This window comes from Psychrobacter sp. AntiMn-1 (assembly GCF_001854065.1).
Classification (GTDB): Bacteria; Pseudomonadota; Gammaproteobacteria; order Pseudomonadales; family Moraxellaceae; genus Psychrobacter; species Psychrobacter pacificensis.
This window is the reverse complement of sequence record NZ_CP012969.1, coordinates 1,095,757-1,153,427: the sequence shown is the minus strand read 5'-3', so window position 1 is coordinate 1,153,427 and position 57,671 is coordinate 1,095,757. Positions and strand designations below refer to the sequence as shown.

Genomic DNA, 57,671 nt, shown 5'->3' with positions numbered 1-57,671 from the left:
CCTGTGTGCTTTGGTTTAATTAAAGGTGCAGTCGGACGCGGTCCTGTATATTGCAAGCCGATACCAGCATAGACATCATCTGCTGCAGTTTCAGTTCCAAAACGTTCTTTGTCTAGTTCTCGGATTTCTTGGCTAATGTCTTTAACATCACTCTGGTCAACACCCAGTTCTTCTAAAATTGCACCGCCAAATAGCATTGCCGACTCGAAGGTTTCGCGTATCATGTAATCCACATTTTGTTTTACTAAATGCAGCGCATGCTCACGGTCATAAGAGCGAACCAGTAACTTGGCCATAGGAAATTCATTTTGCACCAACTCTACAATTTTATTCGTCGTTTCTTTGTGGTCTACGCAAACAACAATGGCTTCAGCCGTATCTGCTCCAGAGGCATGTAAAATATCTAAACGAGAACCATCGCCATAATAAATTTTAAATCCAAATCTTTCAGCGTTTTGAATCATATCGATATCATTATCAATGATGGACACATCAATGCCTCGAGCAAGCAGCAATTGACTGGAGACTTGTCCAAAACGACCGAAACCAATCATCAGTACTTTTCCAGAAAGTCCTTCAGCAACACGGACATTTTCTAAAGAAGTTTGTTCTGTAGTTTGGGTAAAACGTTTAAATAGAATGCCAACAATCGGGGTCAAAATCATCGACAAGATTACAATCGCAGTCAGGTTTGAGCTTTCCTCAGCACTAATGATTTGAGCACTCAAGGCGGCAGCAAAGAGTACAAAAGCAAACTCCCCCCCCCTTGAGCCATTAGTAGTGCGCGATCAAGTGCTTCAGAGTGTGAACTTTCGGCCAGGCGTGCAGTCAGATAAATGATGGATGCTTTGACAAACATCAGCAGAATTACAGCACTTAAAATTAACATCCAGTTATTTTTTATGACGTTAAGGTCTAATGACATGCCTACGCCTAGAAAAAATAATCCGAGCAATATGCCACGAAACGGTTCAATATCTGCTTCAATCTCATGGCGAAAAGTGGATTCGGAGAGTAATACCCCTGCAAGGAATGCCCCCATTGCCATCGATAAGCCACTAACTTGCATCAGTAATGCTGCGCCGAGTACCACTAAGAGTGCTGCTGCAGTCATGACTTCACGGGCTTTGGCTGCGGCTAATAAGCGAAATAAAGGGTTAAGCAACCAATAGCCTGCAGCGATTAAACCTGCAATTGATATTAAACCAATCCCAATGCTCTGCAAACGCGCAGAAGTACTTTCAACAACATGATTCGGTGCGATAAAAGCGACAATTGCCAATAAAGGGACAATCAATAAATCTTCAAACAGCAAGATCGAGACAATTTTTTGTCCTCGTGGTTGAGCAATGTCTCCACGATCTCCCAAAAGTTGCATCACAATTGCAGTCGAGGTGAGTACAAAGCCTGCAGCACATACAAAACTCACCTGCCAAGAATAGCCATAGGCCAAGCCTACCGCCATTAACCCCAATGAACAGGCACTAATCTGTAATGTGCCTAATCCAAAAATTTCTTTTCTTAAACTCCATAAATACGATGGACGCATTTCTAGTCCAATCACAAACAGATACATCACAATACCAAGCTCAGCAACATGCAGAATAGACGCAGAATCGTAGAAAAACGCTAGTCCAAATGGACCAATAATTAATCCTGCAATTAAATATCCCAATACCGAGCTTAATCCTAGGCGCTTGATTAAGGGGACTGAAATCACTGCCGCTGTGAGCAGTATGACAGGGGATAGAAGGTTGATAGATGTGGCTTCTGCACTCATATATTTCTCAGATTTTGTATAGAGTTTGTTGACACTTCAAATATAGAAAGTAGATTCAAAACACAAGTGTAACAGGTTTGTAGTTAGTTGAAACAATTGAGTATTCACTATACCCGAATTTCAAGTAATCAATGGGATGATTTTATTACTGCATTTGAAACACTACCTAAATTTTTAAGGTTTATAAAAAATATTGCTTTTTTATACTATGGGTACTGTAGTAATAATGCTAGCAAATAAGGAGGTCTGATGCCTAATGAGGTTGAAGACAAAAAAAGATTCTTCTACGCGTCAGAAAGATCAAAGGTCCGACGCAAGCGATTGAGAAAGCGTTAGAAGACAATGTGGAATATGGTGCAATTCTGCAACAATAGCATTATGTCGAAATAAAAACCCAGATTTTGGCTCAGCTATGGGAAATTTTTTTAACTTTTATACAACAAAACTGTCTGACATGCATATATTAGGAATGTAAAAATCAATTTTCATTCTAATAATTATGGAGTTTTAGTCATGCTTAAAACAGCTTTATATGTCCGTCTTGAAGCTAAACCGGGTAAAGAAGACGAAGTGGAAGCTTTCCTTAAAGGCGGTTTACCTATTGTAATGGAAGAACCTGCGACAGTTGCGTGGTTTGGCCTACGTCTTGGACCTACAACATTTGGTATTTTTGATGCATTTCCTGATGAGGCGGGTCGCGAAGCACATTTATCTGGCAAGGTTGCAGCTGCTTTGATGGATCAGGCCGATGAGCTATTTTCAGAGCCACCGTCTATTGAAAAAGTAGATGTTTTGGCTAGTAAACTACCAGGTCATACCGACGCTTAAATGTATGAGGGTGCTGCCTGAAATTTTGAATGAAAGGCAGTACCCTCTACCATGTCAAGGTAGATCGACGAAAATGTAAGAAGTGACGTTATCTTACATACACTGATTTTACTGACCTATAGTTATTAGATCTGTTGCAAAAGTACCAGTTCATTGATTTCCACTGACAGAGTTACAAGGGCTGACGATGACTTATGCAAGAAGTCTATTAAACTAGTAAAAAAATAGGAAGTAAATTACTATTATATAAAATTTAACTCGTATTTGGGCACTGTATTTTCATAGTGTTTTTACCTCTACTCAAGCCATTCTCAGAACAAAAAAACTATGTTTGTTCGTTGAGAATCTATTCTTATTACGTCTGCTATTGTCGTTTTTGAATTTCTACGTATTGTTTCTACTGCTTATTCTCTGCATAACATAAGGAGATTACTGTTCTAATCTCTGCATATCTCTGGGGAACGTATGAAGCATACTACTTATATTCATGAGCACTCAAATTGGACTGAATGGCAATGGTCGGACAAGAAAGAAGCTATTGCCACTCGTCAGTCGTGTGCGGATATTACAAGGCCGTTTATTAGGAAAGCTACTAACACTAGGGTTCGATCTGAATGTTGAGGCACAATTAGATGCGGTGACCTTAGAGATTATCAAAACTTCTGAGATAGAAGGTGAGACGCTAAATGATGAGCAGGTTCGTTCTTCAGTTGCGCGGCACTTAGGGCTGGATAATGCCAGTATGCCAACCACTACTCGTGAGATCGATGCAATGGTAGAGATGATGCTAAGTGCCACCTATCGTTATCAACAACTGTTATTATTAGATGATCTACTCGGATGGCATCGAGCATTATTTCCAAATGGATATAGTGGGCTTTATCGTATTCAAGCAGGCAGTATCCGTGATGATAGTAAAGGACCAATGCAAGTAGTGTCTGGTGGGTATGGTCGTGAGCAGGTTCATTTTGTTGCCCCCAGTGCAGATAGGTTGCCAGATGAGCTAGACAAATTTCTATTATGGTTTAATACTTCGTCAAATAAGCAAGACGATATAGATTTGGTCATAAAAGCAGGTGTTGCTCAATTTATGGTTTGTGACTCTGCATCCATTTAATGATGGAAACGGACGACTAGCACGAGCACTCACAGAACGAATGCTGGTAAAAAGCGATAACAGTGCCCAACGCTTTTATAGTATGTCAGCGCAAATTCTTAAACAGCGCAACGACTATTACAAAATACTAGAACGTACGCAAAAAGGTGATAAAGATATCACGGATTGGCTGGTGTGGTTTTTGCAAACGCTAGAGCAATCCCTCATTATAGCTCAAGAAACCACGGATAGAATTATCAATAAGGCAGGCTTTTGGCAGACGCATCGACAGCATGCTTTAAATAATAGGCAAGTGAAGATGTTAAATATTTTGCTGACTGATTTTTATGGCAAACTCACCACTAAAAAATGGGCGACCATGACTAAGTGTTCTATAGACACGGCACTAAGAGATATTAATGATTTAATAGAGAAGGGTATGATGCAAAAATCCGTAGCATCAGGGCGCAGTACGAGTTATGAGTTGGTTTTATGATAAAACTATATTGTTCAAGTCTGCTATGGCAGCAATAAAGTATACAAATAAGCGGTAATAGAGACAACCCATTCAGTGACATAATATGAGTAGTTCCATTATGAAGGTCTAAAATATTCGATACGATAAGGAAGTCTTAACTTTATGAGAGGGTTGCATCTACAAGATCTTCTTTGTATGTACAGGGGACCAACATAGAGCCCAAGCTGATAAAAGCGCTTAGACTTTGTTATACATCTACTGTGCAGTTATTGGTTGTAGAAAATAAAGCAAGATGTCTTACTCCTATGTGATAAATGTGCATTATCATTTTAGTGTTTATCTATAAATGGTCACAAATAGCTTTTCTAGTCTTGTTTAATATCGATAACTTCCTAGCAGATATCAGTTTCATTAATTTATTAGGGAATGACAAAAGGTTTGATGAAGAATAAAACGGCCTTCGACTCTTAAAGCCAAAGGCTGCTTAAATAGTCTAGAAGGTAGCATGTGCCAGACACACAAATACCTAGTTATATTTTACGATGACATCGCTCCCCTCAAGCTCGACTTTATACGTGTCGAGTATAATGTTTTCATCATCTAAGCATTGACCTGTGACAAGATTAAAGCGCTGCTTATAAATAGGTGAGGCGACATATAGCACATTTTCAGCAGAGCCATCCTCGTTGGTAATAGTCGTGCCGCCAATCAGACCTCTAGACAAGACGTTGGCTTGACTGAACGGGTCATAATTATCAAGCGCAAATAACTGTGCCTGCTTGGTGCAAAAAATAGCCACTTGTTTTCCGTTTACGAGCGCACAGACACCTGTCTCGGGAATAATATCATTGATTTTGCACACAGTGAGCTGAGCCATCAGAAGATCCTTAATAGTAAAATATAAATGAGACCAATAACAAAAAATATTATTTAGCGTCTAATATTAATAGACGCCGACACGTTAAGATTACGCCAATTCGGTCACTTTTATTTGCGTCTTTTCCATGTCGGTTGCAGGGCGAATCTGCTCTCGCTCAGTGACGAATACCACATTGTCATCGCCTTGTTCACTATTAACAAAATGACGGAAACGTTTGAGCTTTTCACTATCAGTAATGGTGGCTTTCCATTCACAAACATAGTTGTCGATGAGTAGTTGCATTTGTGACTCTAGCTCCTCAGCGATACCTAAACTGTCCTCAATAATAACGGCCTGTAGATACTCAAGTCCACCTTCAAGGCTCTCGCGCCATTTAGAGGTACGTTGAAGCTTATCTGCGGTCTTGATATAAAACATGATAATACGGTCGATATATTTGACAACTGTATCCGTATCAAGATCCGTTGCGAATAGCTCGCCATGACGTGGGGTCATGCCACCATTACCACAGACAAAGAGATTCCAGCCGTTTTCAGTGGCAATAATCCCAAAATCTTTGCTTTGCGCTTCAGCGCACTCACGGGTACATCCAGATACGCCCATTTTTATTTTGTGTGGTGAGCGTACGCCTTTGTAGCGGTCTTCTAGTCTAAGTGCTAAACCCACACTGTCATCGACACCGTAGCGACACCAGTTGTTGCCCACACAAGATTTCACTGTACGCAGAGATTTACCATAAGCATGGCCCGTCTCAAATCCAGCATCTACCAGTTGTGTCCAGATATCGGGCAGTTGGTCTAAACGTGCGCCAAATAAGTCGACGCGCTGACCGCCAGTGATTTTGGTATACAGATTGAACTCTTTGGCGACTTGTCCGAGTATGATGAGTTTATCCGCAGTGATTTCACCGCCAGGTACGCGCGGCACGACCGAATAAGTGCCATCTTTTTGAATATTGCCTAGATAGTAATCGTTGCTGTCTTGCAGTGGCGTGAGTTCGGGTTTGAGTACATAATCATTCCAGCAAGAGGCCAAAATAGAGGCAACGGTTGGTTTGCAAATCTCGCAGCCATGACCACTACCGTGCTCATCTAATAGCGCATCAAATGTCTTAATGCCTTGTACTCGAATCAAACTATACAACTCCTGACGCGAGTAAGCAAAATGCTCACACAGATCATTATTGACTTCAAAACCAAGCGCGGTTAGTTGATAACCTAATGTGTCTTTCACCATGGGCGCACAGCCACCACAGCCTGTACCGGCACTGGTACATGATTTTACCTCTGCCATGGTATAGGCACCGTCTTCAACGGCGGCACAAATAGCACCTTTGGTGACGTTGTAACAAGAGCAAATCGTGGCGCTATCGGGCAGGTTCTCGATACCCATGGTGGGTTTTTCTACGTTGGGTAGGATCAGGCTTTCAGGATGGGTAGGCAGGTCAATATCGTTTAGAAATAGCTGCAAGAGATTGTTGTAATCCTCAGTGTCACCTACCAATACAGCGCCCAGTAGCCGCTTATTATCCGCTGTGGTTACCAGTTTTTTATAGATACCCTCAGCAGGGTTTTGGTATAAATAGCTCAAACTGTTTTCTGTTGCACCGTGCGCATCGCCGATACTGCCCACATCTACACCCATCAATTTGAGCTTGGTGCTCATGTCAGCGCCTGTAAAGGTCTGAGCGTGATCGCCTGCAATTTGAGCGGCGCAAATACTGGCCATGCTATAACCTGGCGCGACCAAGCCAAAAACGGTGTTGTCCCATACGGCGCACTCTCCAATGGCATATACATTCGGGGCATTGGTACGGCAGGCTTCATCAATCAGAATACCGCCACGGGTGCCGATTTCAATACCGCATTCAGGGTTGCTTTTGATAATGCCATCTTGCGGACGAATACCCGCACTAAAGACGATCATGTCGGTATCTAATGAGGTATCATCAGCGAACTGCATGGTTAAATGACACGATGCTTCATCCGATAGGGTATTGTCGATAATGGCCTTAGTATTTTTACCTGTTAGTACTTTGACGCCAAGGCCTTCAATTTTACGCTTTAAAATATCACCGCCAGCAGCATCGAGCTGTACGCCCATCAGCTGAGGCGCAAACTCGACTACGTAAGTCTCTAATCCTAGTGTGACTAGGGCTTTGGCTGCCTCAAGGCCAAGCAGGCCACCCCCGACCACGACACCTTTTTTGACTTTTGGCTTCTCAGCAGTACTGAGAATATCATCCAAATCTTTAATCGTACGATAGACATGACAGTGCGGATGCTCGCGCCCTGGAATTGGCGGCACAAACGGATAGGAGCCTGTTGCTAATACCAATACAGCATAGTCTATCTGGGTACCGTCTTCTGTGCTGATACATTGATTGGCGGCATCGATGTTTGTGATTCGCTGATTGAGATGCAACTGAATCTGCGCATCCTCATACCTGCTCAAGTCCACTAAGTTTAGTTTACTCACATCTTTATGTTCAAAATAGCTCGATAGATACACCCGGTCATAAGCTGGGCGATCCTCTTCAGCAAATACGTGAATCTCAAACTGATCGTGTAAGCCTTGCTCTATGGCTCGCTCGATAAAGTGATGTCCCACCATACCGTTACCAATCACCACTAATTTAGCTTTATTCATCGTACTTACTATAGTGCTACTCATATGCCTATCCTCAGTAATGGGTTTGCTTAAATACTTTCATCTAATGTCCCATCCAAAAGTCGCAAGTTAATTTTTAGATGGTTCAATGATAAATAGTCGTTAATACTTAGATGCCTATAACTATTAAGCCCTCAATAATCGTGCCAAACACAATTAATGACATTCAATTATCGAACCCTTATATAGTTAAAAAATATGTAGCCTTACCAGTTTATAAGGTCATGCCAGTACTTTTGGCGATACTATTTTCTGTTATAAGTAGTTGCTTAATATGATCTTTTTAATAGTTGTCATTTGCATCCTATGCACCAAAATAGTTGCGAAAATGCACCAAATTGGTTTGATTGTTACTTTAAAGGTGCATCGCTTACTTTACTTAATCGAGAGGTAACTTAGTTTTATCTAAGCAATACTATTTAATTGGGATGCCTTTAGAGCTATCTGGTATAAAGCGTAGCCCTATTAAAAAAGATGATGTTTTATATCTATGTCAATTTTATATTTGCAGCTGGCACATCCATTGCACTCTCTTAATGGTCACAACTGATAAGTTTCTGACTCATAACGTGTTTTTATAACTTTAATGTTAGCCATTTGAGGAAATCGTCTATGCCTTTATCGAAACCTGATGTGCCAAATAAAAACAACCTGAATATCTTTTCTTTTAGCGGTAAAAACAAAATTCTCCATCTTGGGTGGATGGCGTTTTTTTTCACCTTTTTCGTGTGGTTTAACCATGCGCCATTCTTATCTGCGATTGGAGAGAGTTTGAACCTCACCAAAGACCAGGTAAAAACTTTATTGATATTAAATGTTGCCTTGACTATCCCAGCTCGGGTCATCATTGGCATGTTGACCGATCGCTTTGGTCCTCGGCTTGTTTACACTGCAATTTTAGCCATTGGGGCAATTCCCTGTTTCACCTTCGCTTTTGCACAAGACTACAATACGCTAGCCCTATCACGCTTTTTATTGGGTTTCGTTGGTGCAGGGTTTGTGGTTGGCATTCGTCTCATGAGTGACTGGTTCCCTGCCAATGAGCTGGGTACAGCTGAAGGTATCTATGGGGGCTGGGGAAATTTCGGCTCTGCCGCCGCGGCACTGCTACTACCGACAGTCGCTATTGCGGCCGCTGCCGTCTTTGGCGGTGAGGAAGGTTGGCGTTATGCAACGGCTACCTCAGGGATGGTTATGCTGCTCTATAGTGTGATTTTTTATAAGATGGTACGTGATACCCCTAAGGGCGCCACATATTTCAAACCTAAAAAATCGGGTGCCATGATGGTGACTTCATCAGGTGACTTCTGGCTCATGATGGCATTTAAACTGCCGATGTATTTGGCATTAGCATTACTGGCTTGGAAATTATCACCAGCTGGTGTGAGTTTGCTGAATCAGGCAAGTGTCAACATTGTCTATATTGCGTTGGTGGTGTTATATGTTTATGAATTTATCAGTAGTTATCGTTTTAATAAAGAAGTATTTACCACACCTGTGCCAAAAGCTCACCGATATGACTTTAAGCAAGTCGGTATTTTGAATATTTTATACTTTGCGACTTTTGGCTCAGAGTTGGCCGTGGTATCTATGTTGCCGCTTTTTTATCAAGAGACTTTTAACTTATCGATTGTTATGGCAGGTGTCTTGGCATCAAGCTACGCCTTTATGAATCTGATGTCGCGTCCTGGCGGTGGCTGGTTGAGTGATAAATTCGGTCGTAAAATCACTCTTTTGATTCTCACCGCAGGTTTGGCTGTTGGTTATCTGTTGATGGGTGTCGTTGACTCTTCATGGCCGATCGCACTTGCGCTGTTGATTACTATGTTCTGCTCTTTCTTTGTACAGGCGGGTGAGGGTGCGGTGTTTGCTGTGATTCCTTTGATTAAACGTAGTATGACCGGGCAGTTTGCAGGGATGACAGGCGCCTACGGTAACGTCGGGTCAGTGATCTATTTGACCGTACTGAGTCTGGTATCGTATCAGGTGTTTTTCTTTGTGATTGCTGCAACGGCTGTGGTTGGCTTCTTGGCGCTGTTTTTATTAAAAGAGCCTGAAGGCGTCATCATTGAAGAGATGCCAGATGGCAGCTTTGCTCAAATACAAGTGAGCTAAATTATGCATGAGAGCGTCAAACAAGCGCCTAAACAAACAAATCAAGTAAGCAGCCATGATGCGGACGTTGCATTGTGGCTGCCTGATTTTTTTACGATGGCAGGACGCAAAGCTGATAATCAAGATAGCCTACTCATAACGACCTGCCTACCTTATGGGTTTCCATCGTTATCATCGTCAGCGTTTCATGGGGCTCATCCTTCTTTTACAGCGCCTTTATTGGTGCTGATGGCTGATGGGGTCAGTGCTTGCCAGTTTCCCAAACAAGCCAGTCAGTCAGTGATAAACACGGTGACACACCATATCACCTCAAAACTTGCAGAGATGGTACAGACAGATAGGGTGCAAGCAAATGAGATATCAAACGAATCTCAAGAGCAATCGCCAAATCCACTACACCGCTTTGATGACGATCAAGTTGCCATCGTGATTAAGGAGGCGGTGCACCAAGCCAATGATGCGCTTTATTTCCCGCAAGCGTATGAGCGCCTGCCAGCTTTATTATCGACTTTATCAGGATTGCTATGCATAGGCGACCGTATTCATCTGTTCCATACAGGCGACTCTCGTATCTATCGTATCGGTGTCGACAGTATGGTGCTATTGACCAAAGACCATCATATCCACCACGGACGGGATAAAGGAGCCCTGTCTGCTGCTATCGGTGCTGACACACGAGTGGAGCTGCAACAATCTGTGTTCACTTTGCACCAAAACGAGTGTTTGGCGCTCATGACCGATGGGGTTTATGAGTCAATTACGCCAGCAGAGCTACAGTTTGAGCTGTGTGCTGCGGTACAGGCCATGCACCAATCAGTGGCATGTCCCAATCAAATCATCGACCATCTGCAGATGAGCCAGCGTTTATGTGAGCACGCCTTTAGCGAGGGTAGCCACGATAATCTCAGTGTAATCATGCTCGGTATGAACGATGAAATCATAAAGAGTAAAACGCATCGAGAAACAGATAACGGCATTGCGCTTGATCAGGGTGTGGATAGCGACAGTAGTCACGCTCAGGATATCAATCACTATCGCTTACCAACGGGCTTGGCAGTAGGGGCACAGATTGATAATTTTGTGGTCAAAAAAATCATCGCGCGTACGGCTCGCAGTGAGGTGTATTTAGTAGAGGATAACGACCAGCATGCATTTGTTTTGAAATCGCCAAGTCTCAATGTCATTGCTGATGGGTATTATCTACGTGAGTTTTTAAAGGAACGTAAAATCGGTTTGAGCCTGTCCAAGCACAAACGTATTGGTGAGCCCGCTTACAATCAAGTGAACCCCAATAGCGTATCCTCCCATGATCCGCTTTTAACCAGTGATGTCTCTAAAAAACTGAATGCTACTTTCAATGCGTCTAATGCATCGGGGCTTTTGCGCTACTACCCAGTGCCTGCCAGTAGCACTTATTTATATCATTTAACGGAATATATCGAAGGGGAGAGCCTACGAGTTTTTATGGATCGTCAAGCCCCTTGTGATATTTGGCAAACTTACGATTTACTCACTAAGATCGGCATGGCGGTCCGTGTGATGCATCGAAACTACCTACTGCATCAAGATATCAAGCCTGAAAATATATTATTAACTCAATCAGGTGCGGTCAAGTTAATCGACTTTGGCTCTGCTAGCTCCTCCATACTAAAAGATAGTACGCGTCCTCCTAATGGCGATTTGCACTACGCTGCACCAGAATATTACACCGATGCCCCAAAAGGCGTGCATTCTGATTTGTTTTCCATTGCCGTGATTGGTTATGAGTTACTCACAGGTGAGCTACCGTTTAGCTCGCAAGAGTTGATGAACCCATCTGTCTCACTAGTTGTACCTGCCGAGCGCCTGCGTCAAAACCGAGTGCCCGCTACCAGCCAGCAAGCGTTGATGCGTGCACTACACTCTAGTACGCAGGCAAGGTATCAAGCGATTGGCGAGTTCTTACAAGACTTTAATCCTGATAATAGTAACGATACCAGAGACCCTGAACCGCTGATCATACGTCATCCCTTATTGGTTTGGCACAGTATTTGCTTTATTCAATTTGTCATTATCATATCGTTGCTGATTTATTTTTCATAAAACCTTGTTAAACGTAAATAGTACGACAAGCCATTTTACTCAACGCTGCGTGTTGCGGCTAAGGAATGATTTTCCTATGTCACTTGATTCACCAGAACCAACCCATACTGCTTTCTCTACCAATGCTTCTTCTTCTAGACGTCAGACTACTGCGGGCATCGTTATTATAGGCGCTGGGATGGCAGGCAGTCGTTTTGCCATTGAGCTGGCACGTGCTCAGCAGCAAAGCAGCCAAGAAAAAGGCGCAGCTCATTTACCCATCACGCTGATTAGCAAAGAACCGCAAGTGGGCTACAACCGTATCATGCTGTCACCCGTACTCTCAGGAGAGTCGGTTTTTGAAGAGACATATTTATACGAGCTAGCAGAGTATGAGCAATTGGGTATCACGGTATTGGCTGGCACGTCGGTAGATGCAATCGAAACCAATAAGCGGCGTGTCAAATTGAGTGATGGACAAACCCTGGATTATACCGAGCTGGTGCTTGCTACTGGCTCACAAGCTCGCGTCATCCCTTTTGCCAATCATGATGCTAAGGGGGTTCATGTATTTCGAGAGATTGCTGATGTGCAGGTATTGACGGAGTACGCGCGCCAAGCAAAAAAGGGTCTTGTCATTGGTGGCGGGGTGCTGGGTCTGGAAGCCGCTTGTGCTTTGGCGTCTCAAGGGGCAGATATGACAGTGGTTCATGTCGATAGTCATGTTCTCAACCGACAGCTTGATATGCCCGCCGCTCATCTGCTACAAGCAGAGCTCTTCAGTCGAAGTGTCAAGCTGGAGGTGTTAGCCAACACAGAATGTATTACGGTCAATGATCAACACGAGGTTAATGGTCTGTTGTTAAAGGATGGCCGCACACTGCCAGCAGACTTTATTGTCATGGCCGTTGGTGTCATCCCCAATACGACACTGGCCCAGCAAAGTGGTCTTGAGGTTAACCGAGGTATCCTTGTAGATAACTTTATGCATACGAGCTGTCCTCATGTCTATGCGATTGGTGAGTGTATAGAACTGGATGGTGAGCTGTTCGGTATGGTAGCCCCTGTCAACCAACAGGTGGATACTTTGGTTTCTGTCCTAAAAGAGTCGAGCGTCTCAAGTAGTAGGAGACTTAGTAGTGACTCACGAATAACCGAATACAAAAACCACTGGCGTCCCTTTATCAGCAAGCCTTTATCTTTAAAATTAAAAGTATCTGGCATCGCCGCTTTTTCAGCAGGTCAGATTGCTTTTGATGATATTGAAATGGCACAGATAGAGCGCGTGGTTTATCAGCAAACGAGCCTCGATCATTATCTTTGTCTCTATATTAAAGCAAGCAAACTTATTGGCACGGTACTATACGGTGATGTGAGTGAAAGCGGGTTTTATAGTCAGCTGATCACTGATGGCAGTGACATATCCTCGATAAAAGAAGACCTTATCTTTGGCGAAGCCTATTGCGATGTAGAGAAAATAGAAGCAGCTGAGCCCGAATCTGCCGTGCCAAGTGACGCACACCTAATAGGAGAGGCCTCATGAGCAGCACCATCTTAAATGACGATCAAGCCCTCAGTGTCGTACCGTCCTCTCGCATTACAACTTACACTGAGGATTTGATCAGTCCTATTCGTACCACTTGTCCTTACTGCGGCGTAGGCTGCGGCGTACTAGCAAACATCGATGAGGCAGGTGTAGTCAGCGTGACAGGCGATCCTGAGCATCCAGCAAACTTCGGGAAACTCTGCTCAAAAGGCAGTGCATTGGCACAAACATTGGGCACTGAACGCAGGTTGACTCAGCCTTATTATCAAAACAAACAGCGAACAATAGCAAAAGGACAACCGACAGATACGCAGCCTGCCGCGTGGGAGGCAGTATTGGATGATATTGCCAGTCGTTTGAATAACACTATCGTGACACACGGGCGTGACAGCGTAATGTTTTATGTGTCAGGGCAGCTGCTTACTGAGGATTACTACGTTGCCAATAAGTTCATTAAAGGCTTTATTGGTAATAATAATATCGATTCCAATTCGCGTCTTTGTATGTCCTCAGCGGTTGCAGGGCATAAGCGTGCTTTTGGTGCAGACTTAGTGCCTAGTAATTATGAAGATTTAGAGTCTTGTGATTTATTGGTGCTGGTGGGCTCCAATATGGCGTGGTGTCATCCTATCTTATTCGGACGGTTTTTAGCCGCCAAAAAGCGTGATCCTAATAAAAAACTAATCGTGATTGATCCGCGTCGTACTGATTCTTGTGAATTTGCTGATTTGCATTTACCCATCGCTGTTGGCACGGATACGCACTTATATAACGGACTGCTGCATTATCTTGAGCAAGAAGGCTGTGGTGATAAAGACTATCTTAAGCAGTGTCATGATGTTAAGCCCGCCTTAGAGGCCGCAAAAACATGGACGATTGATAAAGTGGCGACGGCATGTGGTATCAGTGCGGATCTGGTACAGGAGTTTTATGCGCTGGTTGCTGCAAATGATAAAACCGTCACGGCATTTAGCATGGGTGTCAACCAATCTGCAAGTGGTACCGACAAGGTCAATGCCATTATCAATACTCACTTGTATACTGGGCGAGTGGGCCGAGTAGGTGCAAGTCCGTTTTCACTCACCGGTCAGCCAAATGCGATGGGCGGGCGCGAAGTCGGTGCATTAGCTAACCTGCTTGCCGCGCATCTAGACCTAGACAACGAGCAGCATCGTCATTTGGTGGCTGATTTTTGGCAAGCGCCGCAACCGCTTGCCGCAGAAGTTGGGGTAAAAGCTTGCGATGCTGCTGATGCCATACTAGATGGCCGTATCAAAGCCATCTGGATTATGGCGACCAACCCTGTCGTCAGCTTGCCTGAGGCTGATAAGTTTCGCCGCGCATTGGCTACCTGTGATTTGGTGATTGTATCTGACTGCTCCGTCGACAGCGATACGGTTAAGTGTGCAGATATTGTTTTGCCTGCACAGGGTTGGGGGGAGAAATCAGGCACAGTGACCAATTCGGAGCGCCGCATCTCGCGCCAGCGGGCGTTAATGCCTGCACTCGGACAAGCAAAGCCTGACTGGTGGATACTGTCGCAAGTCGCTAAACGCATGGGTTTGACAGGGTTTGATTATCAGCATCCTAGGGATATATTTAATGAGCATATCGCTCTGACAGCTTATAGAAATGATACCAGCCAAGATCTATCAGAAAACAATCAACCGCGCCATCTTAATTTAGCAAAAGATCTTTCGCCAATGGTAGTAGGGTCGATAGCGTCGATAGAGGAAAGCCCAAACCATCTTAAGCAGCGAAATAAAAACGTATTCTCTTTCAGTCATGACGCATATGATGTCATGACACCGTTTCAGTGGGGCGGCGCACGTATTACACCTAGCAAAACGAAATTTATTGCCATTACGCCTCCCAGTCACGCCAGTATACCCCATAGGCATACGCAACGATTGAGCTCGAAAAGCGCTCATAGTAAAAAAAATAACGGCAGTCATACGTTTCATCAGAATAGCTCAGGAGCATTAGACCTACGGCTGATTACAGGTAGGCTTCGCGATCAATGGCATACGATGACGCGCACAGGACTTGCACCGCAGCTCAACCAACACGAGTCTGTACCAACGCTCACCGTGCATCCAAATGATGCCAAGCAGCTCGGTGTTGACCAAGGCGATTATGTACAGCTACATCCCTGCTATGATAACAGCTACGAGAAAAGCGAGAAGCTAAATCTATCAACACAGAACCAGCCGCCGCGTACGGTCGCGAGCACCACTACAGACAGTCAGGTGCTCGCCCAAGTTGCCATCAGCGACAGTATGAGTGCAGGCGATGCCTTTATGCCGATGCATTGGAGCAACGCCTTTGCTCGTTTTGCTCGCGTAGGCACGCTGATCCCAACAGTCGTTGATCCACATTCAGGACAGCCTGAATTAAAAAATTCTGCAATCAGCGTGATGCCTGTACCGATGAAAACTTATGGCAAGATTTTGGTGCATCCTGATCTACAAGACACCATAATAGTGCATCTGCGTGAGACTTTATTGGATTTTGAGAAAGAGCCTGAGGATCAAGGAGTGCTGATACCTTCTTCTGATACAAATACAATTTCTGAAAGATCAAACTCATTACCCGCATTGACATGGAGTTTAAGTCGTCAAACCAATAGCGTCTTGATTACTTTAGCCAGTCCTGTAGACAAAGTCATCAATAAACTGCTTGACCCTAAGTACTGGCAAAACTTTATCAATACCTATCAAGCATCTCTCACCGATAAATCGATCAATAGTGCCTTTACTTGCAGCAAGCAAGTAAAGCAGCTTCGCTTCGTCTCGACGCAGGTAGAGGCAAATAATAAAGTGATAGATCGGGCATCGATTAGTACGTCAAAGTCTGACATACCAAGCGATCAGCTACTGCTCAGCATTTGTTTTGCGCCGCAAGTGGCGCAGCTACCCAGTATGCATTGGCTTAACAATTGCTTTGCCAGTACTGATGCGATACCAGAGAATCAACGCTATAAGTGGTTGCTGGCAGGTCGTCCAGCGACAGGGTATGTTGATCCAGGTGCATTAGTATGTTCATGTATGGCTGTTGGAGAGAATATTATTATCGAAACAATTACCAAGCAGCAGTGTATGAGTGCCCACGCGGTTGGAAAAGCATGCCGAGCAGGGACTAACTGCGGTTCATGTGTGAGTCAAATTAATGCCTTGATCGATAGGTATGCGTCTTAAGTAGTGCTTGTTGCAAAGTTTGATCGTTAATATGGCATAGGGCTTGCAGCGTATTTTATATGCTCTTCTTTTCTTAGGTATGCCATTGTTAGGTGCAGAGTTGCGCGTTATTAACAGTGTTATTAGGAGTTATTACCATGACTGATTCATCTACCTTCATTACCGCATTAACTTCACAAAATTTACCCAATATAAATTGTCATATTAGAGTGAGCGATGAGCCATCAGGTATAGAAAAAAATGTGAAAACGGGCACGGTACATTTGGTTGGTGCAGGTTCTGGCGATCCTGAGCTACTCACGTTAAAAGCATTACGAGTAATGCAAAAAGCAGAGGTCGTGCTCTATGATAGTTTAGTTTCAGAGGATATCTTAGATATGTGTGCGCTGACGGCAGAGAAGATATTTGTCGGTAAGCGCCGTGCCAATCACGCACTACCACAAGAAGGTATCAATGAGCTACTGGTCAAACACGCGCTAGCAGGCAAAACGGTCGTTAGGCTCAAAGGTGGCGACCCCTTTATATTTGGACGCGGTGGAGAGGAGCTGCAAGAAGTGGTGCGTCATGGTATTCATTTTGAATCCATTCCTGGTATCACTGCTGCTAGTGCGGCCGCAAGTAGAGCAGGTATTCCCTTGACACACCGTGATCATGCGCAAGCCGTAAAATTTGTGACCGCTTGCAAAAAGTTGGGCGCACCTAATAATGACTACGATGAACTCTTAGACAGTACGCAAACGGTTGTCTTTTATATGGGGTTGAATCGACTAGATGAGATGACTCAAGGGCTAATTGCCGCAGGGCGCGACAGTAATACACCTTTTGCTGTGATTAGTCATGCCAGTTTGCCAACGCAGCAGCTTCTTATCGGTACACTTGGCAATATTGCCGAGCAGCAAGCTCAGGCAAAATTACCAACACCTGCGCTATTGATTATGGGCGATGTGGTTAATTTATATCATGAGTTTGCAAACTACAACCTTGGTGCGTTAGGCAAAAGTACCTTTATTGACGTTCAAAACGTTGTTAGCAGTCATGATTTAGTCAGTAATTTGGAGGTTGTCACGTAGGATAGAAGCATACTAGTGCCAAGCGATAATAGTGCTTAGCACTTTTATAGTATGTCAGCGCAAACACTTAAACAGGGTAATGACTACTACAAAATACTAAAACGCATGTAAAAAGTAGACGATGTAATAAAAAGAGTATGATGCAAGGTACGATGACTTTGGATACATTAAGAGTTAGTTCAGCAGACTGGTATAAGTGGTTCCATTATACCAGTCTGTTTTAAGCGGTCTGTTAATTAGTTATAAGGTCTGTTTGGGTGGTTCCAGTGGGGTATAACCCAATCGAACCTATTGAAATAGCTCATCTAGTTTTGCGACAGCATCATCATATTCTTTGCCTGGATCTAGAAATGCTGTTTTAAATGAATAGTAATCTGCCAAAAACTCCAATGAGCATCCGCCTAAAGATTTTGCTTTTTCCATAAGCTTCATTCTAGAATCAAAAGGTATATACCATGAGTCATCTTCTAATAAGCAATTAACTAACATATCGACATCGAAGCATTCTTCTACTGCTTTATCAAATTTACTGAAAACATCTCTCCATGCCCCCATATCTGCATCTACTTTTGCTTCAGACATTTTCCTAATTTGAGTACTAATGCTACAGATATTCACTTATACCTCTACTTAAGTTCCAGAAAATAAATATCCAAACATATCTAGAATATAGCTTAAAGCACCCTCAACATAAGCTACGATGGAGAGATTGCAAAAGCTAACTTAATAGTTTTCAATCAATGACCTCATAGGTATTAAGATTATATCTGAAACCTACTGTTCGATGCCTGTATAGCGCACCGATCCTGAATTAATATAAAATAATGCGACTTTTAGGAATGTTAGGAGTCATAAAGCTCAATTTCACTCGGTAATGTTTGTTCAAAAAAAATAACAACTAGATCAACTCCTTCTCCAGCTATATAAACCACAAAATCCCTATCTGGATATGTTTTTTGTAAGTGAAGCTCCCAGTTGTCCTTGATTAAATTGGCTAAGTTTTCTATGGTAGAGTCTGAAGTATTTTCAGAAGTATTCAAAAATATATCTGCAATACTACACATATTTATTTGTGCTTGAGCAATGTGTAAATCTTTGCCTTGTAATAGCCATGAATCAAAACGTTGACATATAGACTGTTTTTTATTTTCATTTTTACAACGTATTACACAGCCTTTATATATAATTGTTCTAGGTGCTAGTACTGTAATAAAGAGCTCTATATCTTCCGGATAGATCTCCCAGCTAATATAGTCGGAAATATCATCTTCTGAATATTTTTTATCATTGTTTTTCTCATTATTATCCCATTTTTCATACCGCCAGTTAATTATGCGATTCATAACCTTCTCCACTTAACTTTCTATCTTTTATCAAGATAAGATAAGCTCTATCCTGAAACCTCAAACGATATTGGAAATTGATTTATAGTGCTTGTAACTGATATCAGGTAGTTAGAATGAGTACTCCATCGCTTAATCAGTACACTGTGAAGTACACTGCTGTTACTCCAACAACTCGAACAATCGCTACCACTAGCCTACAGCCTTATGTTCAAGTCCTCACTAGGGTACTGTATCCTTTTCACTCTATAAAATCCATAAAACGCCAAACCCAGTAATAAAAGAATGCTATAAATATAATAAAACCCGTATTCATATACGTATTCATACCCTTTATAGTGTCTAAAGTCCCCTGATAAGTGATTACCTCATTAATTTCAGCTTCGACATCTTCCACATTAAGACTTACCATCTGTCTAATTCCATTATGAAACCCTAGAAAATCTTTCTGTATATACCACCCTATCACGGCTTTTTTACCTTCAATAGGTTCTAAATATTTTTTGCCAAAACAAGAGGAGTCAGTGTCAAAAGCTGAATAGCTGCACCCATATACTTCTTTACGGTTAAGGTCATTGAGATCTAATAACATAAAAATGTGATTTCCCTCACCAACATTCAAACTACCTACAATACCTTCACTATAATTAAGCTCAGACTCTAAAGGGAAGTCTCTACCTTGCCAACTCAGTATTGCCCAAGCTATTAGCGATATCCAAGTTAATAGCAGAATGACTATTTGAACTTTTCTAGTTAATGTTAATACTTTGAATTGCTTCAGTCGTCTTGTTAAGTGTCTCACTCAGTATCAAGCCCTTTTACCAAATCTGCCATTAAATCCTTATCCGTTTGTCTGCTCAAAAAATCCAACAGATTATCGGCTGTATATTCCCTTAAACCGTCTAATGAATCCTTCTCTAAAGCATCTACAAGAACAGCACCCAGTAGTATTTTTTGCTGTGTTAGCTTCTTATCTAATTTCTGTTTTTCTTCTAAATCACCACTATCCAGCAAGCTCATATTTTCCCTTAAACTAGCAAATCTATTTATTCCGATAACCAAGCTCATTTTAAAAGATTTTAATGTAAGAAACTTAACTCAAAATAGATAGCTTTTCATCTGTAATGAGCATCATATGAATAAAAAACCGTAGTAGCGGTGAGTATTGCCATTTGTTCATCTGCTCTCTATGGTCTTGACTAGCAATACCGATATGGAGAGCATTTTTCGACTCATTAGATTGCTGCTTAATGTCTTGATAGTCAGTAGATGACATAGTTTCCATCAACAAATCTTCGTTGCTGCTCATCAGCCAATGTTTCAAAGGCAGCAGTTTCTTACCAATGTCAATGAAACGCTGCAACTCTTTCTCATCTCTTTTTCCAAATGGTAGGTATGCTCGGCTACTAGAGAGTTTTTCACGACATATCTCAATAAACCAAGTCCAATCAGTCTCTGATTTTTCTCGTAGACGATAGGCATTACTTAACAAAAACGATAGCAACCTTAAATCACTTTGGTATTGAATGTTCAGTGGACTCAGTACGGAATTCTTTGAATCTGATAGCTTAACAAAGCGAGGTTTGCCGCGTTTGGTAGTGATAGCGGCAACCTCGCTCGCACGTTCTATTAGAACCTTTGCATCGTGAATAGAGATATTTGCTAACTGGGCTGCTTTACTTAAAGGCATCTCTTTATCATAGGTCTGTAGTAGCAGTTGTACTCGGTTTAGACCATAACGACCAAACAGCTCATTAGTGACTGGCGTATTGGTACTCAAGAGGAGTTTCTTATCACAGTTTTCGACCGTAAACTTCGGTGACTTGCGTTTGCCTTCTATAATATTTTTAAATAAAAGTGTACGAATACTAGGTATACTGACGCTACTATTACTAACAGTTGCATTATTCTCCTTAAGCTTTTTGTTCGTAAAACCTGTTACGTTATACAGCGTACGTTCTGGCAATGTTATATCTGCTTTACTAAGCGCATAGGTCGCCATCAGCGTGGCAAAATGGTTGTAATACTCAAAGCTCCGCTCAGGCGATAAGTGCCCCATAATACCTGATAGAGCGTACCAGCGATCCTGGGCATCTGTATGCTCCCCGAGTAGGCCTTCTTTTATACGCAATACGTCGCTTTCGTCATAATCGGTGAGTGCTTCTACGAGATCTGAATGGCCTACTAGCGCTAAAGATAGGTTGCTCACTGCCGTATGCCTAAACCCATGAAAAGTATGCTCTGCTACATTATCATCTACCGATATGTCTTTTAAGACTCGTTTGAGTAACTGCAACGGAACATGGTCATCAATAGGGCGCTGATCCGATGATAAGGTAAAGATAAATTTGTTTGAACTGTCGCCAATATTACTCTGCACAAAATTAATAAAAAAATTCAGCTCATTAGGTTTGAGGAGAGCAAATAAGGGAACGCGGCGAATACTACTTTGAGTCTTAGTTGGACGGTAGCTATTGGGCCTTATCACCACTGATGGTACAGCTGTTTTTAAGCCTTCGATGTCATTATACTTAAGACCCAACAGCTCTTTTTTGCGCATCCCAGTACGATAGACTAAGATAAATAAAAGCGCGAACATCTCCCGCTCCAATATATCTACAGAACCCAGTATCTGCGTAATAATGGCTTGGTACGCTTGCGGTGATATCAGCTCCGCACGTACACGCCGACCATTTTTGGACTGCTGGAAGTTCACGGAGGGTAGGTTGTATTTGCTCTTAGCAAAGTTGTGCATACTCTTTAATAAATTGGCAGAGTATCCAATGTCAGTATTGTTTCGTACGACAGCTTTGTATTCTAAGATGTCTTCATAGAGCTCTTCAAACTCTTCCTCTGACCAAATATCAAGCGGCTGAGCCGTTGTGAAATATAACCATTCATAGCCTATGGTTCTAATATATTTCAAAATAGACTCATTGCTAAGCGATTTTGATTCTTTTCGATTGAGTAAATTCAACACCCAATCTAATAAAATTTTTTCACTTAAGTCATCGTATTGCTTATAACGTTTTTGTACTCTTTCAATAAGAGTAGGCGGCTTTTTGCTGGTTTTTTTCTTTTTCTGTTTTTCATCCGTTTTGAAGTCTTTAGTCAGATTCATAATTAAATCAGACTTTCTAACCTCTATCTTTTTGGTAGAACTACTACTAGATGTCTCGTTTTGATTAACAGAGCTTTTGCTGATAGACAGCGTCAAAATATGTTCTAGATTATACGGCTCCTCTTTATACTGATATTTTTGGTTCAAGAACCGACCAAAGTCTTGCGTACTTAATCCTGCAGTATTATGCATACCTCGCAGCACCCCAACTGAAGCATGGTCGATACTAGCGTCATCGAAATCCTCCCAGTAATAACTGGCGTAATATAAAAACCTTGAAAAGGGAAGTGGTTTAATACCTAAAGGCTTGATCACGTCAGACAAAGCCACGGTCAAGTATCGCTTTATCTTATCTTCTGACAGCTTGGCAATGATATGTGTGGTTTCTGCTTGACTGCTGTTTTTATGATAACGCATCAGCCAACACTGACTGACCACATCTACAATGATTTGCTTGGTGTTATAAAGCTTGTCACTACCTTCTTCGCGCTCGTTACCAAAGTGCTTTTGTACAAAACGCGGCGAGACCATTATCCTTTCTTTGATGAATGGCTGATATTCTTTGGTGAGCAATGAGATAAGCCACCCTTGAAGCATTTGTACCTCGTTGATGCCGCCATACACAATTCCTGAGAATATCAGCCAGCCTATAATCTGCTCTTGGCTGTAATTGGTGTTCTGCTCCCAATGATGCTCTACTGCGCGAATAATTTTGACCAGCGCCTTACCGTCTTTTAACCAAGCTGTATTTGTAATTAGTGGATTGATTTTAGTAGGCTGTGGCGCGATTATCTTAGGATAGTGATGCTCAGCAAGCATATAGTGCTTATTTTGATAGTCAATGAACTTGACGATGATTTGCCAAACATGTTTGAGTGTTCTAGATGACTCGTAAGCTTTTGCTATTTTATTTTCAATGATTGACTGAAACTCATCAAATCCCTCTTGGGACAATGGCTCCAATTGCCTGTAAAGCTCTATCTGAAACTGGCTTAAAGATTGACTCCAAGATAGCCATGACAAATCAAAATAATCGCTAGAGCTTGGCGAAAATGAAAAGATGCGCTCATTGGGCCAAAGCGCTTGTTGGTAGTATTTATTAAAAGACTGTATGAATCCGATACTTCCAGGATGAACCCTTTTCAACGACTCCCATTCGGTTTGTAAGTCGGCGAGTAGCTTTATCTCACGTGTCCTTGCCGTGTCACTGTCTTTGAGTATAGATGGGTAAGGCACGTAGCGCTTTTTTCTACCATCAAACTTTGCTAAGTCATCAATAATTTTTGGCAGCTTTATTTCATTTATTAGCATGATCAACCTCTGCAGTGCTTGTGCCGACATGATTTGAATTAGGATAATGATTGATTGTGATATCTGATAACCCAAGCTGTGCTGCGATCTGTTCAAACACGGACGCTACACGCTTAATATCTGCTTTACTACTTGATGAGAAACGTCCCAATACTTCTTGACGAGCTTTTTCATGACCAATAACTGTGTTAATCAGCGATAAGGAAACGCCAAGATTTTCAAGCTGCGTACGAACAAAGTGGCGTGTCCAATAGGGGTTGGCGTCAATGATGTGTTTGGTCATATGATAAGCATCGCCACGCTTAATGTCTTTAAGAGTAGGGGAGTTAGCACTAGGAGCTCGTTCATACAACAGCTTTAATAGTGTTTCATCATTACCCAAACGGATATTGTCAATGATAGCGCTGATGTCATGATAACCTTGATGCTTTGCCTGATAATTAATCAAATACGCTCTATAGTCTGTTAGATGGCGTATCAGTGTCGGGCATAGCGGAATGAGACGATCACTTTTGACCTTCTTAACAGGCTTGTCATTGATGAGCAGCCAACCCATATCAAGATCAATATCGTACATTCTGCCAAGACCGTTGTTTGGTCGCACGCCGGTTAAAAGGCAAAAGACAAACCATACAAAAATACTGGTTCTGTTAAAGTGCTCCTCATCGTTTGAACTTTGATCGGTCCAGTACTTCATCTCATTTATGATGTCGCAAACTGTTTCAATCTTCAACGCAAACCCTGACCCCACCGTATATTTATGCCAGGCGGAGATATAAGTCAGGTCAAAATTACTATTGCTATTAAATATGTTCAGTGCTGATTTATAGTGAGCCATAAGTGCTTCGCTAGTGTGGCTACTATAGTACATCGCAGGAGCATGGGACGCAGGCGTGCGACAGATGATATCGGCGATATGCGCATGGCAATTAGGTGTATAACGAGAGAGCACGACATGTAGTGCGGTCTCTATACGATTGACGGACAGGTACGGCAATCCAAGGCTGCTACGCAAGGCGGCAAGATAAGCCGTAAAATCTTCTTTTGACGGCAACTCGCAAGCAAGTAAATCATCTATAAGCCATGATGGTAGTGGAACTTTGATGGTATCAGAAGTATTTTCATAATCCTTTTCGGGCAATGTTTGGCTTGTCGATCTTTTAGTAATACCTAAACTGTGTTCAATGTAGTATTTTTTACCTTTGATTTTGAAAATATTAGGATGACCGATATAGCCGGGTATTAGTAAGGATTTAACTGGCAACCCAGTAATCATAGATAACAATAAAATACCAGCACAGGTTTTATCAGTCTCTGTTTCTGGTAAGGTGCTTGCATCTTGGTTGAGCGCAGCAAATAACGCTTGGTAGCCGGCAAGGGAGAGTAAGCGCGTGTTAGAGTTAAGCGCGAGATTGCGCTGAGACATATAGTTTTGCTGTAGCGATAAATCTATAGTTTGGAGCGGTATAGAGTATTTGATTAACGGGTTTGGATATTCGCCATAGCTGACATAGGGTGCCTCATGGTGATCAATACGCTCTTCAAAGCTAGTAGTTAGATCTTCATAGGTTTCTGTATTAGGGTCTAAAAATGCAAGATCTATGGCGATAGCACTGTGTTCTATATCGTCACGTGTGCTACCCCATGCATCATTGCTGGACGTAGTATTCCAGTTATGCCTAGTTGCAGTGGTGTCTACAGGATATTTTGATGTGTTATCTGCTAGGTTGATAGCTTTAACTTTAATGTTCTTAGGTAGCTTTTTACGCTTAGGTTTTGGCTTCTGTGGCACGTGCGCGTGTTGATAGGCAGTCGTTATTTTCTCTATTTGGCTCAGTTTATCTTTTGCCACTTTCTTTTCTTCGGCATGAGTAGCTTGCTTATCATTTAACAATTCATATGCACTTTTTTGCTGCTCTAATAGATCAGTGAAAATGGTGAGTATGCTTTCCAAACTCATGGTCATTTGAGGTAAATCAGGTAGTTCACGCCAAATCCATGTTCGTCTAGAAGATCTTGAAAACTGCGCCTGTTTAAATTGCATCAGTATATTTTTGGTGTGTTGTTTTGTACTATGCTGCATCAGTATCACACTGGTGTGCATTGCTATGGCTAGCCAAATTAACCGTTTCTGTAGGTAGTCATGCTGATGTTCATTGATAGAATGTTGCATGAGAATAAGCAATTGCATGATGAGTGGTTTTTTTGCTAATTCTGATCTACTAATAGTCATAGAAAGCCGAGGAACTGGCCTTCTTTGTAATACCTGTAATATTAATCTTAGTAGATTTTGGGGATTATCATCTGGCTGGCTATAGCTATTGTGTACTGCTAAAGTGATCTCAGATATGGCAGTCGATACTGCTTCTGGATATATAAAATTCTGGTCATTATCAATTTTTTTAATGATTTCTGTTAATGCTGGCGTATCAAGCCATTCTAGCTCTTCATGAGCATTCTCAGTCATAAAACACCCTCAGAAGGTCGCTTGTAATAGGTTTGCTCACTTATATTTATAAGCCGACAAAATGTAGTAATAGCAAAAATATTTTTGCCAAATAATTTTTGGTTTATCTCTTGATCCAAGATCTCGTTTAGCTGCGTGTAAATGAGCTTGATATCTATTTCTTTATTGTATTTTGCGATGAGATCAATAAGCTCGTAAAAACTGATGTCGAAATTAAACTGATCTTTTGGGATATATCTCACAGACACTTTTTGTCCGAGTACATTAAAATCAACATCAGGACTTTTGATCAAGTGAAAAAGCTCAAAATTATTGACTAAAAACCATCTTTTGTCTTCTTTGATAAATAATGTGGTTTTAGTCCAAGCAGCGCTATGCTTAAGTTTAAAGGCTTCACTAATGAAGGGTCTGATATGACAGGTATAAAGATTATATAGTTCAAGAACGCCTTCAAATATGAGCACAGGAGTTGTCTGCAGCTTGGCAACTGTTAATGATTTTGATGGATTCATAAACACTCCACTAAGATAATGATCTAATGTGGTCGATATGCTTCATTTATTGACCTCTACTCTTATCTTACTATTACTTGCTATCAATTAGATCCCACCTCGTCAACTAGACGACAATACGTGACGCATCATTTTACTTTTAGAGTTACTTATAGAAGAGCAATGATAATTTGCTCTGAAGCGCTTTAGAAATGAGCTAGAGTTAGCAAGCACGTGGATAGGGTAGACAGAGTGGAATTCTAGGACAACGGCTTACGGATCTTAGATAGAGATTTACCAGTGTGCTGCTTAAATATTAGGATCAAGAGCTTATATGACATGGATGCAGATTGATATCTGATCTTAGGACATAAAAAGAATTTTTTATTATTTCTCACCTCTTAAACCGCCTAACACTACTCACCACCACCCCAAACAGCTCAAGCGAGCCTTTCACCACGATATCTGCATAGTTCTCATTGTGAGCTCGTAAGATAATATGCTCACCGAGTATCAGCTGCTTGGCGGTAAAGCCGTCATCGACTAGTGCAATCACGATATCTTTATTCCTAGCGCTTAATGAGCGATCTACAATCAAGATATCATTGGGGTAGATACCCATATCGATCATGCTATCGCCTTCGACTTCTACCAAGTAGGTTGTCGTTGGACTGTGAATAAGCAGTGTGTTTAGATCAATGCGGTTTTGCACATAGTCCGTCGCTGGGCTTGGAAAGCCTGCTTTGACTCTATCGCTATAAAGCGAGAGCAATACCGTCTCACCTTCATCGGTGAGCCTTCCTATTATCTTAACCGTCATTGAGTCCACCTCTGGTTTAATCTACTTTGGGTATTTGGTTAATATTCGTGGTATAGCAAGGCGATAGCATATCCCGGCTCATTTGCCATGACTGCTTGTCTTTGATGCCTTCGCTTGCGATAAACACAGCAGACTGCTGATTACTGTTTTGACCATATCTTTTATTAAGCTGATCCATAACGGCAATAACCTCTGCGCTCTTTGAGGTACTTTGTTGGTTGGTTTGATTGTCGCTACTATCGTCTGCAAACAAGTCAGGCTGTACCTCATCATGCGGGCAGATATCAAAGAGCATAACGCCTGCTTTAGCGTAGCGAACATCTTTTTTAAATATTTGCGTCAGTATTTGCCGAGCAGCGGCTACCATCACTCTAGTATCAGCGGTTGGGGTTATAAACTGACATTGTCCGGATATAGAGGTATAACTCTCTGTTTGACTAAACGAGCTATTCTTAGCAAAGACGCTTAAGTAATGACAAACACTGTCTTGTTTGCGCAGCTTGCTTGCCGCTTTTGCCGCATGACTACAGACCGCTTGGCTCAGCTCATCAGGGCAAGTAATACGAGAGGAGAAAGAACGAGAAGAGATGATCTGCTTCTTAGCCTCTACCGCCTCAATACCAAGACAGCTTTGACCATTAAGCTCTAAGCAGGTGCGCTCGAGTACCACCCCGAAGTGCTGCCTTATTTTCGCAGGCTCACAGACGGCGAGCTGATAGACCGTATGAATACCCATCTTATTGAGTCTGACCTTGTAACGACGACCCACGCCCCATACCTCACCGACATCGGTGATCTGCATGATACGTCTGATCCATCGAAGATTATCTAGCACGCAGACGCCTTTAGTAGCGGGGTGCTTTTTAGCAGCATAATTGGCAAGCTTTGCCATGGTCTTAGTACTGCCCATACCCACACATACTGGAATGCCGGTGTACTGCTCAACGATGCTTTTGAGCTTACGCCCATAGCTATCAAGATCAGTCATCGCAGTAGGATAATCGGCTAAGTATAAAAAGGCTTCATCTATAGAATAGACTTCAACGGTAGGACACAGTTTCTCGAGGGTGCTCATGACTCTGTGAGACATATCAGCATATAAAGTGTAGTTTGAACTAAAGACGGTAACGTCGTTCTTCTCGCAGAACTCTTTAACCTGAAAGTACGGCACACCCATCTTGATACCGAGCTGTTTTGCCTCACTGGAGCGAGCGACCACGCAGCCATCATTGTTAGACAGTACGACCACTGCCTTACCTCTTAGATCAGGGCGAAAGAGCTTCTCACAGTTGGCATAGAAGCTATTGCAATCAACAAGCGCATACATGGCTGTCTCAGTAGATGGATGGCATAAAGAAAGGCATATCCAATCACGAGTATTTACGTGATTAGAGATGCCTTTGATTGTAGAGACAGCGTGCTTGAAAATTCAAGAGCGAATAAAGGGTAGACGACGATGGTTGTCGTGAGGGTTTAAGGAGACATAGTAGTTTCAATCCACGCACCCGTGATGGGTGCGACGTCGATCACATCCTACCGCATCGCGGCAACCAGGTTTCAATCCACGCACCCGTGATGGGTGCGAAACGCAAAGATGATTAATAAAGGCTTGGCGTTAGTTTCAATCCACGCACCCGTAATGGGTGCGAACAGCTCACCAGTACGGGTCGCGGCGAATATGGCGTTTCAATCCACGCACCCGTGATGGGTGCGAAATTCTTAGATTCATTACCGTTCGTCATTATGATGTTTCAATCCACGCACCCGTGATGGGTGCGAAGATGTTTCCTGCGATAGCGACTGCATGGCTGTGTTTCAATCCACGCACCCGTGATGGGTGCGAATAGGTAGTGAATTAGATTCACCATCTAATGGTGTTTCAATCCACGCACCCGTGATGGGTGCGAATACGTACAACCGTGCAACACGCAGCAATGCAGGGTTTCAATCCACGCACCCGTGATGGGTGCGAACATCCGCTTACCTTTCACAAAATGCGGATTAGTGTTTCAATCCACGCACCCGTGATGGGTGCGAAAGTTTTGGTAGTCCAGACTATCGCTATACTGAGTTTCAATCCACGCACCCGTGATGGGTGCGAACATCCGCTTACCTTTCACAAAATGCGGATTAGTGTTTCAATCCACGCACCCGTGATGGGTGCGAACAGCGTTTGATTATGATGTGCTAATGGGTAAGTATGTTTCAATCCACGCACCCGTGATGGGTGCGAAGGATGCTATTTCGTTTCAGTGCAGCAGAAGCAGTGTTTCAATCCACGCACCCGTGATGGGTGCGAAGGGTGGTAACTTAGAGTGTGACCACAAGGTTAATGTTTCAATCCACGCACCCGTGATGGGTGCGAAGCAGGTCGAGAATAGCCAGCGAGGTGCTGATATGTTTCAATCCACGCACCCGTGATGGGTGCGAACTAGGCGATAGAGCTTGGGATCGATTGCAAGAGTTTGTTTCAATCCACGCACCCGTGATGGGTGCGAAAAAATATCAATGACATTTTTTAGACGATGACCTGTTTCAATCCACGCACCCGTGATGGGTGCGAAATCGTGACCATTTCGGCTTTGGTTATCGCTAACTCAGTTTCAATCCACGCACCCGTGATGGGTGCGAAGCTTAACGCCTTCAATGCCAAAAAGACGGCATCGTTTCAATCCACGCACCCGTGATGGGTGCGAAATTTGCAACAAGTGACTTGATAGAGATTTATAACGTTTCAATCCACGCACCCGTGATGGGTGCGAATTTGGTCAATGATGATTATCAAGTATGTATGTTGTTTCAATCCACGCACCCGTGATGGGTGCGAAGTTATATCAACTATAAAAACGATGACGGTACTATTGTTTCAATCCACGCACCCGTGATGGGTGCGAATTTAACTGACATCCAATTACAACAAGTTATTGTTGTTTCAATCCACGCACCCGTGATGGGTGCGAATATATCGTAATCAGTGAATGGTACTGTACAAGCTGTTTCAATCCACGCACCCGTGATGGGTGCGAAAAAGCTTCTTGAAAAAACCATCAGTATCGTTTTTAGCTGTTTCAATCCACGCACCCGTGATGGGTGCGAAGCCATTGGGCTTGTTTTCAGCGCGTTTGTGAGGTTTCAATCCACGCACCCGTGATGGGTGCGAAATACTTAAACCTAAATCAAAAAGGTACATTATGTTTCAATCCACGCACCCGTGATGGGTGCGAACTATAGTTTTTAGATGCTCTGCTACCTTAGTGGTTTCAATCCACGCACCCGTGATGGGTGCGAAAATGATGGTCACTAATAAGACAATAGCAACATAGAGTTTCAATCCACGCACCCGTGATGGGTGCGAACGTTGCAGCTTGCAGCAGACCAAGCCAAGCAATTAGTTTCAATCCACGCACCCGTGATGGGTGCGAATAAACAGCGTAACAAATACACTAACAAAGCCTTGTTTCAATCCACGCACCCGTGATGGGTGCGAATGACTTCTTCCGCTTAACTCAGATGGCACAAAAGTTTCAATCCACGCACCCGTGATGGGTGCGAATAGGCGCACCATCTATAGATAGTCAAGCAATTAGCGTTTCAATCCACGCACCCGTGATGGGTGCGAACCCTGATCAGCGCGCTTGGTACGTCGCAATCAAGTTTCAATCCACGCACCCGTGATGGGTGCGAACCCTGATCAGCGCGCTTGGTACGTCGCAATCAAGTTTCAATCCACGCACCCGTGATGGGTGCGAAAAGCATTGATATTGTTGCGTTACTCATATCTGAGGTTTCAATCCACGCACCCGTGATGGGTGCGAAAAATTAGCTGACTATTTAGGGCAATCATTGAATGTTTCAATCCACGCACCCGTGATGGGTGCGAACCTAAAGCCCCTGCTAAGTGAGTGGCTTCATAGTTTCAATCCACGCACCCGTGATGGGTGCGAACATCCGCTTACCTTTCACAAAATGCGGATTAGTGTTTCAATCCACGCACCCGTGATGGGTGCGAAAGTTTTGGTAGTCCAGACTATCGCTATACTGAGTTTCAATCCACGCACCCGTGATGGGTGCGAACATCCGCTTACCTTTCACAAAATGCGGATTAGTGTTTCAATCCACGCACCCGTGATGGGTGCGAAACCTTTCCAGTAGTCGGGCATTTCTACTTCTGGTTTCAATCCACGCACCCGTGATGGGTGCGAAGTCAATCTTTGGTTTTGATAGGTTGTCTATCCTAGTTTCAATCCACGCACCCGTGATGGGTGCGAAAATGATTATGAACGCACAGACGCATGGTGGGAGTTTCAATCCACGCACCCGTGATGGGTGCGAAAACATTATTATTTATCGTTTCCAGTTCTACATCAGTTTCAATCCACGCACCCGTGATGGGTGCGAACAGCGTTTGATTATGATGTGCTAATGGGTAAGTATGTTTCAATCCACGCACCCGTGATGGGTGCGAAGGATGCTATTTCGTTTCAGTGCAGCAGAAGCAGTGTTTCAATCCACGCACCCGTGATGGGTGCGAAGGGTGGTAACTTAGAGTGTGACCACAAGGTTAATGTTTCAATCCACGCACCCGTGATGGGTGCGAAGCAGGTCGAGAATAGCCAGCGAGGTGCTGATATGTTTCAATCCACGCACCCGTGATGGGTGCGAACTAGGCGATAGAGCTTGGGATCGATTGCAAGAGTTTGTTTCAATCCACGCACCCGTGATGGGTGCGAAAAAATATCAATGACATTTTTTAGACGATGACCTGTTTCAATCCACGCACCCGTGATGGGTGCGAAATCGTGACCATTTCGGCTTTGGTTATCGCTAACTCAGTTTCAATCCACGCACCCGTGATGGGTGCGAAGCTTAACGCCTTCAATGCCAAAAAGACGGCATCGTTTCAATCCACGCACCCGTGATGGGTGCGAAATTTGCAACAAGTGACTTGATAGAGATTTATAACGTTTCAATCCACGCACCCGTGATGGGTGCGAATTTGGTCAATGATGATTATCAAGTATGTATGTTGTTTCAATCCACGCACCCGTGATGGGTGCGAAGTTATATCAACTATAAAAACGATGACGGTACTATTGTTTCAATCCACGCACCCGTGATGGGTGCGAATTTAACTGACATCCAATTACAACAAGTTATTGTTGTTTCAATCCACGCACCCGTGATGGGTGCGAATATATCGTAATCAGTGAATGGTACTGTACAAGCTGTTTCAATCCACGCACCCGTGATGGGTGCGAAAAAGCTTCTTGAAAAAACCATCAGTATCGTTTTTAGCTGTTTCAATCCACGCACCCGTGATGGGTGCGAAGCCATTGGGCTTGTTTTCAGCGCGTTTGTGAGGTTTCAATCCACGCACCCGTGATGGGTGCGAAATACTTAAACCTAAATCAAAAAGGTACATTATGTTTCAATCCACGCACCCGTGATGGGTGCGAACTATAGTTTTTAGATGCTCTGCTACCTTAGTGGTTTCAATCCACGCACCCGTGATGGGTGCGAAAATGATGGTCACTAATAAGACAATAGCAACATAGAGTTTCAATCCACGCACCCGTGATGGGTGCGAACGTTGCAGCTTGCAGCAGACCAAGCCAAGCAATTAGTTTCAATCCACGCACCCGTGATGGGTGCGAATAAACAGCGTAACAAATACACTAACAAAGCCTTGTTTCAATCCACGCACCCGTGATGGGTGCGAATGACTTCTTCCGCTTAACTCAGATGGCACAAAAGTTTCAATCCACGCACCCGTGATGGGTGCGAATAGGCGCACCATCTATAGATAGTCAAGCAATTAGCGTTTCAATCCACGCACCCGTGATGGGTGCGAACCCTGATCAGCGCGCTTGGTACGTCGCAATCAAGTTTCAATCCACGCACCCGTGATGGGTGCGAACCCTGATCAGCGCGCTTGGTACGTCGCAATCAAGTTTCAATCCACGCACCCGTGATGGGTGCGAAAAGCATTGATATTGTTGCGTTACTCATATCTGAGGTTTCAATCCACGCACCCGTGATGGGTGCGAAAAATTAGCTGACTATTTAGGGCAATCATTGAATGTTTCAATCCACGCACCCGTGATGGGTGCGAACCTAAAGCCCCTGCTAAGTGAGTGGCTTCATAGTTTCAATCCACGCACCCGTGATGGGTGCGAATAAAAAGTGTTAAGTCATCCCCTTGCATATTGGGTTTCAATCCACGCACCCGTGATGGGTGCGAACATCATAGCGCATTGGTAGTCATCATTCACTAGGTTTCAATCCACGCACCCGTGATGGGTGCGAATCCATTATGATATGTATCAAAATATTCATTATGTTTCAATCCACGCACCCGTGATGGGTGCGAAGAAGCGGATTGGGCGCGGCATCTTAATCATCAAGTTTCAATCCACGCACCCGTGATGGGTGCGAACTATTTGAAAAGGTGGATGCTGATGCGCAAGGCGTTTCAATCCACGCACCCGTGATGGGTGCGAAGTTGAAGTCTGTGTAATTTACTTTGATGTTTTTGTTTCAATCCACGCACCCGTGATGGGTGCGAAGAGCAACTACTCAATAGAGAGACTGAGGAATATGTTTCAATCCACGCACCCGTGATGGGTGCGAAAAAAATCAAGGGTTAACAAAAAGACAAGCTCTAGTTTCAATCCACGCACCCGTGATGGGTGCGAAAAGCTATCAGCGACTTTGTGGAGGCTTTTAGCAAAGTTTCAATCCACGCACCCGTGATGGGTGCGAATATGCAAATCTTGCCGTAGTTTTCACCGAAATTGTTTCAATCCACGCACCCGTGATGGGTGCGAAACCTAGTTTTTTGCCTTTCTCATAGAAGCGAGCGTTTCAATCCACGCACCCGTGATGGGTGCGAAAATAGGTCATCGGTTTCTAATTGGTCTAATACGTGTTTCAATCCACGCACCCGTGATGGGTGCGAATTTTATCATTTCCAATATTTCTTCTGGACTCATGTTTCAATCCACGCACCCGTGATGGGTGCGAAACGTTACCTTTACCTCGGTAAGTGGCGCGAGCATTGTTTCAATCCACGCACCCGTGATGGGTGCGAACTTGATGGAGCGGCTTACATGGCATTGGCAGGAGTTTCAATCCACGCACCCGTGATGGGTGCGAAAGCCCCTAGTTTAAGTCGCTAATAAGGTTAAGGAAAAACCTTGGAATATGCGAACGTCTAAACCATGAGCGAATTTGGCAAACATCTTGCTTACCAAGTTTTTAATGTGAGAAAATAAAGATAGTGAAATCAAGTTGTTAAATAGCATTGCGATCCCTTTGCGAGTCTCCTAGAGATTTCATGTACGCTATAGGTTCGCATCGACCTTATGACAGTCAAATAGTAGGTTTAAAAGTGATTATTTATAATGATAGCGGCTAAAACAGCAATACATCGTTTAAGTCTAGCACAGGTTTTGCTCCTACGTGTTCTACTTTACTTTGCCAGTTTTTACCAAGATAGTAATAGCGTAAACTATCAACGCTATGATCGATAATATCTTCAAGCTTGGCTCTAAGCATTGTCCACTCAGCTGGATTGACCTCAATTTCAAATACTGAGTATTGTACCCGTTGCCCATAGTTCAAACAATGCTTGGCAATGTGGCGTAGACGTTTGGCACTCGATGTACCTTCTGAACTGATATCATAAGTGACCAATACCATCATAATAGCCTTCCTTGTTTATTTGTTCTTAATTGAGCGACTTATTTCCACAAAAAAGGAATATAAGCATCAATATCGCCCCTAATATGACGCGCCATAATTGTCGCCTGCAAATGCGGTAGTAAACCAAAGGGTACGGTTTCCTCAAACCATTCATGATAAATGGTTTGCTGCTTACGGTCATGCCATGCCTTAAAAAAGGTTTGCCTAGCCTCATCCTTAAGCCAAACTGCGCCATTCGCTTCAGTCTTAAAGTCTGATTTACCCAGCTGCTTTTTATTAATAAGTGATAATACAAAGCGATCGACGATAGGACGAAACTCTTCAACTAAATCTAATGCAAGTGAAGGGCGCCCAGGGCGTAGTTGATGGAATACCCCGCAAGACGGATCAAGTCCTACGGTCTCAAGTGCACTACGGCAGTCATGAGTCATTAAGGTATAAGTAAAAGAAAGTAGGGCGTTGACGGCGTCGGTCGGCGGATTGCGAGTGCGTTTAGCAAAGCTAAAATCAGGGTTGCGAATAAATTGTGGAAACACACTAAAGTAAACGCTCGCCATCTCACCCTCACGACCTAACAGGTCAGGCAAGTTTTGCGTAGTCAATATTTTATTGAGACCGCGCTCTAAGCGCTGCTGCGCTGAGTCCAAGCTTTTAATTGTAGACTCATCTAGCTGGCTTTTATAATCGCGCAGATAGCGGCGAATGACTTGGCGTTGATTATGGACTTTACCTAAGATAATACTATGACAGATTGGCTGTACGCGCTTAGGGTCGTCACTGATGCGATATTGCTCACGGCGAAGGAGTACATTGCCACTGACCGCACCTTCGATACGCGCTTGGAACTTACCATATTGATTCAGATGAGTGATGGTAATGGCGTTTTCGGTACAGTGCGCCATCAGTGCAGGTGATATCGACACTTGCCCAAAGCAGACAATCGCATCGAGCTTATGAATAGGGACGCGACCTTTGACCTCATAGTCGATATTCATAACGACGTTTTCGCCCTGTTTATTGAGCCATGCGCCTTGGGTTTGCACGAATAAGGTATTTTTTAATGAGCGCATAGGGTTTCCTAATCATTATTTTCTAGCGTTCAGCTGTGTATTTTTGAATATAGCTCTTTATTGTGCTAGGTTAAATGGACTACTTCTCAACTATTATCAAGGAATAAAACATGAGTTACTCCAATAACGAAGCTGATATGCAAAATCCTAACAAAGGGTCTGACGGTACTAACAAAGCCTATGACCAGAATCAAGGTAATAAAGGCAAGCAGTTAAATCCACAACAGCCGAAGAATGATGCGCAGCCGCAACAAAAGGATTAATAGCTTCACTGCTTTATGCAAATACATTAATAAATTAGTGATCCGTTTCTTCTAAACTGGTCACTATTTTTTTGTTTAACCAAGCCTTGGCATTTTTATTAAAAACCTTAGGATGGCAGATGTCTTTGAGTGAACAATTTCGGCATTTACTGGTACTATAACTTGGCTTTGGCGTCTGCTTAGATTCAATAATATGCCGACACTCGTTAATCGCATCTAAGGTAATTTGCCGCAGCTCCTCATCAAAACCTACCGTATGACGGCGACGGGTTTTACCATAAAACAGCGCGCCCTCACTGACGGTGCAATCATGCATATCTTCTAAGCATAGTGCTTGCGCGCACAATTGCACTTCATCCGCACGATGTGATTTGGGCTTACCGCGTTTGTATTCGATAGGAAACGGAATTTGTGCGCCTGTATCATCGGTGTGATATTCGACCACATCAGCAACCCCCTCTAATCCAAGTGCGCGATGGCCAAGCGGTAGCGTGCGCACGGTCTTTATATTGCCACGCGTATCGTGTCCGCCACTGTTGACCTTTTCGTGCATGACTTGCCCTTCGGCAGTAAAGACATTCTCCGCCCACGCGCACTCAAGCTCAATCAGCGCAAACTGACGCGGACAGAATAAGTAATGCTGCAAGCGGGATAGGTAGAGGGTTTGCATTTGTGTCCGCCTTTTTAATTAAAAAGGTGAGCAAGCGCTTATCGTTTACGCCTGCTCAATATCTATGACGATACGAAAAGTTAAAGGTTAAAACCCTTCAATAATATTAGGCTCTAATTCTGCTAAAGCTGACTTTAACGCGTCTTCATCAAATGCGCCGTGATTATCAAGCAATTCCTTTAAACTGCGATGCACCTTAGCAGATGAGTGTTGCCCTGATTTGCTGCTATGTTCCCACCAAATGACCTTTTTGACCTGCATGCTGCCTTCAGGACGAGCAGAGGAAGCGTCACCTTCGAACAGCTTAGGGAGTATCTCTTTGATCTTGTCGGCATCAGCATCACTAAAACCTGTACGTTCCGCCAGTTGCGGCGTAATCGCACCATAAGTCACATAGATGCCTTTATCCACGCGGTGCTTCATACCCATCGTATCGCTGCCTTTTTTCGTACCATCGCCTTCACCACTGACGCTTTTGGTGATTTGGGTACTGGTGATATCAACAGGCTGTAAGCTAAAGGCAGATTGAATACTGACAGGACCACGGATAGGGATAGAGACACCATCAGCATTTTTAGCATCTGCTTTAAAGGCAAACACTTGACCAAAGGCACGTACATCGAACCATTTTTCACAAGCTTTTTGCGCTGTTTCATCACGTTTGGCTTCAATGTTTTCTTTTTTGTTGGCTTCAAAGGCATTTTTACCTAAACCAACGTCTTCGTCATAAGCACGATTTTTTAAGCTGGTCATGCCATCCGTTTTTTTCTCATCCGACTGTACAAAAATAGTTTCACCCGCCTCTTGTAGTCGATCGCGGATTTTGCGTTTTAGACACACATCAGTAATCTCGCCATTCCCTGCAAAGTCAGTACGAGGACGGTTACCGTTTAGGGGGTCGCCGTTTGGATTGGCATTATTCACTTCAATAATGATGGCAAAATCAATTTTATGGTTTAAAGTATTTTCGTTGGCGCTCATGAGGTTTCCTCTTATTTGTCATTAAAAAAATAGGGTGTTGTTGGACACTGATTGGGTTATGCAGCATCGCTATCATTTTCTACTTCGGCTTTCGCGTACTCTTTGTCTAATTTAAATTGCATTTTTTGGCTGTGATATCCTAATAAAAATTCTCCCGATAATGCTGAATCATCGGTAAAACGGTCGCTGGTAAATGCACTCATAATTTCATCAATCAGCTGCTGTTTTTTAGCCAAGTAGCCGCCACGATTGGATTTTAGGCGGTTTTCATAAGGCTTTAGTGCCAGCTCAATGTTGCGCCATGTGGTAAAAGGTCGATTGGCGAACTGTTGCATATAGCGCTGGGCGGTGGTGTTGCGCTTTTCTCCAGCGACATATAGCGCGAGGCTTTCGATGTCTTCAGCAACTGCCAATAAACGTCCGTATAGATAGTCTCGGCTGGTAAGCTCAGGTTGTAGTGCCACGGTATAGCTCCTTTTTTTATCGTCTGATTGTCTTAAATAATAGCCACGGTATAAGGCGCACGCTGTACTTAGCGCCTGCTCCCACTCCCAGTGCTCAAGGGCCAGTGGGTTACAAGCGCGTTTGATGCACAGCTCGACCAGCTGTCTAGGAAAGCGGCGTGCTTCTCCTTCAACGATACAGGGCAATACTTGAGCGACCACTTGTTTCTTTAACGCATCGGACAGGCGTGCGCCATAGGCAACCTGTGCAATCTGCTTTGGGGTAGGCGATTGAATACCCAGTCGTTGTTGGTTGCTGTCATCATCTCTATAAGTGTGATACCACGCAAACTGCGTATACCACGCTTGTAAGGCGTCTATATATTCACTGGGCATACTTTCATGGTAGTACGTCACCGCCATACGTCCAGGAGTGGCGGCCTCTAAGCTAATAATAGAGATTTGCTGATGCTCGGGCAGTTGTTGGCGGTAGCCTTGTAAGGTATTGCGTAAATGTGTGGCAAAGCGATAACCCAAGTCGTTACGGTGCTGAAACGTAGGTTCTGTGTCTGATGCTTCGTCATCGTCATATTCTTCAAAGTCATTACCGTCGTTGTCAGATGTCTTAGATGCGTCTAGTACGTCCAGCGGTGCGGCGACGCTGGTTGGTTGCGGCACTTCGATACCTGATATTGACCATGCAACGATGGCTTGTCCCGCTTCTTCACGTCCTTGTCGCGACAGCAGCCATGATAGCGCGGCGTGCGCCTTTTCGGTGACCACGGCGCTAATACCTGCTGCCTGCATACCTGTTGTATCGGTAAAGCGACCACGAAATGTGTAGCCTGTCGCATCATTAGCAGAGATGAGTTTGGCATTGGTTGAGCTGCGTAAGATGCGGTTGGGGTGCTTGCTGGCGAGTGGACTGGTGTTGCCAGTGATGTAACAAAAGCCATCGGTACTGTCTAAAGTGGCGTAAAACTGCTGCCATGCGGCAAACAAGTTGTCATCACGCCATGTCTCGGTGACGTGCTGAGTAGGGGTGTCTAAGCTACTGGCAATGACATTCCACACAATAAATGCTGCGCCCTGATCAAAGACGCCTTTGTTTTTATTGAGCGCCGCTAAAATGCTATCGGGATAATCGCTGGCTTGTTCAGGGTAGGCAAGCTTGCTTTTGTTATCAGGGTCAACAATCAAAACATGAGCGTCGATTAAATCTTTGACCAGCGTGCCTTTTTTGACGTAAGTTAAGACGGACTGTGCTTTGGGGTGTGAATGTTCTGAGCTGCACCATGTAGATAATATGTCTTCATATAATGGATACAAATCTTTTTTATTCTGACTGTAATCAAAAAAATCTTTAGCGACATATTGCAACTTATCGGATAGTGGATGTGCTACTGCGCCTGATGTACGATTGGCAGAATCATTGGTCGCAGGAATGGCAAGGTATTTTGATTTGACTTTGCCATTGTCATCGCGGCACACCTCAGCACGGACAAAGTCACCTTTGTCATTAATCGTGATGACAATTTGCACGTTTTGATTGACATGATAATAAGGCATCAGCTTCTGGTCTTGCGCTTGTAGGTCGGCGTTTTGACTGGCGGCTTCATAGGTTTGGTAAAGTCGTTGTAACCAGCTCATAACGAGGCCTCCGTCTGACTTACTGACTGCATGTTATTATCAAGGGCAAAGTCTTTGGCGCTCATATTGCGGACAAAGCGGTTTGGCATCCCGTTTTGGGCATCTAGCGTTAAGTTGTCAGTAGGCTTTGGAAAATCAATAACGCCAAAGTGCATAACGGCTTGCCAAAATCGACTGTGCAGTGCGTCCAAGCCAGTCTCGTCAGGGTAGGCAAAACTATGAAACATCAAGCCATAACCCAGTTCATCAACGTCATCATAAGCACCTTTACCGCTACCAAATTCGCAAGGCTCAACATAGCCTTGGCACTCGCGTGTACCTAAAAAGATGTCTTGGCGTCCGCCTTTATTCAGCATGCGCTGGGCAATACTGTAATGTTTACCATCAATGCGGTCAGCGGCTAACTCGGGGCGGTGCATGTTCCATTCAAAGTGCGCTTGCACTTGATAGGCGACATCATGCAAATAGGTGTAATACGCCAAGTCGTTACCGCTTTCATTAAACTTAATCGGCTTGACACCTTTGGTTTGTGTGCGGATAGGATTGATGACGCGCACTCTGTCGATATACCAGATGATGGAGGGTTTCCAGTAAATAGATTTACAAACCCCTTTTAAAGCCTCATAAGTCGGCAAATGATAGCTGGTTTTTTCGCCACCAATACGAGTGATGGGGTCGGTAAACAGGGCATGACGCCCTGTAAGTAAAAATTCAATTTGGTTTTCTTTCATAGCATGTCAGTTCCTTTTATTGAGTAATGCAAGTCTCAAAAAGAAACTTGCATCAATAATATGTCTAATACGTCAGACTATTATCTAACCAGTCGATAATATCCTTTGAACCAAAACCAGAATAAGGTTTTTTCAGTGTAATTATCCAAATGGTGTCATTAGCATCTATTAAATTTTCAAATTGTGAGTAAACTTGGCTTGGAGTTAAGGAAGTGGTGATTGCGTAACTTGACTCGGAAAGTCTAGCCCAACCTCCAAAGCTTTTGATTTTTTCCAGAACTTTGGCATGTTTTTGTCCGGGCGAATTTAAATCGTAAGTAACTAATAGAGCTGCCATAAATCTTTTCCTTCTATGATGAGTGAATGTAATCAATGACTACATACTCATACTATAGCTAATAATTTATAATTACAAGTTCTATAAACTAAAAAGGCAATTTTGAGAGATATTGTTTTATGGTATAATTACTATTCATCATTTTATGATGTGGATTGAAACTATAAGCTAAATAGGCTAGAAAGCACTTGGCAACGTCTGTCTTACCACAGTCGTTGCCATTTTTGTTTAACCTACTACATTCCAAAATCCATAAAATCCAGCTTGCCATCACCTGCGATATTCAGCCCCATCTGTGCATCATAAAACGTCTCTGATAGAGTAAGAATGCCAGTGTCTCGTACTTGGTGAATGGCGTTTTCGTCCATGAGTTTATCCAACATAAATGGAAAGACATTGATACTGTACTGCTGGGCGTCGTGTACCAGCTGATAAAAGTGACTGTCACTCACGCTTGTATTGTAAAGGGCACTAATCAAATGCCGTCCTTCCTCAAGATACGGCACAATAATGGCTTTGGTTGGTGCGTCTATGGCTTTAAATGTGCGCCCTGCGTCCATAAAGGACTGCCAAAGCTGCGGAAATTGCTCAGCTTGATGCCGCTGCGCATTGTTATTATTAGTCAATGGATTGGTGTTGTTACTGCTCAGCCAGTTATATAAGGTTTCTGTACCTACAGATTTACCTTTACTGTCTTTAATGGGATATGCCATTTCTTTTATACCGTGCTCGGTCTGATAGTAGTGATGGAAAAACTGCTGCATGATGTCGGGGTGCAGCAAATGTACATCGCCATACGCGTTATGCGCCCATTGGGACAGAATGTTGCTCATGATGGCCTTGCCTTGAGCGATGGTAGGCAGTTTACTTAGGTTTTCGCTCTCTGGACGTACGATAAATACTTGCCCTTTGACAGGCTTGTCTTGGTCGTCACGCATCTCACCATGACGGTTACAGCGTCCCGCCGCCTGCGCAATACTGTCAAGACCTGCCAAAAAGCGCACGACGGAACGAAATGACACATCCACGCCAGCTTCAATCAGTTGGGTTGATATAACCAAAGTCGGTAAGCCTTGTTTTAAACGGTTTCTAATTTGGTCTAATAAGTCTTTACGGTGGCGAGCGCATTGGGACGTACTTAAATGATATAGCTCGTTTTCAGGCACGGTGTCTGATAGTTTCTGATACAGCTGACTGGCCCACGTCTTAGTATTAACGATAACCAAGGTGCTGCTAAATTGAGCAAAATTATGATTAACATAATTTGTCAAGCCATCTAAATCTTGAGGGTTTTTAGTATGGTCATGAATATCGACGCGCTGCAAAGTATCGAATAGGGTATGTAGCTGAGTGCGCTCGCCAATGATTTCGGTAGCAGAGTTCAAGCTGCCATTGTGTGCTATCGGTAAATTGTCCAGTACGGGCTGGGTGGCGGTGCACAGCACGGCGCTAGAGTTGGCGTGAGTGGTCAAAAAATTGAGCGCGCTACAAAATAGGTAGTAGCAATTCATTGGTAATGTCTGTATCTCATCAAAAATGAGCACCGCACGGCTTAGCTGATGCAAGCGTCTGACGCCTTTGGTGCCGCCGCCAAAGCAGCTTTCTAAAAACTGTACCATGGTGGTAAATACAATGGGAGCGTTCCAATTATCCATAATCAGTTTGCTCTGCCACGTCTGTACGTCAGGCTCTAGGTTTGAATGTTGTTCTAACACCCATTGACCATCAAAGACACCTTTGGGGCCTTCTTCTTCTAAAATTTTGCGCACCTCAGCAGCGTTTTGTTCAATGATGCTGGTAAAAGGGATGATATAGATAATGCGGTCGAGGTTGTGGCGTTTAGCATGCTGCACAGCAAAGCGCAGGCTGGCAAGCGTTTTGCCGCCACCTGTTGGTACGGTCAAAGTAAAAATACCTTGGTCAGACTGCGCCGCGTGTAGGCAGGTTTGAGCGATGTGGTTACGTTGTTCGTTGATTGGGTTTGGCGGGCTGTGCTCTGCTTTATCAGCGAAGCCTTGATAAAGGGTTTCGATTTTATCTATCGCGATTTGCCAGTTTGGTCGCTTATAGTCTAAAAGATGGGCTTGATTTGGGTGTTCGAAGGCGATGCTGTTGCTACGGTCAGCATCAATCAGACAGCTAAACAGTAAACGAGTCAAAAATCCCAAATAAAAGTCTTTTTGCTTGTCCGTAGCGCGACTATCAGCCATGATTTTTTTGACAATGCCTTGAAACTCTTTAAGCGTGTCTTTTTTAAAGCTGTCATCCAATTGCGCAAACAGCTGCTCTTGCTTGGCACGCTCTAGGGCTTGGGTATAGTGGGTTTTTTCTTCAGGTTTGTTTTTGCGGTTGAGTAAATATGGTTGGGCATTTTGTCCGACGACATTAACAAGACCGCTATGATGTGATGCCACGCAAATGAACATCATATCCGCCAGTAGTTGCCCCTCATAGCGGCGGATTTTTTGTTGTTTATGTGCTTTTAGATAACTTGAGCCTAATTTTTCAAACTGCTCTTTAAGATAAATAGCGCCCGCTGTAGAGTGGTCCACTGAGCCTTTCGTTGGTTTCCCTCTACGTAATATTTCAGCCTCTTCATCTTCATCTAAACCCAGTTCTTTATAGTTATCATGGATGACACACTCTTTTATATATTCTTGAAACGCCGCGCTGTATTTGCCAAGGTCATGTACCAGTCCAATCAATTCACCTGATAATGGCAGCCCGATTTTCAGGGCTAGCGCCCTACTTATTTCTGCCGTTCCTGTTAAATGATCATAGAGTAGCTGCTCAGCGCCATCACTTTGCCGTACATGCGCAATAAACTTCTGCTCAAGAGAGTCTGCTTGCTTATTTTGAATATTTAGATTTTTCATTGGTGCGCTATTATCCAAACATAAGTTGTTTAAAATATTTAGGATAACAATATCTTAATTTAGTAAGGGTAACAACATATAATTGAAGCATTCGCGACAACAAATGTCGTTAAAGATTTAAAAGGTAATAAAAACCAGACAACCTAAGTTGTCTGGTAACAAATTACTTCCAGAAACCTATCTGTCTACAATAAGCTGGCCACCAGAAAAGCTAATACACCCCTCACAAAACCAAGAGTTCAATCTCCTTGCATGAGGAATATCTGCTGGGACATCTAATTGATAGGGACGACCACAGTATTCACAGTGTACGTCATCTAAATAAACCTGACATTTTGCAAGTGTAGCAAATAAAACATCAGTCTCCGTGTTGTGTTCATAACAAAGCAGTTCTAAATGCGCTATATAATCACTGGGCGACACATAGGACCAATACTCATGGCACAAACGCTTTTTTGTATCATCAAAAGCTGAATCAAAGACGAAGTTCATGCTCATAATACCCTCCTTAGTATCCATAGCCAGTTTGTGGTAGTAGCTCGTAGAGCTCACTCTGTAGCTGACTACACATATCATCAACGACATAGTCAGGATTGACATCTAAGCGCGTCTGAACCCATATGCGCAGCGCCATATAATTATCAAAGCAACTATCAATACTTAGGAACCTAGCCAAACCAGTACCTGACTGAATACAGAGCTCACAAATGAGGTAGTTAGCAATATTATCTGCGCCATTACTGACATAGCCACTAGGTTTAAACGTCGCATGCAATATATCGTAATCAATCATCTTCATTGTGAGGCCCCTTATCGGTAGATACCTGAGCAATCTGACTGCGATTGACCAATGCTTCAAATGCACTACCATCCTGCCGAGTCATATTCGGTACATAACGACTATAGGTGTTGAATAGCATCTTGGTCGTAGCGTGCCCCATTTGACTGGCAATCCACTCAGGACTTTCGCCAGCAGCCAACCATAGCGTCGCTGCGGTATGACGAGTCTGATAAGCATTACGCTTTTTGAGACCTAAAATCTTAAGAGTAGGGTGCCAAACACGTTTATTCACGTTGTTGTAATCAAGTGGCTCACCCGTATGCGCGCAAAATACATAGTCAGATCGCTTATAAGTGATGGTCTGCTGTTCCTTCAGAGCATCGTAGACCCAAGGTGACATTTGAATCGCACGGTAAGACTCTTGAGTCTTAGGAGGAACAATTTTGCCTTTAACATAAGCTTGTTTGATCACAATCTCACGTCGATTAAAGTCAATGTTCTCCCAAGTCAATCCATCAATTTCACTCGTACGCATCCCTGTAAAAAAACGTACTAGATAATAATTGCGATAGTCTGCTCTTACACCATTAATAAATTTCCAAACCTCATCTAGTGTGAATGGTTGAATATCCGTTTTGGGCTGTTTGAGCGCATTGATATCGTAGTAAGGATTATCAAATTTATAGCGTTTAGCTGCTTCTTTTAGTATCATACCTAAAGGTACCATGATCGAATTGATGCGTGCCGCTGACAGATGTTTGTTAGCTTTTCCGTACGTTACTTTGGCGAGCGATGAACGGAAGGCTAATACATCTGTCTTTTTTATGAGATGAATGGGTTTAGTCCCAAACTTAGCAATCAAGTACATATCAATAATCTCCTTTATTTTACGCTTATAGGTATCGCGCCATTCAATTTCTTTTTCAGAGAACCATAATTCTGCAAACTGTTCAAAAGAGGGCGTATCGGTATTAATACATTCCTTGCGATCGTTTAACGCTACCATCTGTGCCGCTTTGTCACTTTTTGGAAAGTACTTAGCGTAATTGAACAGTCCTAAGATGATTTCTGCTTTCATTTTCTCAGCCACTTTCTCAAGCTTCTTGCGATTCGCTGGTGTGTCTGTTAGGTTTGTCGTCTCCCGACAGCGTATACCCATATAATAAAAATCGACAAATAGCATATTGCTCCCTTTGCGCCTTCTGATACTAGCCATCATATTTCTCCTTATTGTAGTGCCATGGCGTTGACGCTACCGGCGATACCAGTACGCATATCTTTTTCAATCTCCTCCCAAATGTACAAAATCTTACGACCACCAAACGGCCGGATGTAATGAATACCTTCGATAAGCACAGTATCTTTGAGCTCATTACGTATCGTACGAGGGTTATACTTAATGAGCTCAGAAAGCTCTTGGGTAGTTAGGTAGGTATGTGACATAATAAATTCCTTGTAAGTTAATTAGACAACTAGATTGTTTTATCGCTATAACAAATAATTTCATAAAAGTAATTTGTTATTCGATAGAATTACTTTACTAGTTATAGTAATTCAATGCAAGTACTTTTTTAGTCTATTAAGGAATTATTGATGATTTTATGTAATTTACCGGTACTACTAGCTGAACGGCGTATGAAAGTGGCAGATTTGATAAGAATGACAGGAATTAGCAAGTCGACTATGCACAAGATCTATAATGAGCAAACATCAAGAATCGATTTCGAGACTATGGATAAGATTTGTGAAGCATTAGATATTGGCGTAGGCGACTTATTTACTTATGTACCTAACGAGTCGCTAGATGAAGAAAAGTAAATTAGTTTTAGGGTGGTTTTAGAACAACTAGAGTAGAGGTCAAAAAGACTATATTGATAAATAGGAAAAATTAAGGGAAGGCGCAACTTGGGCACATTTTGGGCACACAGATTTTTCAGTGCTAATTGTTTAAATGTAGAAAGGTCTAAAGTCTAATTAATATTAATCTATCTATTCCGCCACAGCCCTTATATTACGGGCATAAAAAAAGCCCCAATCTTAAGATTGGGGCTTTTCGAATCTGGTAGGCGTAATCGGATTCGAACCAACGACCTCTACCATGTCAAGGTAGCGCTCTAACCAACTGAGCTATACGCCTATTTAGGCCATGCATTTTAGCAAGTTTTTCATACTTTGCAAGCCTTTTTTATAATTATCTTATTTTATTATCATAATATTTGACGTCACGCGTTATTATCAAATACTACAGTATGCTTTTTATGTATATTTTCTAAATATTTATTTTAACCAGTTTAGTTTTTATTGTTAATAACAGCGTAAAAATTAATGAGTAAGCTCTTATAACTGATATCATATTCCTCTAACGAATGTGGTTGTCATAAGAGCAATGATGTAAAGTCATTTGTGTCAACTAGGTATTCAACGAAAATTAGAACTAGTCGGAGGATGACATGGGCTTATTGGTAGATGGTAAGTGGCAAGACAAATGGTACGACACGGAAGAAAACGGCGGGCGATTTGAGCGTGAAGATGCCGGGTTTAGGAACTGGATCACCGCAGATGGTAGTGCAGGTCCTACGGGCGTAGGCGGGTTTAAGGCTGAGCCTGATCGCTATCACCTGTACGTGTCGCTAGCCTGTCCTTGGGCACACCGTACTTTAATTTATCGTAAGCTCAAAGGTTTGGAGCAGATCATTCCGATCTCTGTGGTCAACCCTTACATGGGAGATAATGGTTGGACGTTTGCAGAGGGCGAGGGAGTAATCCCTGATCCGCTTATCCATGCAGATTATGCTTATGAGCTTTATATTAAAGCAAAACCCAATTATACGGGACGGGTTACTGTTCCGATTTTATGGGACAAAAAGACCAATACGATTGTGAGTAATGAATCATCAGAGATCATTCGGATGTTCAATTCAGCTTTTGACGACGTTGGCGCACTAGCAGGCGATTTCTCGCCAGCATCGTTATTGCCAGAAATCGATGATATCAATGCGTTTGTCTATACGACGATTAATAATGGGGTGTACAAGGCTGGATTTTCGACCACACAAGAGGCTTATGAAGAGGCGGTGATTGAGCTGTTTGCCGCGCTAGATACACTGGAAGCGCGCCTAGCAGATAAGCGTTACCTCACAGGGAGCACTATCACCGAAGCGGATTGGCGACTGTTTACCACCTTAGTTCGTTTTGACGCGGTCTATGTTGGGCATTTTAAATGCAACCTACGCCGCATTATCGACTATCCAAACCTGTGGGGCTATCTGCGTGATCTATACCAAGTGCCTGGTATCGCTGAGACAGTAAATATGGAGCACATCAAGCAGCACTATTACACCAGCCACGCCAATATCAACCCCACTCGTATCATCCCTATTGGCCCTGCTATTGATTTTACGACAGCCCATCATCGTGATCAGCTATAGACATGTTTGCTTTATACATGTGAACAAAAAAGGCTAAGCATAAATAGAATTTCAATAAAAAACACCCCAGCGACTATGAAGCAGCTGGGAAGCAGCTGGGGTGTTTTACAATGTAAAAGGCATTTTAATTGATATTAACCATTATTTAACTGCCGAGCTGCCTCAAGTGCAAAGTAAGTCAAGATACCATCGGCACCGGCGCGGCGAAAACCAATAAGCGATTCTAGGATCACCGCATCAGTCAGCCAGCCGTTTTGAATAGCTGCCATGTGCATCGCGTATTCGCCGGAGACTTGATAGGCAAAAGTCGGTACGCCAAAGGTGTCTTTGACTTCACGGATCAGATCGAGATAGGGCTGACCAGGCTTAATCATCACCATATCTGCGCCCTCATTGATGTCCATCGCCACTTCGTGCAAAGCTTCAGCGCGGTTACCAAAGTCCATCTGATATTGTTTTTTATGACCGCCTTTTAGGTTGCCGGCGCTACCGACTGCATCACGGAACGGCCCATAATAAGCAGAAGCGTATTTGGCAGAGTAAGCCATGATAGCGGTATTGACAAGACCTTCGCTTTCAAAGGCATCACGCATGGCTTTGATACGGCCATCCATCATATCACTTGGAGAGATGATATCAGCGCCAGCTCTAGCATGGACGAGTGCTTGCTTGACCAGCACCTCAACGGTGTCATCATTGACCACATAACCACTGTCATCAAGCAAGCCGTCTTGACCGTGTGACGTATAAGGGTCGAGCGCCACATCGGTCATCACCACCATCTCAGGCACTGCGTCTTTTAGTGCTGCTACGGCACGCGCGCTTAGTCCATTCTCATCATAGGCCGCTTTGCCATCAGGAGTTTTTAGCGAGTTGTCGATAACAGGGAAAATATCGATAGTCGTCACGCCCTCGCTTAAAAGCTCTTTGGCATAATTAATCAATAGGTCTATCGATAAGCGCTCAACGCCCGGCATACTGGCGATGGCCTCGCGCTGATTACTACCTTCTAATACAAATACTGGGGCTATGAAATGTTTGGGGTGAAGCTCGACTTCACGAATCATAGCACGGATATTATCGTTGTAGCGCAAGCGGCGCAGGCGAGTCTCGGGGAATTGACGATTAAACGTATAAGACATTGTTTTTTCCTTATTATTAGTTTTAGTAAGTTTGAGGGGTAATCATTAAATAAGTAAAGCATCAGATGCAGCTAAAATTTTTAGCTTTTATATATAGCTACTATTTATATATAACTACTAAAGGTAGCACATAACAACAAAAAGCCCCACCAAGAAGGTAGAGCTAATTGTTATAAAAATAATACGCTAGCTAGTTATCAAATGTTATATAACCATCTTTATGGAGTGACAATCTGTGGCACTGGTACTTGCTCAGTAGGTGTCTCTTCAGTCAATACCCCAACCGCTGCATCAGCGTCGTTGTCATTATCGATATCGACAATCGCAGTCGGCTTAAAGTCAACCTTCACAGGCGTCTGTGCTTGTTTGATAGCGGCGGCTTCTGGTGCTGCAGCTACTCGCGCTGAGCTAGCAGCGTCGATAGCATAGGCCGCTTGCGACTCGGCATCTTTGGTTAATAAAGTACCAACTTGGGCCAAGTTAGTATATTGCGGAACCGGAATCGCGACAGGTGTATCGAGATTGGCACCGCCGCCAAGCGCTTGATATAGCTCGATTTGACTGATGATTTTTTGTAGCTCTAAGTCTAGAATGCCTTGTTGAGTGTCAAACAATGAGCGCTGAGCATCAAGGACATCGAGATAGTTTGAGATACCAGCTTTAAAGCGCGCATCAGCAATCTCATAAGTCTGATCAAAGTTATCTTGCAGGCGGTACTGAGCTGCGAGCTGCTCGCCTAGAGTTGCGCGAGTAGCGAGCACATCGGAGACCTCACGGAACGCCGTTTGAATTGAGCGCTCATAGCTGGCAAGCGTTTGTTCGCGCTCGATTTGTGCGACATCGTAGTTTGCATCCAAACGTCCAGCATCAAAGATGGGTACGCTGATATTAGGGCCAAATGACCAGCCGACTGCATCATTATCGAACAAGTCGCTCAAGCCATCGCTACGGACACCAACGCTACTGGCTAAGCTTATCGTTGGGAAATAAGCGGCACGGGCGACAGCGATATTTGCGCCCGCGGCTTTTAGATCGTATTCCGCTTGTAATACATCAGGGCGATAGCGTAGCAGCTCGCTTGGCAAGCCGGCACTAAACACCTCGTGATTGGTGATATTGCTGACAGCGGGTGCTGGGATAAGCTCAGTAGGTACCGGCGCTCCTAATAAGAACTGCAGAGCATTTCTGGAGGTCAAAATACTGCTTTGCGCACGTAGTACCGCAAGTCTTGCACTCTCTAAAGCTGCTGCAGATTGCAAGGAAGGCAGCTTAGGATCAATACCGGCTTTAAAGCGCTCTTGCGCAATAAACAACGAGCGCTCACGGCTCTCAACAGTTGCCTCGGCGAGTTTGAGCTGCGCTAAGCTATAGCTAAGATTCGCGTAGCTCTGCGCGATATTACTAATCAGACTAATTTGAATAGAGTCTTTGGCTGCCGTCGTTGACAAAAATCTCTGCAACGCTTGATCTTTTAGGCTATCGATTCGGCCCCAAAAGTCCAGCTCATAGCTTGCCAAACCGAGATTGACACTGTAGCTATCTGTCGTCTGTCTACCGCCAGTACTGCCAAAAGGCGTCTCAACGCGCGGAGAGGATTGGCTTTGGCGTGAGTATTCTGCTTGACCATTGATAGTCGGCAAATCATTAATATCAGTAATACGATACTGCGCGCGCGCTTTTTCGATAGCCAAACGGGCACTCTCAAAGTCTTTGTTATTTTCCAGTCCTAACGCAATCAGAGCTTTTAGGCGCTCATCGCTATAAAAGTCCTGCCAGCGCTGTCCTGCGATACTTGGCTGCTCAGAGGTGCTGACAGTCTCATCACCAAAAGCGCCATAAGCTTGCTCGATCGGAAGGTTAGGCTCAGCGAGAACGGGGCTTGTATCTGCTTTAGGGATAGTATTACAAGCGGCCATACTCAGAGCCAAAAAGCTCAGGCCAAGTAGGCGCGATGATTTACCAGTAGCTAGTAAAGCTTTAGAGCTTATCGCTCTTACGGCTGAGTTAGAGGTTAAGAATAAAGAACTCATTGTGTATTATCTCCAAAGCTTACAGGCTGATAACTCGCAGGAGGAGTTAATGATTGCTTATCTTCTGTAGGGGCAGATGGGACCGGATTATCACCGCCGCCGTTACCACTTGGATGGTTATCATCATCATCCCCTTTACCATTGTGAGCTTCATTGCCCTTATAAGGGAACATACCACGCACCCAAATATAGAACATCGGAATAAAGAAGATACCTAGTAAAGTGGCACTAACCACACCACCTACGACACTGGTACCAATAGCAGTTTGGCTGCCTGACCCTGCGCCAGTAGCTATGGCTAATGGCACAACACCGATACCAAAGGCAAGCGAGGTCATAATAATTGGACGTAGACGTTGTCGCGCTGCGGTCATGACGGCCTCTCTGAGACTATAGCCTTCTTCTTGGTGCTCTTTGGCAAATTCAATAATCAAGATGGCGTTTTTGGCGGACAAACCAACGACGGTGAGTAGACCCACTTGCAAGTAGATGTCGTTAGCAAAACCGCGTAACCACGTAAATATCACCGCACCCAATACCCCAAGTGGAATAACCAATAGGACAGAGAAGGGGATAGACCAGCTCTCATAAAGCGCAGCTAGACATAAGAAGACAACTAGAATCGATAGCGCATAAAGCATAGGAGCTTGCGAGCCTGATTTTTGTTCTTCAAGTGATAACCCAGTCCATTCGTAACCGATACCTTCAGGGAGCTGACTGATCATGTTCTCCATAGCTGACATGGCTTCACCAGTACTAAGACCAGGTGCCGCATTACCTTGAATATTCATCGAAGGTAAGCTGTTATAACGAGTCAAACGCGGTGAGCCTGACTGCCATTCGCTACTTGAGAAAGCATCGAAAGAGACCATGTTACCGGTTTCGCCGCGCACATACCACTTGCCGATGTCATCAGGATTGGTACGGCTACTGGCTTCACCTTGAACATAGACACGCTTGATACGGCCACGATCGATAAAGTCGTTGACGTAGCTTGAGCCCCAGGCGGTCGAGATAACGCTATTGATACTGCCTAAAGATAGACCATAAGCGGCGGCTTGTTCTTGATTGATATTGACTTTGAGCTGCGGTGCATCTTCTTGACCATTAGGACGTACGCCTGCCACATTTTCGTTTTGTGCAGCCATACCTAGCAGCATATTACGGGCTTCAAGTAACCCTTCGTGTCCAAGGTTACCCACATCTTGTAGCATCAAATCAAAACCACTGGCATTACCAAGCTCAGTAATCGCAGGCGGTACGATAGCAAAAACTTGCGCTTCATTTAACTGGGTAAAGAAATAACCCATGGCACGACCAGCAACGGCTTGCGCGGTGTTTTCATCGCCTGAGCGCTCTTCCCAATCTGACAGTCGAACGAATGCCAGACCCATGTTTTGGCCTTGACCTGCAAAACTAAAACCAGCAATGGTAAAGACAGAGGCAATATTGTCCGTCTCTTGTGTGTCGTAATAATTTCTGACTTTATCCAGTACATCCTGCGTCTCATCTAGCGTAGAGCCTGCAGGAAGCTGGACTAAGGTGAACATAATACCTTGGTCTTCTTCTGGCAAAAACGAACCTGGAATACGCAAGAACACCACTGCCATAATACCGATGATGGCGGCATAGCCGATCAGGTACAACCACTTAAAACGAATACTTTTGCCGACGAAGTTTTCATAAGAGCGGCTTAGCTTAAAGAACCCGCGGTTGAACCAGCCAAAGAAGCCTTTTTGTTGTTCAGTACTGCCTTTTTCATGGCTCTTACCACGTTTTAGCAAGGTCACACATAGGGCAGGGGTGAAGATTAGAGCCACCATGGCTGACAGCGCCATGCTCGTGATCAAGGTGATAGAGAACTGACGATAAATAACACCTGTTGAGCCGCCAAAGAAGGCCATCGGTACAAATACGGCAGACAAAATCAGCGCAATACCAATAACGATCTTACTGATCTCGCCCATCGACTGAACGGTTGCATCTTTGACCGAAATATCAGGGTTTTCTTCTAATATTCGCTCGACGTTTTCGACAACAACGATCGCATCATCAACCAGTAGACCGATGGAGAGTACCATTGCAAACATCGTCAAGACGTTGATACTAAAGCCTGCGATATACAGCACGGCAAAAGTACCTAGCAAGACCACAGGAACGGCAAGAGTAGGAATGATGGTGGCGCGCCAGTTCTGTAAGAAAATGAACATGACGATGAATACAAGCGCAATAGCTTCGAGTAGAGTCTTGACAACTTGTTCGATAGATAAGCGCACAAACGGCGTCGTATCGTAAGGAACAACAGAGCTTAGGCCTGCTGGAAAGTTGGTTTCTAGCTCGGCTATACGTGCGCCGACCGCCTCACGGGTCTCTAGCGCGTTTGCGCCTGCAGCCAATGAGATACCTAGACCTGCCGCTTCTTGACCGTTATACAAGGATCTCTCGCTATAGTTTTCACTACCGATTTCGACATCAGCGACATCGCCGAGGCGTACTTGCGCGCCCGAGGTGTCTGTTTTTAGCAAGATATCTTTAAACTCTTCAGGAGTTTGTAGATAGCTCTGTACGGTGACGGTGGCGTTAATCACCTGTTGATCGGTGTCAGCAGGTGCTTGTCCTAGCTGACCTGCAGATACCTGAGCGTTCTGTGCTCGTACGGCATTGACAACATCAGAGGGCACCATGTTATAGCTACGTAGGCGTGCAGGATCTAGCCAGATACGCATGGCGTAAGAGGAGCCAAACACTTGCACTTCACCCACACCTTCAACACGACTGATCGAATCGAGAACATTGGAGTTGATATAATCGGCAATATCGGCCCGATCCATACTACCGTCTTCAGAAATAAATGCCTGCACCATTAAGAAGCTGCTAGACGATTTATTGACGTTGACACCTTGACGCTGAACAGCCTCAGGCAACGAGCTCATCGCTGCTTGTAGTTTGTTTTGTACTTGTACCTGAGCGGTATCAGGGTCTGTGCCATTTTCAAAGGTTAGCGTGACCGATGCACCACCATTTGAAGAACTCGATGATGACATGTACATCAAGCCATCTAGCCCTTTCATACGTTGTTCAATGATTTGCACCACAGAGTTTTCGACCGTTTGTGCGTTTGCACCAGGATAAGTGGCACTAACAGAAACGGTGGGCGGTGCGATACGCGGATACTGCTCAATCGGCAAATTAACAACCGAGATTACCCCGATAAGCATGACCAAAATGGCCAACACCCATGCAAAAATAGGGCGATCAATAAAAAAACGTGACATAGTATATCCCTAGGTCTTCCTATCTTTGAATGGAATTAGTTAGTGGTGGTAGCAGTGTCCTGCTCAGAAGTGTCATCAGCTACCGTTTTCGCAGCTTGCTGTGGTGTTTTGGCGGTAGGCGTTGCAGATGCACCATTAGCGTTTTCTAACGGCTTGACCACGACCTCCTGCTCAGGCTTAACTTTAGAGCCGCCTATAACCACTAGCTTATCGCCACTACTTAAGCCATCGGTGACCACCCATTGACCATCATAAGTACCATTAATGGTAACGGGACGGACTTGGATTTGATTGTTTTCATCAACGATGTAGACTTGTGAATCGCCTTTAGGCGTACGCATTACAGCGCTTTGCGGCACTAAGGCTGCATTAGGAATGACGCTTTGAGTCAGACGCGCTGAGACATACATACCTGGCAGTAGCACGTTATTAGGATTTGGGAAAATAGCTCGTAGAGTCACCGCGCCAGTAGATTGATCGACTTTAGCTTCAGACAGCGCAAGCTTGCCACGCACTGGATACACTGAGCCATCTTCTAGGACCAGCTCGACAGAATTCATACCCGCCTGCGCTTTACCTTCAGCTATCTGCTGACGAAGCTGCAATAGCTCGGATGATGACTGACTGATATCGACATAGATAGGATCTAAGCGCGAAATCGTCACTAAAGGCTCAGATTGACTAGCGTTAACTAAGGTTCCTGCAGTAACGCTTGAGCGGTCACTACGACCAGTCAACGGTGCACGGACGATAGTACGATTGAGATCCAAAGCGCTAGCATCTAAGTTTGATTGCGCGGTTTTAATCCCAGCCTCAGCGCTTCTAATGCTCGCTTCAGTTTGTCCGACTGCAGCGCGAGCACTCTCTAGAGCCGCTTGCGCTGTACGCACTTGAGTTTGCGCTTGGTCATATTGCTGCTTGGAGATAGCGTCAATCTCAACCAAGCCTTTTAGACGCTGAAAGTCATTTATCGCTTGTGCTAATGAGGCTTGGCGACTGGCTAGCTCTGCTTTAGCATTGGCATTATTGGCGATAGCGGTTTGGCGATTAGCCTGTGCTTGCGCGACCGCCGCTTGACCACTAGCGACCGAGGTCGTGTAGTTGTCAGTATTGATACGATAAAGCGGCTGGCCTTTTTTGACGTTACTGCCTTCACGGAACAGTACTTCGTCAATTACGCCGCTGACTTGAGGGCGTACATCAGCCGTCTGATAAGCGGCAGTACGACCAGAGAAAGTCTGAACTTGAGGCACAGTATCGAAGCTGACAGTTTGGACGTTGACGACAGCGGGCGGCATCTGCTGCTGAGCGTTTTCACCCGCAGCGGCGTCTTCTTTATTGTCACAGCCGACCAGTACTGTAGCCGATAGTACAGATGCTATTACAAGCGCAAGATAAGAATGCTTCATCAAGGTCCTCGGTAGAGTAGTAAAATATAGAATAAATGGTATAGAGGTAGAGCGTATCATAATCAAAAAATAGCTTATTTTTCGAAGAGCAATAATAAACTTTATAGAAGTTTATAGCCAAAAAATAAGAAGCTATTGATAAAATTGATAAATAGGGCAGTACCGCTAGCTAATTATAGGACGTCAAGTAAATTTAAGGCGTTATTATAAACTATAGGGTTTACCCCGCAGTCAAGTGATTCACGATAGGAAAGCTGACAAAAACTGACCGCACTGTGCTCGCTGAGTAAATAAAATCCCGCCATAGTAACCGCTACACCAACCAGCAGCTAATAAGAAAACATACAACCCGCTATGCAAATTTATTGTAATTTTTTGTTATAATTGTAAAGCCATAGTGTTATTGAGGTTTTAAAACCGCCAAAAATCTGCTTTGTCAACAAATTGACTAATTTATCAACCCCTAATTATGACCTTTAAAGTATAGCGACTTAAACCAGTCAGTAGCCTCTAATGAGCGTGGTCAATCAGTATTTAACCATTAAAAAATCCTGACACAATTATAGTGCCGTCAGGATTTATGAAACTTAAAGAAAGGTAACTATTTGCTGACACACCCGTTTTAAGAGGGTGTCTTTTTAGAGACTGTTGCTTTTGATCAATGAATATTTATGGCTCGGTTGCTCAAAAACGCTGCTAAAAAATGAGCCGTCTCAATTAGCTAATAACACAGACGATTCATATGTCATTATACCAATCGCGCGCTGGCCAATTCTGTCAGTTGGTACAAGCCTTGACGATAACGGTTGTCAGGCAGTGTGCCCAGTGCTTGCTGGGCCAATCTCGTCTCCTCTAGTGCACGCTGTTTACAGTAATCTAATGCGCCGGAACTGCGTACCAACTCAATCAGCTGCTCAGCATTCGGTGTTTTACCCGTTTGTACCGCAATTCTTAGCTGCTCATAACCTTCATTGTCACTGTCTTTTAGTAGTTCGAGTGCTTTGATAGTTGGCAGAGTAGGTTTACCTTCAGCAAGATCGTCGCCTAGGTTTTTGCCCATTACGTCGCTATCGCCACTATAATCAAGGACATCATCAATAATTTGAAACGCATTACCAAAGTGCTGTCCAAAGTCGCCTAATGCCGCCATATACTCAGTTTTGTCTTGCAAAATAGCCGCGCCTTGAGTCGCCATCATAAACAGGCGAGAGGTTTTGCCATCGATAATGCGTAAGTAGTCTTCTTCTGTTGCGGCAGGGTTATGCTGATGTTGTAGCTGCAATACTTCGCCTTCAGCAATATCACAAGTCCCGTCTGAGAATACTTGCAACAATGGCAAGCTCTGAAAACCAACCAAAAGATTAAAAGCACGGGCAATCAGATAGTCACCGACCAATACGGCTGTGGCATTGTCCCATGTGGCGTTTGCCGTCGGTTTACCGCGGCGCTGTCCTGACTCATCGATCACATCGTCATGCACTAAGGTGGCAGTATGTAGCATCTCAGTAATGGCTGCTAGGTGCATCGCTTTTTCTGATGGATTGTCGTCAAACATACGGGCACACAATAGCGTAATCAGCGGGCGCATACGCTTACCACCGGCATTG

General features: G+C 43.8%; 39 protein-coding genes, 1 tRNA gene, 2 pseudogenes and 1 CRISPR repeat array (2 of these 43 only partly in view). Of the genes and pseudogenes, 12 read left to right on the top strand and 30 right to left on the bottom strand.

What is annotated here, in order from left to right; all coding sequences use genetic code 11:
* Window positions 1-1,780 (bottom strand): annotated as a pseudogene (locus AOT82_RS04710) (monovalent cation:proton antiporter-2 (CPA2) family protein); it reaches 34 nt to the left of the window's first position.
* Between the two features lie 249 nt (window positions 1,781-2,029).
* On the opposite strand from AOT82_RS04710, the pseudogene AOT82_RS13815 reads away from it, so the two are divergent.
* From AOT82_RS13815 to AOT82_RS14195, 4 genes and pseudogenes are all read left to right on the top strand, one after another.
* A pseudogene (locus AOT82_RS13815) lies at window positions 2,030-2,151 on the top strand (metal-sensing transcriptional repressor); the annotation flags it as partial.
* A 142-nt stretch (window positions 2,152-2,293) separates the two neighbouring features.
* Entirely contained in the window at window positions 2,294-2,608 is a 315-nt protein-coding gene (locus tag AOT82_RS04705) for a putative quinol monooxygenase (RefSeq protein WP_071002023.1), read from the top strand.
* 487 nt (window positions 2,609-3,095) lie between these two features.
* Entirely contained in the window at window positions 3,096-3,725 is a 630-nt protein-coding gene (locus AOT82_RS14205) for a DUF4172 domain-containing protein (RefSeq protein ID WP_237182788.1), read from the top strand.
* A gap of 82 nt (window positions 3,726-3,807) precedes the next feature.
* Window positions 3,808-4,200 (top strand): Fic family protein, encoded by a 393-nt coding sequence (locus AOT82_RS14195; protein ID WP_237182813.1) that lies wholly within the window; start codon window positions 3,808-3,810, stop codon window positions 4,198-4,200.
* 508 nt (window positions 4,201-4,708) lie between these two features.
* On the opposite strand, the gene nirD is transcribed toward AOT82_RS14195, so the two are convergent.
* Window positions 4,709-5,059 (bottom strand): nitrite reductase small subunit NirD, encoded by a 351-nt coding sequence (gene nirD / locus AOT82_RS04695; RefSeq protein WP_071002022.1) that lies wholly within the window; start codon window positions 5,057-5,059, stop codon window positions 4,709-4,711.
* A gap of 90 nt (window positions 5,060-5,149) precedes the next feature.
* Window positions 5,150-7,735 (bottom strand): nitrite reductase large subunit NirB, encoded by a 2,586-nt coding sequence (gene nirB, locus AOT82_RS04690; RefSeq protein ID WP_071002021.1) that lies wholly within the window; start codon window positions 7,733-7,735, stop codon window positions 5,150-5,152.
* A gap of 609 nt (window positions 7,736-8,344) precedes the next feature.
* Between nirB and AOT82_RS04685 the strand changes: the two genes are divergently transcribed.
* From AOT82_RS04685 to cobA, 5 genes are all read left to right on the top strand, one after another.
* Window positions 8,345-9,847 (top strand): NarK family nitrate/nitrite MFS transporter, encoded by a 1,503-nt coding sequence (locus AOT82_RS04685; protein ID WP_071002020.1) that lies wholly within the window; start codon window positions 8,345-8,347, stop codon window positions 9,845-9,847.
* 3 nt (window positions 9,848-9,850) lie between these two features.
* Complete coding sequence (locus tag AOT82_RS04680) at window positions 9,851-11,929, top strand: bifunctional protein-serine/threonine kinase/phosphatase (protein ID WP_071002019.1); 2,079 nt, start codon at window positions 9,851-9,853, stop codon at window positions 11,927-11,929.
* Between the two features lie 76 nt (window positions 11,930-12,005).
* On the top strand, window positions 12,006-13,451 hold the full coding sequence (locus AOT82_RS04675) for an NAD(P)/FAD-dependent oxidoreductase (protein ID WP_083328850.1): 1,446 nt from the start codon (window positions 12,006-12,008) through the stop codon (window positions 13,449-13,451).
* On the top strand, window positions 13,448-16,651 hold the full coding sequence (locus AOT82_RS04670) for a nitrate reductase (protein WP_071002018.1): 3,204 nt from the start codon (window positions 13,448-13,450) through the stop codon (window positions 16,649-16,651). Before AOT82_RS04675 ends, AOT82_RS04670 begins: the two co-directional genes overlap by 4 nt.
* A gap of 137 nt (window positions 16,652-16,788) precedes the next feature.
* On the top strand, window positions 16,789-17,721 hold the full coding sequence (cobA, locus tag AOT82_RS04665; protein WP_071002017.1) for a uroporphyrinogen-III C-methyltransferase: 933 nt from the start codon (window positions 16,789-16,791) through the stop codon (window positions 17,719-17,721).
* Window positions 17,722-18,009: 288 nt separating this feature from the next.
* On the opposite strand, the gene AOT82_RS04660 is transcribed toward cobA, so the two are convergent.
* The 11 genes from AOT82_RS04660 to cas1c form a co-directional block, all read right to left on the bottom strand.
* Entirely contained in the window at window positions 18,010-18,303 is a 294-nt protein-coding gene (locus AOT82_RS04660) for a hypothetical protein (RefSeq protein WP_020443287.1), read from the bottom strand.
* A gap of 260 nt (window positions 18,304-18,563) precedes the next feature.
* On the bottom strand, window positions 18,564-19,064 hold the full coding sequence (locus AOT82_RS04655) for a hypothetical protein (protein ID WP_071002016.1): 501 nt from the start codon (window positions 19,062-19,064) through the stop codon (window positions 18,564-18,566).
* 241 nt (window positions 19,065-19,305) lie between these two features.
* Window positions 19,306-19,866 carry a hypothetical protein gene (locus AOT82_RS04650; protein ID WP_071002015.1) on the bottom strand — a complete coding sequence of 187 codons (561 nt, stop codon included), beginning with the start codon at window positions 19,864-19,866 and terminating at the stop codon, window positions 19,306-19,308.
* The gene (locus AOT82_RS04645; RefSeq protein WP_071002014.1) at window positions 19,863-20,084 is read right to left on the bottom strand and encodes a hypothetical protein; all 222 of its coding nucleotides are present in this window, start codon (window positions 20,082-20,084) and stop codon (window positions 19,863-19,865) included. The genes AOT82_RS04650 and AOT82_RS04645 overlap by 4 nt, the downstream gene beginning before the upstream one ends.
* 73 nt (window positions 20,085-20,157) lie before the next feature.
* The gene (locus tag AOT82_RS04640) at window positions 20,158-23,496 is read right to left on the bottom strand and encodes a tyrosine-type recombinase/integrase (RefSeq protein ID WP_071002013.1); all 3,339 of its coding nucleotides are present in this window, start codon (window positions 23,494-23,496) and stop codon (window positions 20,158-20,160) included.
* Entirely contained in the window at window positions 23,483-25,963 is a 2,481-nt protein-coding gene (locus AOT82_RS04635; protein ID WP_071002012.1) for a hypothetical protein, read from the bottom strand. Before AOT82_RS04635 ends, AOT82_RS04640 begins: the two co-directional genes overlap by 14 nt.
* Window positions 25,960-26,475, bottom strand: a complete 516-nt coding sequence (locus AOT82_RS04630) for a hypothetical protein (protein ID WP_071002011.1) — start codon at window positions 26,473-26,475, stop codon at window positions 25,960-25,962. Before AOT82_RS04630 ends, AOT82_RS04635 begins: the two co-directional genes overlap by 4 nt.
* 373 nt (window positions 26,476-26,848) lie before the next feature.
* Window positions 26,849-27,274, bottom strand: a complete 426-nt coding sequence (locus tag AOT82_RS04625; RefSeq protein ID WP_025645154.1) for a LexA family protein — start codon at window positions 27,272-27,274, stop codon at window positions 26,849-26,851.
* A gap of 16 nt (window positions 27,275-27,290) precedes the next feature.
* Entirely contained in the window at window positions 27,291-28,601 is a 1,311-nt protein-coding gene (locus AOT82_RS04620) for a Y-family DNA polymerase (RefSeq protein ID WP_071002010.1), read from the bottom strand.
* A gap of 162 nt (window positions 28,602-28,763) precedes the next feature.
* A CRISPR array of direct repeats spans window positions 28,764-34,430; the repeat unit is 32 nt; unit sequence GTTTCAATCCACGCACCCGTGATGGGTGCGAA.
* Window positions 34,431-34,687: 257 nt separating this feature from the next.
* The gene (gene cas2 / locus AOT82_RS04615; RefSeq protein WP_071002009.1) at window positions 34,688-34,978 is read right to left on the bottom strand and encodes a CRISPR-associated endonuclease Cas2; all 291 of its coding nucleotides are present in this window, start codon (window positions 34,976-34,978) and stop codon (window positions 34,688-34,690) included.
* A gap of 38 nt (window positions 34,979-35,016) precedes the next feature.
* Window positions 35,017-36,048, bottom strand: a complete 1,032-nt coding sequence (gene cas1c, locus AOT82_RS04610; protein WP_071002008.1) for a type I-C CRISPR-associated endonuclease Cas1c — start codon at window positions 36,046-36,048, stop codon at window positions 35,017-35,019.
* Between the two features lie 110 nt (window positions 36,049-36,158).
* Here cas1c and AOT82_RS13935 point away from each other — a divergent pair, with 110 nt between their 5' ends.
* A complete protein-coding gene (locus tag AOT82_RS13935) occupies window positions 36,159-36,311 on the top strand; it encodes a hypothetical protein (RefSeq protein ID WP_197496727.1) in 153 nt (50 codons plus the stop codon).
* A 34-nt stretch (window positions 36,312-36,345) separates the two neighbouring features.
* Here AOT82_RS13935 and cas4 read toward each other — a convergent pair whose 3' ends face one another.
* From cas4 to AOT82_RS04560, 10 genes are all read right to left on the bottom strand, one after another.
* Window positions 36,346-36,981, bottom strand: coding sequence for a CRISPR-associated protein Cas4 (cas4, locus tag AOT82_RS04605; protein ID WP_071002007.1), 636 nt, complete (start codon window positions 36,979-36,981; stop codon window positions 36,346-36,348).
* A gap of 87 nt (window positions 36,982-37,068) precedes the next feature.
* Window positions 37,069-37,962, bottom strand: a complete 894-nt coding sequence (gene cas7c / locus AOT82_RS04600) for a type I-C CRISPR-associated protein Cas7/Csd2 (RefSeq protein ID WP_071002006.1) — start codon at window positions 37,960-37,962, stop codon at window positions 37,069-37,071.
* Window positions 37,963-38,018: 56 nt separating this feature from the next.
* Window positions 38,019-40,055 carry a type I-C CRISPR-associated protein Cas8c/Csd1 gene (cas8c, locus tag AOT82_RS04595; protein WP_071002005.1) on the bottom strand — a complete coding sequence of 679 codons (2,037 nt, stop codon included), beginning with the start codon at window positions 40,053-40,055 and terminating at the stop codon, window positions 38,019-38,021.
* Window positions 40,052-40,786 carry a type I-C CRISPR-associated protein Cas5c gene (cas5c, locus tag AOT82_RS04590; protein ID WP_071002004.1) on the bottom strand — a complete coding sequence of 245 codons (735 nt, stop codon included), beginning with the start codon at window positions 40,784-40,786 and terminating at the stop codon, window positions 40,052-40,054. The genes cas8c and cas5c overlap by 4 nt, the downstream gene beginning before the upstream one ends.
* 64 nt (window positions 40,787-40,850) lie before the next feature.
* Entirely contained in the window at window positions 40,851-41,123 is a 273-nt protein-coding gene (locus tag AOT82_RS04585) for a hypothetical protein (RefSeq protein WP_071002003.1), read from the bottom strand.
* A 236-nt stretch (window positions 41,124-41,359) separates the two neighbouring features.
* Window positions 41,360-43,999, bottom strand: coding sequence for a CRISPR-associated helicase/endonuclease Cas3 (locus tag AOT82_RS04580; RefSeq protein WP_071002002.1), 2,640 nt, complete (start codon window positions 43,997-43,999; stop codon window positions 41,360-41,362).
* A 177-nt stretch (window positions 44,000-44,176) separates the two neighbouring features.
* Entirely contained in the window at window positions 44,177-44,497 is a 321-nt protein-coding gene (locus AOT82_RS04575; protein ID WP_071002001.1) for a hypothetical protein, read from the bottom strand.
* A 10-nt stretch (window positions 44,498-44,507) separates the two neighbouring features.
* Window positions 44,508-44,798: a hypothetical protein gene (locus AOT82_RS04570; RefSeq protein WP_071002000.1), complete on the bottom strand. Its 291-nt coding sequence runs from the start codon at window positions 44,796-44,798 to the stop codon at window positions 44,508-44,510.
* Complete coding sequence (locus AOT82_RS04565) at window positions 44,785-45,996, bottom strand: Arm DNA-binding domain-containing protein (protein WP_071001999.1); 1,212 nt, start codon at window positions 45,994-45,996, stop codon at window positions 44,785-44,787. Before AOT82_RS04565 ends, AOT82_RS04570 begins: the two co-directional genes overlap by 14 nt.
* Before the next feature lie 11 nt (window positions 45,997-46,007).
* On the bottom strand, window positions 46,008-46,223 hold the full coding sequence (locus AOT82_RS04560; RefSeq protein WP_071001998.1) for a hypothetical protein: 216 nt from the start codon (window positions 46,221-46,223) through the stop codon (window positions 46,008-46,010).
* A gap of 150 nt (window positions 46,224-46,373) precedes the next feature.
* Here AOT82_RS04560 and AOT82_RS04555 point away from each other — a divergent pair, with 150 nt between their 5' ends.
* On the top strand, window positions 46,374-46,598 hold the full coding sequence (locus AOT82_RS04555; RefSeq protein WP_071001997.1) for a helix-turn-helix domain-containing protein: 225 nt from the start codon (window positions 46,374-46,376) through the stop codon (window positions 46,596-46,598).
* Between the two features lie 242 nt (window positions 46,599-46,840).
* On the opposite strand, the gene AOT82_RS04550 is transcribed toward AOT82_RS04555, so the two are convergent.
* A tRNA-Val gene (locus tag AOT82_RS04550) sits at window positions 46,841-46,917 on the bottom strand.
* Between the two features lie 313 nt (window positions 46,918-47,230).
* On the opposite strand from AOT82_RS04550, the gene AOT82_RS04545 reads away from it, so the two are divergent.
* Window positions 47,231-48,208, top strand: a complete 978-nt coding sequence (locus AOT82_RS04545) for a glutathione S-transferase family protein (protein WP_071001996.1) — start codon at window positions 47,231-47,233, stop codon at window positions 48,206-48,208.
* A gap of 134 nt (window positions 48,209-48,342) precedes the next feature.
* Here the strand turns inward: AOT82_RS04545 and hemB are convergent, their stop codons facing one another.
* The 5 genes from hemB to AOT82_RS04520 all read right to left on the bottom strand — a co-directional run.
* A complete protein-coding gene (gene hemB / locus AOT82_RS04540; RefSeq protein ID WP_071001995.1) occupies window positions 48,343-49,350 on the bottom strand; it encodes a porphobilinogen synthase in 1,008 nt (335 codons plus the stop codon).
* A gap of 218 nt (window positions 49,351-49,568) precedes the next feature.
* Window positions 49,569-51,380, bottom strand: coding sequence for an efflux transporter outer membrane subunit (locus tag AOT82_RS04535; RefSeq protein ID WP_071001994.1), 1,812 nt, complete (start codon window positions 51,378-51,380; stop codon window positions 49,569-49,571).
* A complete protein-coding gene (locus AOT82_RS04530) occupies window positions 51,377-54,655 on the bottom strand; it encodes an efflux RND transporter permease subunit (RefSeq protein ID WP_071001993.1) in 3,279 nt (1,092 codons plus the stop codon). Before AOT82_RS04530 ends, AOT82_RS04535 begins: the two co-directional genes overlap by 4 nt.
* Window positions 54,656-54,690: 35 nt before the next feature.
* Entirely contained in the window at window positions 54,691-56,064 is a 1,374-nt protein-coding gene (locus AOT82_RS04525; protein WP_071001992.1) for an efflux RND transporter periplasmic adaptor subunit, read from the bottom strand.
* 748 nt (window positions 56,065-56,812) lie between these two features.
* Window positions 56,813-57,671, bottom strand: the 3' portion of a protein-coding gene (locus tag AOT82_RS04520) for a polyprenyl synthetase family protein (protein ID WP_071001991.1). The gene runs 167 nt beyond the window's last position; 859 of the gene's 1,026 nt are visible here — the last part of the coding sequence; its start codon lies beyond the right edge, outside the window — the gene reads right to left on this strand; the stop codon is at window positions 56,813-56,815.

Bases quoted from the DNA above. Each gene is read 5' to 3' on its own strand.
- AOT82_RS14205 (WP_237182788.1), top strand. From the start codon at position 3,096: ATGAGCACTCAAATTGGACTGAATGGCAATGGTCGGACAAGAAAGAAG.
- cas7c (WP_071002006.1), bottom strand. From the start codon at position 37,962: ATGAGCGCCAACGAAAATACTTTAAACCATAAAATTGATTTTGCCATC.
- AOT82_RS04705 (WP_071002023.1), top strand. From the start codon at position 2,294: ATGCTTAAAACAGCTTTATATGTCCGTCTTGAAGCTAAACCGGGTAAA.
- AOT82_RS04620 (WP_071002010.1), bottom strand. From the start codon at position 28,601: ATGTATGCGCTTGTTGATTGCAATAGCTTCTATGCCAACTGTGAGAAG.
- AOT82_RS04525 (WP_071001992.1), bottom strand. From the start codon at position 56,064: ATGAAGCATTCTTATCTTGCGCTTGTAATAGCATCTGTACTATCGGCT.
- cas4 (WP_071002007.1), bottom strand. From the start codon at position 36,981: ATGCAAACCCTCTACCTATCCCGCTTGCAGCATTACTTATTCTGTCCG.
- AOT82_RS04625 (WP_025645154.1), bottom strand. From the start codon at position 27,274: ATGACGGTTAAGATAATAGGAAGGCTCACCGATGAAGGTGAGACGGTA.
- AOT82_RS04660 (WP_020443287.1), bottom strand. From the start codon at position 18,303: ATGTCTGAAGCAAAAGTAGATGCAGATATGGGGGCATGGAGAGATGTT.
- cas1c (WP_071002008.1), bottom strand. From the start codon at position 36,048: ATGCGCTCATTAAAAAATACCTTATTCGTGCAAACCCAAGGCGCATGG.
- AOT82_RS04675 (WP_083328850.1), top strand. From the start codon at position 12,006: ATGTCACTTGATTCACCAGAACCAACCCATACTGCTTTCTCTACCAAT.
- nirB (WP_071002021.1), bottom strand. From the start codon at position 7,735: ATGAGTAGCACTATAGTAAGTACGATGAATAAAGCTAAATTAGTGGTG.
- AOT82_RS04585 (WP_071002003.1), bottom strand. From the start codon at position 41,123: ATGGCAGCTCTATTAGTTACTTACGATTTAAATTCGCCCGGACAAAAA.
- AOT82_RS04530 (WP_071001993.1), bottom strand. From the start codon at position 54,655: ATGTCACGTTTTTTTATTGATCGCCCTATTTTTGCATGGGTGTTGGCC.
- AOT82_RS04655 (WP_071002016.1), bottom strand. From the start codon at position 19,064: ATGAATCGCATAATTAACTGGCGGTATGAAAAATGGGATAATAATGAG.
- AOT82_RS04565 (WP_071001999.1), bottom strand. From the start codon at position 45,996: ATGGCTAGTATCAGAAGGCGCAAAGGGAGCAATATGCTATTTGTCGAT.
- AOT82_RS14195 (WP_237182813.1), top strand. From the start codon at position 3,808: ATGTCAGCGCAAATTCTTAAACAGCGCAACGACTATTACAAAATACTA.
- cas2 (WP_071002009.1), bottom strand. From the start codon at position 34,978: ATGATGGTATTGGTCACTTATGATATCAGTTCAGAAGGTACATCGAGT.
- AOT82_RS04570 (WP_071002000.1), bottom strand. From the start codon at position 44,798: ATGAAGATGATTGATTACGATATATTGCATGCGACGTTTAAACCTAGT.
- cas8c (WP_071002005.1), bottom strand. From the start codon at position 40,055: ATGAGCTGGTTACAACGACTTTACCAAACCTATGAAGCCGCCAGTCAA.
- AOT82_RS04580 (WP_071002002.1), bottom strand. From the start codon at position 43,999: ATGAAAAATCTAAATATTCAAAATAAGCAAGCAGACTCTCTTGAGCAG.
- AOT82_RS13935 (WP_197496727.1), top strand. From the start codon at position 36,159: ATGAGTTACTCCAATAACGAAGCTGATATGCAAAATCCTAACAAAGGG.
- AOT82_RS04670 (WP_071002018.1), top strand. From the start codon at position 13,448: ATGAGCAGCACCATCTTAAATGACGATCAAGCCCTCAGTGTCGTACCG.
- AOT82_RS04645 (WP_071002014.1), bottom strand. From the start codon at position 20,084: ATGAGCTTGCTGGATAGTGGTGATTTAGAAGAAAAACAGAAATTAGAT.
- AOT82_RS04640 (WP_071002013.1), bottom strand. From the start codon at position 23,496: ATGCTAATAAATGAAATAAAGCTGCCAAAAATTATTGATGACTTAGCA.
- hemB (WP_071001995.1), bottom strand. From the start codon at position 49,350: ATGTCTTATACGTTTAATCGTCAATTCCCCGAGACTCGCCTGCGCCGC.
- cas5c (WP_071002004.1), bottom strand. From the start codon at position 40,786: ATGAAAGAAAACCAAATTGAATTTTTACTTACAGGGCGTCATGCCCTG.
- cobA (WP_071002017.1), top strand. From the start codon at position 16,789: ATGACTGATTCATCTACCTTCATTACCGCATTAACTTCACAAAATTTA.
- AOT82_RS04630 (WP_071002011.1), bottom strand. From the start codon at position 26,475: ATGAATCCATCAAAATCATTAACAGTTGCCAAGCTGCAGACAACTCCT.
- AOT82_RS04545 (WP_071001996.1), top strand. From the start codon at position 47,231: ATGGGCTTATTGGTAGATGGTAAGTGGCAAGACAAATGGTACGACACG.
- AOT82_RS04560 (WP_071001998.1), bottom strand. From the start codon at position 46,223: ATGTCACATACCTACCTAACTACCCAAGAGCTTTCTGAGCTCATTAAG.
- AOT82_RS04680 (WP_071002019.1), top strand. From the start codon at position 9,851: ATGCATGAGAGCGTCAAACAAGCGCCTAAACAAACAAATCAAGTAAGC.
- AOT82_RS04575 (WP_071002001.1), bottom strand. From the start codon at position 44,497: ATGAGCATGAACTTCGTCTTTGATTCAGCTTTTGATGATACAAAAAAG.
- AOT82_RS04685 (WP_071002020.1), top strand. From the start codon at position 8,345: ATGCCTTTATCGAAACCTGATGTGCCAAATAAAAACAACCTGAATATC.
- nirD (WP_071002022.1), bottom strand. From the start codon at position 5,059: ATGGCTCAGCTCACTGTGTGCAAAATCAATGATATTATTCCCGAGACA.
- AOT82_RS04555 (WP_071001997.1), top strand. From the start codon at position 46,374: ATGATTTTATGTAATTTACCGGTACTACTAGCTGAACGGCGTATGAAA.
- AOT82_RS04535 (WP_071001994.1), bottom strand. From the start codon at position 51,380: ATGAGTTCTTTATTCTTAACCTCTAACTCAGCCGTAAGAGCGATAAGC.
- AOT82_RS04635 (WP_071002012.1), bottom strand. From the start codon at position 25,963: ATGACTGAGAATGCTCATGAAGAGCTAGAATGGCTTGATACGCCAGCA.